Annotated in this window: 50 protein-coding genes, 2 pseudogenes and 1 riboswitch; of the genes and pseudogenes, 25 read left to right on the plus strand and 27 right to left on the minus strand. The window is 44.3% G+C overall.

What is annotated here, in order from left to right:
* The 7 genes from I8U17_RS13790 to eutB form a co-directional block, all read right to left on the minus strand.
* On the minus strand, positions 1 to 399 hold a 399-nt coding region (locus I8U17_RS13790; protein WP_370589263.1), incomplete at its 3' end, for a DDE-type integrase/transposase/recombinase.
* Entirely contained in the window at positions 338 to 490 is a 153-nt protein-coding gene (locus tag I8U17_RS13795; RefSeq protein ID WP_198059570.1) for a hypothetical protein, read from the minus strand. The genes I8U17_RS13790 and I8U17_RS13795, both read right to left, overlap by 62 nt.
* Positions 491 to 690: 200 nt before the next feature.
* Complete coding sequence (locus I8U17_RS18650; RefSeq protein ID WP_370589262.1) at positions 691 to 1,002, minus strand: helix-turn-helix domain-containing protein; 312 nt, start codon at positions 1,000 to 1,002, stop codon at positions 691 to 693.
* A 6-nt stretch (positions 1,003 to 1,008) separates the two neighbouring features.
* Positions 1,009 to 1,428: a CdaR family protein gene (locus I8U17_RS18410; RefSeq protein ID WP_232331103.1), complete on the minus strand. Its 420-nt coding sequence runs from the start codon at positions 1,426 to 1,428 to the stop codon at positions 1,009 to 1,011.
* Positions 1,391 to 2,494 carry a PucR family transcriptional regulator gene (locus I8U17_RS13800; protein WP_232331104.1) on the minus strand — a complete coding sequence of 368 codons (1,104 nt, stop codon included), beginning with the start codon at positions 2,492 to 2,494 and terminating at the stop codon, positions 1,391 to 1,393. The genes I8U17_RS18410 and I8U17_RS13800 overlap by 38 nt, the downstream gene beginning before the upstream one ends.
* Before the next feature lie 15 nt (positions 2,495 to 2,509).
* Entirely contained in the window at positions 2,510 to 4,168 is a 1,659-nt protein-coding gene (locus I8U17_RS13805; RefSeq protein ID WP_198059571.1) for a PucR family transcriptional regulator, read from the minus strand.
* A gap of 47 nt (positions 4,169 to 4,215) precedes the next feature.
* The gene (gene eutB / locus I8U17_RS13810; RefSeq protein ID WP_198059572.1) at positions 4,216 to 5,226 is read right to left on the minus strand and encodes a hydroxyectoine utilization dehydratase EutB; all 1,011 of its coding nucleotides are present in this window, start codon (positions 5,224 to 5,226) and stop codon (positions 4,216 to 4,218) included.
* A 258-nt stretch (positions 5,227 to 5,484) separates the two neighbouring features.
* On the opposite strand from eutB, the gene I8U17_RS13815 reads away from it, so the two are divergent.
* The 13 genes from I8U17_RS13815 to I8U17_RS13875 all read left to right on the plus strand — a co-directional run bounded on the left by I8U17_RS13815 (position 5,485) and on the right by I8U17_RS13875 (position 20,831).
* On the plus strand, positions 5,485 to 6,654 hold the full coding sequence (locus tag I8U17_RS13815; protein ID WP_198054879.1) for a M24 family metallopeptidase: 1,170 nt from the start codon (positions 5,485 to 5,487) through the stop codon (positions 6,652 to 6,654).
* 39 nt (positions 6,655 to 6,693) lie between these two features.
* Positions 6,694 to 7,674 (plus strand): cyclodeaminase, encoded by a 981-nt coding sequence (locus tag I8U17_RS13820; protein WP_198059573.1) that lies wholly within the window; start codon positions 6,694 to 6,696, stop codon positions 7,672 to 7,674.
* Between the two features lie 38 nt (positions 7,675 to 7,712).
* Complete coding sequence (locus tag I8U17_RS13825; RefSeq protein WP_198054877.1) at positions 7,713 to 8,930, plus strand: cystathionine gamma-synthase family protein; 1,218 nt, start codon at positions 7,713 to 7,715, stop codon at positions 8,928 to 8,930.
* Between the two features lie 96 nt (positions 8,931 to 9,026).
* Positions 9,027 to 10,223, plus strand: a complete 1,197-nt coding sequence (locus tag I8U17_RS13830; protein ID WP_198055126.1) for a M20 metallopeptidase family protein — start codon at positions 9,027 to 9,029, stop codon at positions 10,221 to 10,223.
* A 19-nt stretch (positions 10,224 to 10,242) separates the two neighbouring features.
* The gene (locus tag I8U17_RS13835; RefSeq protein WP_198054876.1) at positions 10,243 to 11,283 is read left to right on the plus strand and encodes a homoserine dehydrogenase; all 1,041 of its coding nucleotides are present in this window, start codon (positions 10,243 to 10,245) and stop codon (positions 11,281 to 11,283) included.
* Positions 11,284 to 11,332: 49 nt separating this feature from the next.
* On the plus strand, positions 11,333 to 12,784 hold the full coding sequence (locus I8U17_RS13840) for an aldehyde dehydrogenase family protein (RefSeq protein WP_232331105.1): 1,452 nt from the start codon (positions 11,333 to 11,335) through the stop codon (positions 12,782 to 12,784).
* A 586-nt stretch (positions 12,785 to 13,370) separates the two neighbouring features.
* Positions 13,371 to 14,741, plus strand: a complete 1,371-nt coding sequence (locus I8U17_RS13845; RefSeq protein WP_255518266.1) for an MFS transporter — start codon at positions 13,371 to 13,373, stop codon at positions 14,739 to 14,741.
* Between the two features lie 144 nt (positions 14,742 to 14,885).
* Complete coding sequence (locus I8U17_RS13850; protein ID WP_198059574.1) at positions 14,886 to 16,343, plus strand: flavin monoamine oxidase family protein; 1,458 nt, start codon at positions 14,886 to 14,888, stop codon at positions 16,341 to 16,343.
* A 123-nt stretch (positions 16,344 to 16,466) separates the two neighbouring features.
* The gene (locus I8U17_RS13855; protein ID WP_198059575.1) at positions 16,467 to 16,937 is read left to right on the plus strand and encodes a DUF6022 family protein; all 471 of its coding nucleotides are present in this window, start codon (positions 16,467 to 16,469) and stop codon (positions 16,935 to 16,937) included.
* 421 nt (positions 16,938 to 17,358) lie between these two features.
* Positions 17,359 to 17,664: a DUF4870 domain-containing protein gene (locus tag I8U17_RS13860; protein WP_198054872.1), complete on the plus strand. Its 306-nt coding sequence runs from the start codon at positions 17,359 to 17,361 to the stop codon at positions 17,662 to 17,664.
* A 78-nt stretch (positions 17,665 to 17,742) separates the two neighbouring features.
* A riboswitch (TPP riboswitch) is annotated at positions 17,743 to 17,850 on the plus strand.
* A gap of 138 nt (positions 17,851 to 17,988) precedes the next feature.
* Complete coding sequence (locus tag I8U17_RS13865) at positions 17,989 to 18,567, plus strand: ECF transporter S component (protein ID WP_198059576.1); 579 nt, start codon at positions 17,989 to 17,991, stop codon at positions 18,565 to 18,567.
* Between the two features lie 13 nt (positions 18,568 to 18,580).
* Complete coding sequence (locus I8U17_RS13870) at positions 18,581 to 20,041, plus strand: ABC transporter ATP-binding protein (protein WP_198059577.1); 1,461 nt, start codon at positions 18,581 to 18,583, stop codon at positions 20,039 to 20,041.
* Positions 20,031 to 20,831 (plus strand): energy-coupling factor transporter transmembrane component T family protein, encoded by an 801-nt coding sequence (locus I8U17_RS13875; RefSeq protein WP_198054869.1) that lies wholly within the window; start codon positions 20,031 to 20,033, stop codon positions 20,829 to 20,831. Before I8U17_RS13870 ends, I8U17_RS13875 begins: the two co-directional genes overlap by 11 nt.
* Before the next feature lie 185 nt (positions 20,832 to 21,016).
* Here the strand turns inward: I8U17_RS13875 and I8U17_RS13880 are convergent, their stop codons facing one another.
* The 3 genes from I8U17_RS13880 to I8U17_RS13890 all read right to left on the minus strand — a co-directional run bounded on the left by I8U17_RS13880 (position 21,017) and on the right by I8U17_RS13890 (position 22,509).
* On the minus strand, positions 21,017 to 21,271 hold the full coding sequence (locus I8U17_RS13880; protein ID WP_198054868.1) for a hypothetical protein: 255 nt from the start codon (positions 21,269 to 21,271) through the stop codon (positions 21,017 to 21,019).
* A gap of 106 nt (positions 21,272 to 21,377) precedes the next feature.
* Positions 21,378 to 21,860: a DUF2975 domain-containing protein gene (locus tag I8U17_RS13885; protein WP_198059578.1), complete on the minus strand. Its 483-nt coding sequence runs from the start codon at positions 21,858 to 21,860 to the stop codon at positions 21,378 to 21,380.
* Positions 21,861 to 22,065: 205 nt separating this feature from the next.
* Positions 22,066 to 22,509, minus strand: coding sequence for an NUDIX hydrolase (locus I8U17_RS13890; RefSeq protein WP_232331106.1), 444 nt, complete (start codon positions 22,507 to 22,509; stop codon positions 22,066 to 22,068).
* A gap of 183 nt (positions 22,510 to 22,692) precedes the next feature.
* Between I8U17_RS13890 and I8U17_RS13895 the strand changes: the two genes are divergently transcribed.
* Positions 22,693 to 23,517 (plus strand): MerR family transcriptional regulator, encoded by an 825-nt coding sequence (locus I8U17_RS13895; RefSeq protein ID WP_198059580.1) that lies wholly within the window; start codon positions 22,693 to 22,695, stop codon positions 23,515 to 23,517.
* Positions 23,518 to 23,617: 100 nt separating this feature from the next.
* Positions 23,618 to 25,387: a CocE/NonD family hydrolase gene (locus tag I8U17_RS13900; RefSeq protein WP_198059581.1), complete on the plus strand. Its 1,770-nt coding sequence runs from the start codon at positions 23,618 to 23,620 to the stop codon at positions 25,385 to 25,387.
* Between the two features lie 229 nt (positions 25,388 to 25,616).
* Here I8U17_RS13900 and I8U17_RS13905 read toward each other — a convergent pair whose 3' ends face one another.
* Genes I8U17_RS13905 through I8U17_RS13915 form a run of 3 tightly spaced genes read right to left on the minus strand, consistent with a single transcriptional unit; the run spans position 25,617 to position 27,594 of the window.
* Positions 25,617 to 26,141, minus strand: a complete 525-nt coding sequence (locus I8U17_RS13905; protein WP_081944044.1) for an ABC-2 family transporter protein — start codon at positions 26,139 to 26,141, stop codon at positions 25,617 to 25,619.
* Positions 26,123 to 26,599: a hypothetical protein gene (locus tag I8U17_RS13910; protein ID WP_198059582.1), complete on the minus strand. Its 477-nt coding sequence runs from the start codon at positions 26,597 to 26,599 to the stop codon at positions 26,123 to 26,125. Before I8U17_RS13910 ends, I8U17_RS13905 begins: the two co-directional genes overlap by 19 nt.
* A 5-nt stretch (positions 26,600 to 26,604) precedes the next feature.
* On the minus strand, positions 26,605 to 27,594 hold the full coding sequence (locus I8U17_RS13915) for an ABC transporter ATP-binding protein (RefSeq protein ID WP_198059583.1): 990 nt from the start codon (positions 27,592 to 27,594) through the stop codon (positions 26,605 to 26,607).
* Positions 27,595 to 27,835: 241 nt separating this feature from the next.
* Here I8U17_RS13915 and I8U17_RS13920 point away from each other — a divergent pair, with 241 nt between their 5' ends.
* Positions 27,836 to 28,027, plus strand: a complete 192-nt coding sequence (locus tag I8U17_RS13920) for a hypothetical protein (protein WP_198056571.1) — start codon at positions 27,836 to 27,838, stop codon at positions 28,025 to 28,027.
* Positions 28,028 to 28,512: 485 nt separating this feature from the next.
* Positions 28,513 to 29,136 (plus strand): DUF2238 domain-containing protein, encoded by a 624-nt coding sequence (locus tag I8U17_RS13925; RefSeq protein WP_198056570.1) that lies wholly within the window; start codon positions 28,513 to 28,515, stop codon positions 29,134 to 29,136.
* A 39-nt stretch (positions 29,137 to 29,175) separates the two neighbouring features.
* Here I8U17_RS13925 and I8U17_RS13930 read toward each other — a convergent pair whose 3' ends face one another.
* The 3 genes from I8U17_RS13930 to I8U17_RS18830 are packed head-to-tail and all read right to left on the minus strand — an operon-like array spanning position 29,176 to position 30,519.
* A complete protein-coding gene (locus tag I8U17_RS13930; protein WP_198059584.1) occupies positions 29,176 to 29,940 on the minus strand; it encodes a class I SAM-dependent methyltransferase in 765 nt (254 codons plus the stop codon).
* Between the two features lie 26 nt (positions 29,941 to 29,966).
* The gene (locus tag I8U17_RS13935) at positions 29,967 to 30,176 is read right to left on the minus strand and encodes a tautomerase family protein (RefSeq protein ID WP_033101666.1); all 210 of its coding nucleotides are present in this window, start codon (positions 30,174 to 30,176) and stop codon (positions 29,967 to 29,969) included.
* 13 nt (positions 30,177 to 30,189) lie between these two features.
* Positions 30,190 to 30,519 (minus strand): winged helix-turn-helix domain-containing protein, encoded by a 330-nt coding sequence (locus tag I8U17_RS18830; RefSeq protein WP_033101665.1) that lies wholly within the window; start codon positions 30,517 to 30,519, stop codon positions 30,190 to 30,192.
* A 207-nt stretch (positions 30,520 to 30,726) separates the two neighbouring features.
* Between I8U17_RS18830 and I8U17_RS13945 the strand changes: the two genes are divergently transcribed.
* The 3 genes from I8U17_RS13945 (at position 30,727) to I8U17_RS13955 (ending at position 33,958) form a co-directional block, all read left to right on the plus strand.
* Entirely contained in the window at positions 30,727 to 31,785 is a 1,059-nt protein-coding gene (locus I8U17_RS13945; RefSeq protein ID WP_198059585.1) for an iron-containing redox enzyme family protein, read from the plus strand.
* An 85-nt stretch (positions 31,786 to 31,870) separates the two neighbouring features.
* Positions 31,871 to 33,040 carry an aminotransferase class I/II-fold pyridoxal phosphate-dependent enzyme gene (locus I8U17_RS13950; RefSeq protein ID WP_198056567.1) on the plus strand — a complete coding sequence of 390 codons (1,170 nt, stop codon included), beginning with the start codon at positions 31,871 to 31,873 and terminating at the stop codon, positions 33,038 to 33,040.
* Entirely contained in the window at positions 33,041 to 33,958 is a 918-nt protein-coding gene (locus I8U17_RS13955) for a DMT family transporter (RefSeq protein ID WP_198056566.1), read from the plus strand.
* Between the two features lie 198 nt (positions 33,959 to 34,156).
* Here I8U17_RS13955 and I8U17_RS13960 read toward each other — a convergent pair whose 3' ends face one another.
* A complete protein-coding gene (locus tag I8U17_RS13960) occupies positions 34,157 to 34,333 on the minus strand; it encodes a hypothetical protein (protein ID WP_198056565.1) in 177 nt (58 codons plus the stop codon).
* 208 nt (positions 34,334 to 34,541) lie between these two features.
* Complete coding sequence (locus tag I8U17_RS13965; protein ID WP_198056564.1) at positions 34,542 to 35,156, minus strand: competence protein CoiA family protein; 615 nt, start codon at positions 35,154 to 35,156, stop codon at positions 34,542 to 34,544.
* 350 nt (positions 35,157 to 35,506) lie between these two features.
* On the opposite strand from I8U17_RS13965, the gene I8U17_RS13970 reads away from it, so the two are divergent.
* Together I8U17_RS13970 and I8U17_RS13975 are read left to right on the plus strand one after the other, a co-directional pair.
* Positions 35,507 to 36,139, plus strand: coding sequence for a DUF6338 family protein (locus I8U17_RS13970; protein ID WP_198059586.1), 633 nt, complete (start codon positions 35,507 to 35,509; stop codon positions 36,137 to 36,139).
* A gap of 596 nt (positions 36,140 to 36,735) precedes the next feature.
* Positions 36,736 to 37,746, plus strand: a complete 1,011-nt coding sequence (locus I8U17_RS13975) for a site-specific integrase (RefSeq protein WP_052154328.1) — start codon at positions 36,736 to 36,738, stop codon at positions 37,744 to 37,746.
* Positions 37,747 to 37,872: 126 nt separating this feature from the next.
* Here I8U17_RS13975 and I8U17_RS13980 read toward each other — a convergent pair whose 3' ends face one another.
* The 4 genes from I8U17_RS13980 to I8U17_RS13995 are packed head-to-tail and all read right to left on the minus strand — an operon-like array spanning position 37,873 to position 41,209.
* Entirely contained in the window at positions 37,873 to 39,114 is a 1,242-nt protein-coding gene (locus I8U17_RS13980; protein ID WP_198059587.1) for a DUF4129 domain-containing protein, read from the minus strand.
* 3 nt (positions 39,115 to 39,117) lie between these two features.
* Complete coding sequence (locus tag I8U17_RS13985) at positions 39,118 to 39,828, minus strand: DUF58 domain-containing protein (protein ID WP_198059588.1); 711 nt, start codon at positions 39,826 to 39,828, stop codon at positions 39,118 to 39,120.
* Between the two features lie 44 nt (positions 39,829 to 39,872).
* A complete protein-coding gene (locus tag I8U17_RS13990; protein WP_198059589.1) occupies positions 39,873 to 40,244 on the minus strand; it encodes a hypothetical protein in 372 nt (123 codons plus the stop codon).
* Complete coding sequence (locus I8U17_RS13995; RefSeq protein WP_198059590.1) at positions 40,241 to 41,209, minus strand: AAA family ATPase; 969 nt, start codon at positions 41,207 to 41,209, stop codon at positions 40,241 to 40,243. Before I8U17_RS13995 ends, I8U17_RS13990 begins: the two co-directional genes overlap by 4 nt.
* 363 nt (positions 41,210 to 41,572) lie before the next feature.
* On the opposite strand from I8U17_RS13995, the gene I8U17_RS14000 reads away from it, so the two are divergent.
* Together I8U17_RS14000 and I8U17_RS14005 are read left to right on the plus strand one after the other, a co-directional pair.
* A complete protein-coding gene (locus tag I8U17_RS14000; RefSeq protein WP_198056268.1) occupies positions 41,573 to 43,006 on the plus strand; it encodes a pyridoxal phosphate-dependent decarboxylase family protein in 1,434 nt (477 codons plus the stop codon).
* A 271-nt stretch (positions 43,007 to 43,277) separates the two neighbouring features.
* Positions 43,278 to 43,595, plus strand: coding sequence for a hypothetical protein (locus I8U17_RS14005; RefSeq protein ID WP_198056267.1), 318 nt, complete (start codon positions 43,278 to 43,280; stop codon positions 43,593 to 43,595).
* A 207-nt stretch (positions 43,596 to 43,802) separates the two neighbouring features.
* Here the strand turns inward: I8U17_RS14005 and I8U17_RS14010 are convergent, their stop codons facing one another.
* The 4 genes and pseudogenes from I8U17_RS14010 to I8U17_RS14025 form a co-directional block, all read right to left on the minus strand.
* Positions 43,803 to 44,558 (minus strand): DUF4352 domain-containing protein, encoded by a 756-nt coding sequence (locus I8U17_RS14010; RefSeq protein WP_198059591.1) that lies wholly within the window; start codon positions 44,556 to 44,558, stop codon positions 43,803 to 43,805.
* Between the two features lie 18 nt (positions 44,559 to 44,576).
* Positions 44,577 to 44,783: pseudogene (locus I8U17_RS14015) on the minus strand (NINE protein); the annotation flags it as partial.
* A gap of 341 nt (positions 44,784 to 45,124) precedes the next feature.
* On the minus strand, positions 45,125 to 45,430 hold the full coding sequence (locus I8U17_RS14020) for a hypothetical protein (protein WP_081943980.1): 306 nt from the start codon (positions 45,428 to 45,430) through the stop codon (positions 45,125 to 45,127).
* 25 nt (positions 45,431 to 45,455) lie between these two features.
* Positions 45,456 to 46,298, minus strand: a complete 843-nt coding sequence (locus I8U17_RS14025; RefSeq protein WP_198059592.1) for a helix-turn-helix domain-containing protein — start codon at positions 46,296 to 46,298, stop codon at positions 45,456 to 45,458.
* 199 nt (positions 46,299 to 46,497) lie between these two features.
* Between I8U17_RS14025 and I8U17_RS14030 the strand changes: the two genes are divergently transcribed.
* On the plus strand, positions 46,498 to 46,881 hold the full coding sequence (locus tag I8U17_RS14030) for a hypothetical protein (protein ID WP_198056264.1): 384 nt from the start codon (positions 46,498 to 46,500) through the stop codon (positions 46,879 to 46,881).
* A 167-nt stretch (positions 46,882 to 47,048) separates the two neighbouring features.
* Here the strand turns inward: I8U17_RS14030 and I8U17_RS18415 are convergent.
* A pseudogene (locus tag I8U17_RS18415) lies at positions 47,049 to 47,314 on the minus strand (MFS transporter); the annotation flags it as partial.

A 47,314-nucleotide genomic window follows, 5' to 3' on the forward strand; every position in this document is an offset into this window, starting at 1 on the left:
GTTGTTGTAGCCTGTACGCTCTTGCTTGATTCCGGCGTCTTGTAAAGCTTTGACATAACGGCGGCTGGTCATTTGGCATCCATTGTCACTGCGGATCGTCAGGCCACGGCCTTTGACCCCATGAGGAAAACGGTTTTCCAACGCCTGGTTGACAGCAGAAAGAAGCTCATCGGTTCTGCAGAACCGTGAGAAGGAATAGCCTACGATTTCTTTGTCATAAGCGTCGATGACGGCAAACAGGTAACCCCAGCCATCACGCCCACACCATATCTTCGTCATGTCGACTTGAAAATGCTGATTTGAGCCGGTGACCGGGATCCGACCCGATTGCTTTTTTCTACTCGCCGTAACTGGTGATGAAATTGATGATGTTATTGGCCAGACGAACCGGATGATTATATAAGGGTTTCCCCTCTTTTTCCTGGTACATGGGAATCCCCTCTTGATCAAACGCCGTGTGTTTCGGAATCAAATCTGCGGGTTTGGGCAATCGGTAGACCTCCGTCGCTTCTGCCCTTTCTGTCCAAACGGTTCCGATTCCCAGACATTTTATTGCCGTCAAATGAGAGATCAAAGGTTCCCGGAGAAAAAAACGGAAGCGGGGAGGGGGCAAAGGTTTTGCCGGAGAGGTGCTTGGATGTCATCAGAGAGGATTGTCCTTGAGGGGGAAATGCCCATGCTGCCGATAACCTAAGACAGGATTATCTCACTGATGGAAAGCGAATCGTAGAGCAAGGGTCGCACGAAGAACCTTTTATGCCGGATTCGCAGATAGAACAACACAACAAAGAACCTGGAACATGATTGTCCAGGTTTCCTTTTAACCCTGACATCAACTCTCTTGTCCCCGGTTGGTGCCAAACATCCAAAGCCTGATACAAAGATCGAGTAAAAATAAATCATCCGGGTTATCAAGGAGCGCCCTGTGATGGATTCGATCTTTTTCAGCCGATATAACAGGGTATGCCTGTGGAGACCCAAAGCACGTGATGTTTGGCTCACGTTACCCTAGTTGAGGATGTAAAGGGACAGGGTTTGAAGCAAGTCAAGCTTCCGCTTGCGATCATAATCCACTAATGTGCCAATTGTAGATTGGATAATCTCCTGCATGTCGGGATTGTTGGCAAGAGTTAAAAGAACCCGGTAAATGCCGGTGTTTGCATAGGTGCTGCGATGTCCCGCCCCTTTCTGGCGGCGGCCGAGATCCAGTGCAATTCTCGCCTCGTCGAAACTGTCATGGAACGTTTTCACTCCGGCATGGTTTTCACCAATGCCCCAGGAAATGACCAGGCCCGGCAGCAGTTTATTTAGCCTTTTGTCTGCAAGGTCAAGAAAGTGATTCACTGAGTTATTAATCCGGTTTAGAGGTGTTTCCAGAAAGATAATCAGTTTATCCTGTTGATAGGTGGTCATTGTTTTCCGTTGCAAGGCTTCCCCGGCTTTTTTCAGTTGTTCTTCGATCAAGCGAATGATTTGGGGCAGCCAGTGTTCGAAGGATGGTTGATCTGATCTTTCCTTGTACATTTTTTTCCGAATTTTCAGTAAATCCAAGTATGCAAACATAGGGAACCTGGAGGTTAAAATCGAGAGACTTTGCCCGTGATAAAACCATGTCCCAAGAGTCGACTTCACCCTTGGCCAAGTTCCAGACAAACTCATCCTTCAGTCGCATCTCTGTTTCCAATATCGCGTATTCGCGTTGAAACCATAATGCGATTGCAGTCAAGATGTGTTCTGAAACAGATTCCTTGTCATAGCTTCGAACCGATTCTGCTGATGGTCCATCCCGGGGAGTAATAAGCAAATAGCCTTGCAGCTTGTCTTCAGATTTGATTTTTAATTGCACCATGGAATTTTCCGGCAGATGAGGCGGGCATTTCTCTTGGGTTAATTTACCTGGGGAGTGAGAACGGAAGTCCCATTTCTCCAACCAGTCATTGGCATCATGGCTTTTGCCTTTAATCGTTCCGTCTTTATCCATGATTACAACAGGGCTGCCAATCTCTTGACGGATTACATCGGCGGCGTCCGACAGGGAACCTCTGTTAAGAAAAAGGTGCAGCAATTGCTTTTGCAAATCCCCGGAACGTTTTAATAACCCACGATGCCAATGGTGAATGCCACTCAATACAGCTTGAATAATATCAGTAAAGCGGATGCTCCAGGGCAATTCAACAATGGGAAACTCATGTTCTTCAGCCAGTTGCAGCACTTCCTGGGGTATTTTCTGAACATATCGGCCCAAAGCGATGGCCATCCCTGAGGCACCGGATTCAATCACATCCCGTACAAAGTTTTGAAAAACAGTGAGATCCTCGTTGCATCCGATTGCTGTACTCAAGACAAATTCATTTTTACGAATATATTTTTCGACTGGATATTCCATCACAGAAATCCACTTGACAGGATAGTTCTTTAGTTGATTTACGGCTGTTCTTACTTTTGCAGGTTTTAAAATGTCGAGTTCCAACACTTCTTTCATTGTAAACTGCATAAGGAACCTCCGTATTTATTTTTGGTTGAGTATCACCCCGGTTGTCCAAAGCTTGATGCTGAGTTCCAGCAAAAACAGATCATCCGGATCAACCAGGGAACGGCCTGTCAATGATTCGATCTTGCGGAGCCGATAAAGGAGGGATTGCCGGTGAAGGTTCAGGGCCCGTGCGGTTTGGCTGACATTTCCCTGATTGCGGATGTAGGCGGTCAGTGTATTCATAAGATCCAGGCCTCGCTGATTCTCATAATCAATCAGGGCTCCGATGGTGGATAATGTGATCTCCTGCATTTCCGGATTGCTTGCCAGGGTTAGCAATGCCCTGAAAAGTCCTGTATTGGCGTAGGTACTCCGGTGGCCGGGTCCTTTTTGACGGCGCCCGATATCGAGTGCAATTCGGGCATCGTTAAAGCTTTCACGAAAAGTCCTCACTCCGGCGTGATTTTCACCGATTCCCCATGACATGACCAGTCCGGGCAAAAGTTTTACCAGCCTTTTCTCCACCAGGTCAAGAAATTCTTCCACTGTCTGCTGGATCTGATCTGGCGGCACTTCCAGAAAGAGAATAAACCGGTCCCGTTGATGAGTGATCATTGTTTTTCGTTGCAGTGCTTCCCCGGCTTGGATCATCAACTCTTCCATGGAACGGGTCATTCCGAAAAACCAGTGTTCAAATGATGTCTCATCTGATTTCGCCTCTTTGAAGATCGCTTCCATGTTTTCAGGAAAGCCGAGAATGCAGACGTAGGGAAGTAAGACATTATAATCGAGTGACTTGGCCCGTGAAAGAACCTTGTCCCAGGAGTCGAAATCCCCTTGGGCCAGAGTCCAGACAAAATCATCTTTCAATCGCATCTTGGTTTCTTCGATGGCGTCTTCCCGTTGAAACCACAGTGCGACAGCGGTTAAAGAATGTTTCCAAAGAGGATCTTTCTCAATGGCCAAAAAAGAGTCTGCCGGGATTTCGGAAGGAAGGGAAAAGAGTAGATATCCCTGCAATTTGTTGGAGGTTTGGATCTTCAATTGCATGATGGAATCTTCAATTGCATGAAGGTTTCCAACTTCACTTTCAGGAGCGGAAGGAGGGAAGCAACGTTCCCATTTGTTCAGCAATGGTTCTGATTCACTGCTCTTTCCTTTGACCGTTCCTTTTTTATCGACGATGACAACCGGACTCCCCAATTCCTGATGAATGGCTTCTGCGGCATCGGAAAGGGTTGCCCCGTGGAGAAAAAAGTTGAGCAGTTTTTTTTGCAATTCTTCGGAACGTTTTAACGAGGCCCTGTACCAATTGTGCAAAACGCTTAACACGGCTTGGGTTATATCCGCAAACCGGATTTCCCACGGAATTTCAATGATCGGGAATTTGCAGGTTTCCGCGAGATGGAGAATTTCCTCCGGAATCTCCGTGACGTGGCGTCCTGTGGCAATCACAAGGGCTGCCGCTTGTGAATGGATTATATCCTGCACAAACTTCAGAAACAGATTGACATCCTTTCCACAGCCGATTGCGGTTGTCAGGACAAGTTCGTTTTTTTGTACGAAATCCTCGACCGGCATTTCAATGACCGAGACGGACACCACGGGTCGCATGTGCAACAGGTTTTCGGCCGTCCGTACTTTTGCGCCTTTTATCACGTCGATGTTCATCACGTCTCTGACGGTTAATTGCATAACAAATCCCACCTTTCAGGCGGTATTTCCGTAAAAATCCGTATCATTCAGTTGAGTTGCAAACGGATAAAAGGTGAGGTTGCTTTCAAATGGACGGCAAGATCCACGTTGCAACCGGTCAGAACAACAGCGATCCGTCCGCCGGGTTTGGTTATCTTTTTATTTAAAAGAGCGCCGACTCCCACCGCGGCGGCCCCTTCAACCACCATGCGATGTTTCTCAAAAATACAGGCCATACCTTCAGCGATCGCCTCTTCCGGAACAAGCACCGCCTCATCCATATATTGCTGAACCATGTAAAACGTGTATTTGTTATCTTTGCCGATTCCTCCCGACAGACTGTCGGCAAGGGTATCCTGTTCTTCGATTACCAAAGGTTTCCCTGCTTTCAGGCTTTCGTACATCACCGCACTGTGTTCCATTGATACACCGATAACCCTGATGTCAGGATTGTTTGTTTTGAGAGCCAGTCCCAAACCGGAAATCAATCCCCCTCCGGATAAACCGGCAATCGCCAGATCCAAGTCCGGAAGATCATCCAATAATTCAAGGCCGATCGTTCCCTGGCCGGCAATGATATGGGGATCATCAAAAGGTTCAATCACAGTGAGACCCCGCTCATTCTGCAGTTGGTAACAGCGAGTCCTGGCGTCATCCTGTCCGTCACCATAGATTTCAAGCTGAGCTCCTGTTTTGAGGATCGCATCCACTTTAGCTTTCGGAACCCGTTTGGAGATGCAGATGACCGCCTGAATGCCCAGTTGCCTTGCAATGTAAGCTACTGCCAGGCCATGGTTCCCGGTGGAATATGTGGTAATGCCGCGTTCTTGCTCATCCGGGCTGAGACTGAGTATTTTATTGGCCGCCCCTCTTATTTTGAAGGAGCCTGTTTGGTGCATGTTTTCCAGCTTCAGGTAGACGGAGGCATCCGTCAGTGAGGACAAAACGGGCGAGTAAATCAGAGGCGTCTTTTTTACAATCGTGGAAATGCGTTTACGTGCTTCCCATACATCCCGCATGGTCACGGGCTTGACTTGTTGTGAAGGCAGATGGTTCATGACGAAGCCCTCCTTGTATGGAATGGGTGAAGCTTTTGCTGTTGCGAGCATCAATAATTTTTATAAATAGAATAGTAATTATATAAGTTATCCGAATAATATGATTGTACATAATGATAATTATAGGGTCAATTATATAAATTGACTATAACAAATCAAAAACATTCTTACAAAATAGAAGATGAGATCCCGAGGTGGATCATTTATTATTCATTTAGAAAGTTATACTGGAGCAGACAGGAGAAAGGGAGTTGAACGATGCCGGCATTTCCTCTTTCTGAATATATGGAAAGAATCAAAAAGACCAAACAAAGGATGGCTTCACAAGGGATTGAAGTGTTAATCGTGACCGATCCGGCCAATATGAATTACCTCTCCGGGTATGATGGATGGTCTTTTTATGTTCACCAGTGCCTTTTGCTGATCATTGATGAGGAACAACCGTTTTGGATCGGCCGTGGGCAGGATGCCAATGCGGCTAAAGTAACCACATGGCTCACTTCCGACAATATCATTCCTTACAGCGATGATTACGTCCAATCGACAGCCAAGCATCCAATGGATTTTGTCTCAAACATTTTAAAAGAAATCGGACAGGCCAATCGAACCATCGGGGTGGAAATGGATACTTATTACTTTACGGCCAAATGTTATGAATCTCTCAGAAACGGTTTGCCGAACGCACGGTTTACTGATGCCACTTCGTTGGTAAATTGGGTGAGAATCGTCAAGTCGGAGCAGGAAATCAACTATATGAAAAAAGCGGCCAAGATCGTGGAAAACGCGATGCGGATTGGCCTTGAATCGATCGTAGAAGGATCAAGGGAGTGTGATGTGGTCGCAAAAATCAGTCAAGCGCAAATCAGTGGTACGGAAGAATTCGGAGGAGATTACCCGGCAATTGTCCCCCTGTTGCCATCCGGAGAAAAAACGTCAACTCCGCATCTGACATGGACCGATGAAAGATATAAAAAAGGAGACCCGGTGATCCTTGAGCTGGCAGGTTGCTATAAACGTTATCATTGCCCATTGGCGAGAACAGCGGTGATTGGGGAACCGCCGCAGAAAGTGAAGGATTTGGCCGATGTTGTAGTGGAAGGAATCCAAGCTGCATTAGATGTCATTCGGCCGGGAGTTACCTGTGAAGAAGTTGAAGCCGCCTGGAGAAAAAGCATTGCGAAAAACGGATTTAAAAAAGATTCCCGAATCGGTTACGCGATGGGGCTTAATTATCCTCCGGATTGGGGAGAGCATACGGCAAGCCTGAGACCGGGTGACAAAACGATTTTGGAACCGAACATGACGTTTCATATGATTCCGGGCATTTGGCTGGATCATTATGGAGTGGAGATAAGCGAATCTTTCCGGGTAACGGAAAACGGTTGTGAGGTATTGGCTGATTTTCCGCGTCAGCTGTTCATCAGGTAGGTTGATGAGTGAAAAGGTGGAGAAGGGGGTTGGATAAAGATGATCATCTTTCATGAACGGGAAATCCGTGAGGTTGTGCAAATCAACAACAGAGCCATTGCGGTTGTCGAAGAAGGATTCACCAGTCTTGCAACCCAAAAAGTGGCCATGCCCCCGATCATGCGGGTGGATGTTCCGGAGAACAACGGGGAAGTGGATGTAAAAACCGCCTATATTCCCGGATGGGATCAGTTTGCGATTAAGGTATCCTCGGGATTCTTCAACAATTATCAAAAAGGACTGCCGAGTCTGAGCGGGATGATGTTGCTGATGAACACGGAGACGGGGATACCGGAGGCCGTGCTGCTGGATAACGGTTACCTGACAGATGTACGCACTGCTGCTGCGGGAGCGATCGCGGCCAAGTATCTTGCCCGGGAAAATCCGGATACTGTAGGCGTAATTGGAGCCGGTGCCCAGGCTCGTTATCAGATGATAGCGCTGAAGCAAGTGCGCAATTTTAAGCGGATTATGGTCTACGGACCTACTCAAAGCCGGGTTGAGCAGTATGCCAAAGAGATGGAAGAGATGCTGGGTGTGAAGGTGAAAATCGCCCGCAGCCCGGAAGAGGTAGTCAAAGAAAGTGAAGTGGTGGTAACGACAACACCTTCCAGATCGCCCGTGATCAAAGCTGAATGGCTTCATCCCGGCCTTCATATTACCGCGATGGGTTCCGATGCCGAGCATAAACAGGAACTGGAGGCCAGTGTCTTCAGTCAGGCGGATTTGTTGGTCTGCGATGTGAAATCCCAATGCTTCCGCCTTGGCGAACTTCATCACGGGTTAGAGCAAGACACGATTTCTCGGGAAAGCGAGATTGTCGAACTTGCAGAAATCACTTCCGGTATGAAAAGTGGACGAACCGATGAGCGTCAGATCACGGTTTGCGACTTGACGGGAACGGGCGTACAAGATACCGCGATTGCAGTGTTCGCCTATGACCAGCTGTCGGCAAGGGGACTCGGGATGCGGTTTGACTAATCGGGAAAAAAAGATAAATGATCAGGGAGAGAAGACAAATGGAGCAGAAGTTTAATGAAGTGCAAGTTGGTACAAAAGCGGTCTGGGCAGGGGAAAAAGAAGTTCTTGTTCACGGAGCGACGCAAGTTCCGGTTGTGGTCAGTGTCGCTTATAACTACGATGACATGGATCACTGGTACGATGTAGCGGTTGGAAAAGCGCCAGGACACATCTATGGACGCAATACCAATCCGACTGTACAGGCATTTGAAGAAAAAGTCCGTGTGCTGGAAGGAGCAGAAGCCGCGACAAGCTTTTCGACCGGGATGGCAGCGATCAGCAACACGCTCTACACCTTTCTGCGGCCGGGAGATCGCATTGTTTCCATCAAAGACACTTATGGCGGTACAAACAAAATCTTCACCGAATTTCTGCCGCAGATGGGGATCGAAGCGGTTTTATGCACTACAGGTGACCATGAGGAAATCGAGGCAGAGGTGGCAAAAGGATGCAAGATCCTGTACCTCGAATCTCCGACCAATCCAACAGTAAAGATCACAGACATCAAACGAATGGCGAAGGCCGGGAAAGAAGTCGGCGCACTCGTTGTTGTGGACAATACTTTTGCCACTCCGATTAACCAAAACCCGTTGCAATTGGGAGCCGATCTCGTCATCCACAGTGCTACCAAATTTTTGGGCGGTCACGCTGACGCCTTGGGCGGAGTCGTTTGCGGTTCAAAAGAGCTTGTCCAAAAAATTTATCACTATCGCGAAATCAACGGGGCAACGATGGACCCGTGGGCTGCCTACCTCATCTTGAGAGGAATGAAGACGCTGAAACTTCGCGTGAAGCAGCAGGAGAAGAATGCGATGTCTCTGGCCCGGTGGCTGCAAAAACAAGAGTTGGTGGAATCCGTCTACTATCCGGGCTTGACGGACCATGTCCATCATGAGATCGCGAAGAAGCAAATGCGCGGATTCGGAGGGATGCTCAGCTTTGCCTTAAAGGGCGGCATGGATGCAGTAAGAATCCTGCTGCCCAGATTGAAATATGCCAACAGGGCCGCAAATCTGGGAGCCGTGGAAACAACATACGGTCCGGCACGCACGACAAGCCATGTGGAGTGCACACCTGAAGAACGCGCCGCAATGGGGATCCCCGACGGTCTTGTTCGCATCTCGGCGGGTATTGAAGAAACCGAGGATCTTATTGCAGATCTTGAGCAGGCATTTAAATATTTGGAAAGCCATTTTCAACCTTCATCTGTGGAATAAAAGTTCAAAACGGGCAGCAGGTGGACTGCCCGTGAACCCTAATATCCCAACTAAAGTTTCAAGGGGAGAGGCCCATTGGCAACAAGAGTTCCATCCATGGCCGAAAGAGCAGAGGCCATTTCCGACCGAATCACACAGTGGCGGCGAAGAATTCATGCGAATCCGGAACTTAGTTTTCATGAGTTTGAAACATCGAGATTAGTAGCCGACATTTTAAAAGAAATACCAGGAATGCAAGTAAAAACGGGTGAGGGTCTGCCGACGGCTGTTGTCGGCACATTGACAACGGGACAAGGTCCTGTGATTGCGATTCGGGCAGACATGGATGCCTTGCCGATCCGTGAAGATACGAACCATGCTTTTCGTTCCCGGAATGAGGGGGTGATGCATGCCTGTGGTCATGATGCCCATACCGCAATCCTCTTGGGAGTGGCGCATCTGTTATCAGATAGCTTTCAAAATGAAAAGATTCAGGGAACCGTAAAATTTATTTTCCAACCGGCGGAAGAAACGACCGATGACAAAGGCCTGACCGGTGCCCGGTACATGATGAAAGCCGGTGTTCTGGATGGAGTGGACTGTGCGATTGCTCTGCACATGTGTCCGGAAAACCCCGTGGGGGAAGTCCGGGTGCATGATGGGTACAGCATGGCCAATGTCGATGTATTTGAAGCAACCATTTTTGGTACGGGAGGCCACGGAGCGTATCCGCATTTGGGGACAGATCCTGTCTGGATGCTCGGACCTGTACTTCAGGCCTTGCATGGAATTGTGTCCCGAAAAGTTTCCCCGCTTGAACCGGCTGTAATCAGCGTCGGGCAAATACATGCCGGCTCGGCCAGCAATATCATACCGTCCGAGGTATACATCCAGGGAACGATGCGCAGCTATGATCCTGCTGTGAGGGAATTATTGATTTCGGAATTGGACAAGGCCTTTTCCGTTGTCACTCTCCTGGGCGGAGAGTATAAGTTGGACGTCAACCGGGGAGAACCGGCTTTAAAGAACGATCCGGCCGTAAACCGATGGATTGAAACGACGATTCGGGACTTGTATCCGGAATGCCGGTTGATTAAAACTCCCTTTGGATTGGGCGGAGAGGATTTTTCCTGGATGACACAAGCGATTCCGGGAGCGATGTTTTTTTTGGGATGTGCCTTGCCGGACGGAGTGAAAAAAGAGCTTCATACACCGATATTTGACATCGATGAAAGATGCCTTCCGATCGGGGCAGCGATCTTGGCCGAAACGGCCAGACGCTTTTTGACAGGGCACTATCTATTGGAGAAATGATGCTGAAGAGGTGGATCAGGTGGCACACAAAATTGCGTTGATCGGTTTTGGAACAGTGGGGCAGGGACTGGCTGAAATCCTTCGCGACAAAGGGGAGATTTTGCGCGAAAGTCTCGGATTTGATGCGAAAATTGTTGCCATATCCGATCTGATGAAAGGTTCTGTTTATCAACCTGACGGACTGGATTTGAATGAAGTCTTGCGGGCGGTTAAAGAGACGGGCAGAGTGGATGCTTACCCGGACAAGCCGGGGTTGGTGAGAGGATGGGACAGTTTTCGAACCATTCGTGAGAGCAATGCTGATACGATCGTTGAGATTACTTTCACCGATGTGAAAACCGGACAACCGGCCATCGATCATTGCAAAGCAGCCTTCGAATGCGGCAAGAATGTCGTGATGAGCAATAAAGGACCGGTCGCTTTAGCGTATCAGGAATTGGTTGAATTGGCGAAAAAGAACGGTGTGCGCTGGGGATTTGAAGGGACTGTCATGAGTGGGACTCCTGCCTTGCGAATGCCGCTCGTCTGCCTGGCCGGAAATGATATTCGTCAAGTGAAAGGGATTTTGAACGGAACGACCAACTATATTCTGACCAAAATGGAAGATGGCTTAACCTATCAAGAAGCTTTGGCCGAAGCACAAGCTCTTGGCTATGCGGAAGCGAATCCGGTAAACGATGTCGAAGGCTATGATGCTCAGTATAAAATTACGATTCTGGCCAATCTGGTCATGAATGTGCCGCTGAGAAAAGAACAGGTGGAATGTACGGGAATCTCCCATTTGACGCCGGAAGATATCATGTGGGCAAAATCACGGGGCAAGCGCTGGAAACTGATCGCTTCGGCAAGAAAAGAAGGTGATCAGGTGGTGGCAAAGGTAGAGCCGGAAACGATTCCGCTCCACGATCCGCTGGCCGGGATCATGGGCGCAACCAATGCGGTTACCTTTGATTGTGATCTGGCAGGCCCGATTACCCTTGTAGGTGCAGGAGCGGGCCGTACGGAAACCGGGTTTTCCATTTTGATTGATTTGATCAACATCGACCGTGGACAAATCTAGATTGGTGATGTTTGTAAAAACAGAAATGAAAGGTGGTTCAAAAGTGGTCATGTCTGTGGCGAAAATCCAGGGTAAAAAGATGTTTCTCGCAGGCGAATGGGTCCATCGGCACCGTCTCATCGAGGTTCGCGATCCAAAGGATAACAGTTTGATCACAACCGTTCCGGCTGCCGGGGTAAACGATGTCCTGTATGCGATCGAAGAGGCAAAAGAGGGAGCGAAAATTGCCGCAGCCATGCCGGTTCATGAGCGAATCGCCGTGTTAAACCGTGCGGCCGATCGGATTGCCGCAAACAAGGAAGAATACGCGCTGACCATCGCCCGTGAAGGAAGCAAGACAATCAAGGAAGCAAGAAAAGAGGTTGCCCGTTGCATCGAGACGCTTCGCCTCAGCGCGGAAGAAGCGAGACGGATCAATGGGGAAACGATCCCTTTTGACCAGATGCCGGGAAATGAAAACCGCATTGGATATTATTACCGCTTTCCGATCGGGATTATTGCGGCGATCACTCCGTTTAATGATCCTCTGAATTTGGTGGCACATAAAGTCGGTCCGGCCATCGCCGGGGGAAATGCCATTATCGTCAAGCCGGCCACTGTTACGCCGCTCAGTGCATTGCTGTTGGCTGAAGCTTTTGATCAGGCCGGGCTGCCTCCCAAAGTGCTGTCCGTGATTACAGGCTACGCAAATGAAATCGGTGATCCGCTGGTGACGCACCCGGACGTTCGCATGATCTCTTTCACAGGTGGAATGTCCACTGGAGAGGCAATTGCCCGGAAGGCGGGTTTGAAAAAGATCGCCATGGAGCTCGGTTCCAATTCTCCTGTGATCGTATTGAGCGATGCTGAAATTGATGATGCTGTCGAGTCAACGGTTTCGGGCGCTTTTTGGGCTGCCGGGCAAAATTGTCTCGGTGTGCAGAGAGTTTATGTCGAAGAAGCGGTCTTTGAAGAGTTTAAAGAGAAATTTGTGGAGCGGACCAAGCAATACCGGATTGGCGATAAGTTGCTTGAAGATACGGATATGGGCCCGATGATCACTGACAAAGAAGCGATTCGGGTTGAAAACTGGGTCAATGAGGCTCTGGACAAGGGAGCGACCCTGTTGTGCGGCGGCAAACGCGAAGGAGCCTTTTATATGCCGACGGTTCTGACTGATTTGCCGGACAATTGCACACTGGCCAAAGAAGAAGTGTTTGGTCCGGTTGTCACGCTGTATCCTGTTCGGGATCTGAATGAGGCAATACAGGAATCCAACCGTGTCCACTACGGTCTGCAGGCCGGTATTTTCACCCGTGATTTGGAAAAAGCTTTTGAGGCGATCCAACGAATGGAAGTCGGTGGCATTATGGTCAACGACAGCAGTGATTACCGGATCGATGCCATGCCGTTTGGAGGCGTGAAAGGTTCCGGACTGGGTCGTGAGGGAATCAAGTTTGCCCTTCAGGAAATGACAGAACCGAAAGTCGTTTGTTTCAAATTGGCCAAAAATAAATTATAAAAATGGTTTCTGCCGTTAATGTGTATGGTTTGCCTCAGTCAAAGACAGCGGCCCCCGTATCTGCGTGCGGTTTTCGGCCGTGATCAGAAAGCGCTTTCATGACTCTTGAGCTAAGATGCAAAATCACTGAATCTAAGCTGATCCGCTGTAGAGCCATTGTAAAACCCGCATCGTTTGGCAATACATTCCGAACAGGGGTTTTACCATGGCTCACTTCTTTTTACGGGCCCATGATTTGACCGATTCTATTGTATAAATTGTCGGGTATTCATTTTTTGTTTTCATACAATTTACAGATTGATTTGTATTTTTGCTGCCTGTATTCTATGTTAAAAGAATATTTGAATAACGTCAAATAATCAATCCTGTGAAGGAGGTATGAATCTTACGGAAATATCATGAAGGTTGCGTTTTCGTCCTGACCCGGCAAAGTCACATCCTTTTGTCATCGGACAGATGCTGGTGATGAATCATCAGTTTTTACTGACAAAGAAAAATGTAAACGCTTTCTCTCTGGTTTATCACGAATTCATCCCTTCTCAACGGGGAGAGGGATCGTGAAATCTCCAATGAAAGGATGAAGGCAATGTCAACGTCTTTAGTCGATGATGCTCCCCTGACATCATTTCATAAAAGGTTAACCCTTTATACCACCGGAGGCCCGTTTTTGGATGGTTATATTTTAAGTATTATCGGAGTTGCTTTGATGCAACTTGGCCCGCAGTTTCATTTAACTGCTTTTTGGTCCGGACTCATTGGAACATCCACCTTGGTCGGTCTTTTCTTGGGCGGATTGATTTTTGGCTATGTAACGGATTTGGTTGGTCGCCATGTGATGTACACGATCGATTTGGCGGTTATTTTAATTTTTTCCATATGGCAAGCATTTGCGGACAGCCCTTTGGAACTGGCCATTCTCCGATTTATCCTTGGCGTCGCGGTAGGAGCGGATTATCCAATTGCTACATCGTTGTTGGCCGAATTTGCTCCACGGAAACATCGTGGAATGATGTTGGGAATTTTACAGGCCATGTGGTATTTTGGAGCTTTGGTCGCTTATCTCGTCGGTTACTTATTATTGGCGACAGGACCGGATGCCTGGCGCTGGATGTTGGCAAGCAGTGCGATTCCGGCATTTGCTCTCATCTTTATGCGTTGGGGTACTCCTGAATCTCCGCGATGGCTTATCAAGAAAAATCGGATCGATGAGGCACGCGAGGTTGTTAAAAAGGTGTACGGACCGGATGCGGATATCACGGATCTGGAATCACAAACGAAAAAATGGGGATTTAGAGCATTGTTTCAACGGGAGTATTTAAAACGAACGCTCTATGTCGGGTTGTTTTGGATGCTTCTGATTACACCGTCGTTTGCGTTATCCACATTCGGGCCGGAAATCTTGCAGGTTTTGAATATGAAACAACAAGGGGCACCTTTCATTGGAACAGCCGTTATCAGCTTGTTTTTTCTCCTTGGTGATATTCCGGCGTTATGGTTAATCAATAAACTGGGCCGGCGTCGTCTCGTGATCTGGAGTTTTGCCATCATGACATTGGGACTGCTTATTATTGGTGTACTTCCGGATGCTTCAGCATGGATTATTTTTACAGGGTTTGTTATATATGCATTTTTTTCCGGCGGGCCAAGCATATTAACCTGGATTTATCCAAACGAACTTTTCCCAACCGAAGTCCGGGCTTCAGCCGTCGGTGTCGCAACGGCAATCAGTCGTATCGGATCATTTATTGGAACCTTTCTTGTGCCGTTTGGCATTGTTTCCATAGGTATTGGTCCAATGGTACTGATCGGTGCCGGTTTAACGTTTTTGGGGTTCCTGATCTCAGTCGCATGGGCTCCTGAAACAACTGGCCAAACACTTGATGAAGCAAGTTCAGCGGAAAATCCAAATTCCTTATCCCAAAAAGAGAGAGTTTTAAGCGGCAATCAGACCAAATAGTTAATCGGAAGGGCGTTGGCAGGGAAATAGAATGGAACAATCCGTTTGACCACATCCAGACGGCTTTTTTTGACCATATTTTCCTCCGAAAACCATAAACATTAATGAAGCCTTCTTCTTAAGCGGAAGAAAAGGAGGGAGAGGATGGTCGCTCTAAATCCGGATCAGATGCTTTCCATCGTTCGCAGTGGTTTGGGTCGAACTGAAAAACGGAAAAAGGTTTTGATTGTCGGCGCCGGCATGGCAGGGTTGGTAGCCGGTCTCTTGCTGAGGGAAGCAGGGCATCTGGTAAAGATTCTGGAAGCTTCGGAGAAGGTAGGTGGAAGGGTTCTCACATTTCGTTCTCCGTTTACCCCCGGTTTGTATTTTAATGCCGGGGCGATGCGGATTCCCAGTACGCATCGCCTCATTTTTGAATATATACGGAGATTTAATCTGTCTGTAATTCCGTTCATTAATTCGACTCCGGAAGACTGGATCTACGTAAACGGCGTTCAGATTCGACGCAGGCAGTATCAAGAAAATCCGGATCTCCTCGGAATCCCGGTGGCCCCGAAAGAGCGGGGGAAAACCGCCGAGCAATTGGTAAGAGGAATTTTGCGCTCCGTTGAGTCGGTTTTACGGCGGTCTCCTCAAAAAGACGGGCGGAATATAACCAAACAAATGGGAATGTTTCCATTCGATACATTTTTGAAGATAAACCCTTATGGGATCACATTGTCTTCCGAAGCCGTCGAAATGATCCGAATCATTTTGGATGTGCAGGGTTTGTCTGAGCACTCTTTTCTGGATGTTATCCGGATTTTGAATGATTTTTTGGATCCCCGTATCCGGTATTTGCATATTGAAGGCGGAATGGATCGACTTCCTTATATGTTTTATCAACAGTTGAAGAACCACATTCATTTTCATCGGAAAATGACCCGGATTGTGTATAGTGAGAACAAGATCACCATCCATACCCAACATACAAAAACGTTTAAACCATCCAAATACACAGCCGATTATGCGATCATCGCGATCCCGTTTTCTACGCTGCGCATGGTGGAGGTCGAACCTTTTCACGCTTTTTCATACTTCAAAAGGAAGGCGATTCGCGAATTACACTATGCTCCGGCGACCAAGATCGGAATCGAATTTCAATCCCGTTTCTGGGAATATGAAGGGATATGCGGTGGGCAAACCATTACGGATCTTCCGATTCGTTTCACATATTATCCAAGTGACAGAATGGGACATTCGGAACCGGGTGTCTTATTGTCCAGCTATACATGGGAAGATGATACGTTGGTGTGGGACAGTTTGCCTGAAGAGGAGAGAATAAGCCAAACGCTGGAAAATTTGTCGGTTATTCATGGGAATCTGGTTTACCAGGAGTTTGTAACGGGTATATCCAAAAGTTGGACTCAGGATCCCTATCTCGCCGGTGGATTTGTTCTCTTTAAACCGGGGCAGGAATCCGAGATCGAGCCATATATCTCCTCGCCGGAAGGAAGAGTGCATTTCGCGGGTGAGCACACTTCCGGGACGCGCGCCTGGATCGAAGGGGCGATTGAATCAGGAGTCAGGGCCGCTTATGAAGTTCATCACGCGAGGGAGTAAAGGCGATGGAGAGCTTTGCCTATTGACAGAGTGACAATGACAACTCGTTGGTTCGGAACGAAGTCATTTAAATTAAATTCGGGATGGAACAATGATATGATAGAAAAAAAGGGGAGGTTTGAAATGGAAGAGATCGCTTTAACTTTTAAACCAACCATGTCCATTGAGGAAATTGGCGGCGTCATTGAGGGCTATGTGACCGTTCGGTGGAAGAAAGTACTCGAGGAAAATTACGATGTGTTTTTGCAGTCCTTTGAAAAAATAGGGGAACCCACATACGGCCTTTATGTCAAAAAACTGATGACCCCGGTGTTTGAAAAATTGCAAAAATCGGGTTTTGTGGTCAAAGGACCCCTCAATCTGCATGATTCCCTGGAAGAATGGGGGACGATGGAAAAACGCGAGCGCATGCTTTGGAGTGTTGTCAAGGATCAGCATCAAGCCCCGATCGGCACTTTTATCCTCGATCTGTTTCACAACCATACCCAATTTGAGATTCCATCCATGCCACGAATTTTGGTTACGGAAGAAACCGGCAGGGAAAAGATTATTGAAGTGATACGGAAGATGAAAGAAAAGAGGCAAGGAGACTGACTTTGGTTGAACTTGAACATGTGTGAAAAGACAGCGGCAGAAACTGTGTGATTATAGCGGTTTTTGCCGCCGTTTTTGTTTTTATGTATGATGCTGCCCCTGAACGGGAAGGCGATCCGAAATGGTGGAGAAATATTCGATGGAATCGGCTTTTTTCATTGCATTGACCTTTGTTGCGGTTTATCATGAAGAGGGCTTGAACAGGAAAATCAGGGAAATCTTACATTTTGGAATGAGGAGTTTTCCGGTTACTCCGTAAACGTATATCTTAATACCAAGTTGTCGACGCGCCTCCCGGCATCAGGATTCAAGCTGGAAGGCGAACAAGCACAGATTGCCGGTACAGCTGAAAGATTCTGCTGTTTACTGATCCGAAACAGGGGAATATAGTAAAAGAAATTAATAAAAGGAGAAATGCTCTTTGAAAGCAGGATTAAAAATTTTGATCCATGCGAGTACTTGGTTTGCTCCGGTTCTTGTGCCGATTATTACCTGGCTTGTGGTCAAGGAACATGAGATTCGCAAACTTTCCTTGCAGGCGCTCGTGTTTCACATTGCTATGGTGGTGCTGATCGGACTTTCTGCTGTCTTATCCTTCCTTTTGATCGGGATTCCATTTTTGATCATTTTTGGCTTGATGGCCCTGATTGCCCCGATCATTGGAATTATTCGGGCTCTTACTGATGAACGGTTTGATTATCCGATTGCCAAATGGTTTATCCGCTAGTTTTTGCCAATTATATTGACAAATGTTTGCCCCGTGTTAAGATAAATGTCGAAAAAACTTCTGCAACTGAATAATTGACCAATCCACTGGGGGAGCCTTGTTGGAGGCTGAGATTAAAGCGTGACTTTAAGACCCTTGGAACCTGATCTGGTTAAGACCAGCGTAGGGAAGTGGAGTATTGGTACGGTATGCCTTTGGACTGATACGACCGCTTTCTCCGCTGTGGGAAGCGGTCTTTTTATTATCTGTCCAGGCTGGACCCGTGCCCCCCGGGAGTCAATGACGTTCATGGGTGCAGGACGATTGGAAAGGAGTAAGAACAGCATGAAAAAAGGTCTGAAATTGACCGATATTTTGGTCACAATCGTGATTTCCATTGTATTCGGCATCATCTACAAGGTTTGGGGTCCGTTGTATTATGCCATTAAACCGTTTGGCCTCCATCTGGATCAGTTTATTTACGGGATGTGGTTCATCGCTGCAAACGTGGCCTATCTCATCATCCGCAAGCCCGGTGTGGCGCTGTTGGCTGAAATTGCGGCTTCCTCCGGAGAATTTATCATGGGGTCCGAGTGGGGGCTGGAAGTGCTTCTGTACGGGGTGGTTCAAGGATTGTTTGCTGAGTTGGTTTTTGCCGCATTCCGATACAAGCGGTTTGGTTTGATCGTGCTCTCCTTGGCAGCAGCAGCCGCTGCGGTGGGTTCGCTGATCTTGGATCAGTACAAAGGATACATCGGGGATTTGGCCTTATGGAATCTGGTTCTGTATATCGTGGTTCGCCTGATCGGGGCGATTGTCATTTCGGGCGTATTTGGCCATTATCTGGTGAAAGCGCTCGAAGCGACGGGAGTGACCAACCTGGTCCGGCCGGCCTCGCAAAAAGATTATGATGCATTGCAATAGAGGAGGGATTCCCATGAATCCGGCGGCACAGGTGGAACGGTTGCGCTTGAAGTTCCCGGGAAGCGAATCCCTTTTGTTCAAGGATGTGTCCGTTTCATTTCAACAGGGGGAAAAAGTTCTTCTGCTCGGACCGTCCGGGTGTGGCAAATCGACATTGCTCCAGGTTTTATGCGGACTGATCCCCCATTCGATCGAAGTTCCGATGAAGGCGGACAAAGTGGTGATACCCCGTTCATGGGGGTATGTTTTTCAGGATCCGGATTCGCAATTTTGCATGCCCTATGCGGATGAAGAAATCGCCTTTGTTTTGGAAAACCTGCAAGTGCCCAGGAAGGAGATGCAGGAAAAAATACAAAAACTGCTGCAAGCGGTCGGTTTGGAGTTCTCCGATCCGCATGTCCCGATTCAAACTTTGTCCGGGGGAATGAAACAACGGCTGGCTCTTGCTTCCGCACTGGCTTTGGAGCCGGATGTGCTGTTTCTGGACGAGCCGACAGCGATGCTGGATCCCGCTGGCACAAAAGAGATTTGGAAGTTGGTGAAAAAGGTCGGGCACGAGAAAACGTTGATCATTGTGGAGCACAAAATCGACCACGTCCTCGATTTTGTCGGGCGCATCTGCTTGTTTGACGACAAGGGCAACATCATCGCTGACGGGCCGAAAGAACATATCTTTTCTCAGTATCGTGATACGCTTGAAAAAGACGGGATCTGGTATCCCGGTGTATGGGAAACGTATTTGCGGGATCATCAGGATCAGTTTCAATCGCCTTATCCCGCTGCTCGCGAAGTGCTGAAACTGGAGAATTTCAGAGGTTACCGGAAAAGAGAAGCCAAAATTGAAATCAGTCAAGCGCACGTGAACCAAGGCGAATGGATTGCCATCACGGGTAAAAACGGTGCGGGAAAAAGCACATTCTTGCAGGCGCTCATGCAATTGCTCAAGACATCGGGAACCTGCCATCTGAATGGGCGGCCGGTCGCAAAAATCAAAAATCTCACGGATCTGTTGACATTTGTTTTCCAAAATCCTGAGTTTCAATTTGTGACCCATTCCGTTTATGACGAGATTGCCTATTCGCTGCGCCTGAAACGGATGTCTGAAGAAGAGATCCGTGAAAAAGTGGAGGAAATGTTGCGGTTGTTTCATCTGAAGGGACAGGAAATGCAGCATCCTTATCAGCTGTCAATGGGGCAAAAAAGAAGATTGAGCGTCGCCGCGTCCATCGTCAATAAACAACCTGTTTTGCTTTTGGATGAACCGACGTTTGGCCAGGATGCAAAAAATACCTTTCGGTTGCTGGAACTCCTGGAGCATTACCGGAAGCAGGGGACGGCCATTTTGATGGTCACGCATGATGAGCGGATCGCCAGACAGATTGCGACGAGAAGATGGGTGATCGAAGACGGCAGGTTGGTGAAAGATATTGTGAATTCCCCCTGGAGTTTGGAGGCGGTCGATCATGCCGTTTGAGTTGGAAGTAAAAGAGACATGGCTGCACAAAGCCAATCCCAGCGTGAAGCTTGTTACGATGCTGGTCTTGTTTGTGGTCGTGTTGCTGACTCACGATCTCAACTTTTTGATCAACGGAACCATTGCCGCTTTTGTATTGTTCGCCTTTTTTACCGGACATAAGGTCAAGCGGTTGCTGCTGTTCATACTTCCCTTTCTGCTCATCTTTCTTTCCACCTCAACCTCGATGATTTTTTTCGGTGATGGTAAGACGACCTGGTTTGCATGGGGATGGATTCACATCACGAAAGAGAGCTTCTACCGCGGATTGCACCTGGGGTTTCGGGCATTGGATTTTGCCTTTCTCGGGTTGGTTTTTTCCCTGACGACCCGACCGGTCTTTTTGTTTTACTCCCTGATGCAACAGCTCCGTTTAAAACCGAAATACGCCTACAGTTTCATGGCCGGCGTCCGTTTGATTCCGATCATGATGGAAGAACTCCAGACAATTGGCCAGGCCATGGCTGTCAGGGGAATGGTGCGGGAAAAGGGATTGGCTTCTTTTTTTCGCAAACTGAAAGCCTACTCCATTCCGCTCCTGTCGCAAAGCATCCGCCGGGCTCACCGGATTGCGGTCTCCATGGAGGCAAAAAGATTTTCCGAAAGCGGAGAACGGACTTATTATTATGAGCTGGGGTTTTCCCGGTTTGATTTGTTGCTGGTTGCCTACTTTTCTGTTTCTCTCCTGCTCGGCGACTATTTGGCGCACATCTTTCCCTATTTCTCCGTGACAGATGTGCGCGGATCTTGAGCAGAAAGGGATTTTATGTGGAATCCGATTTTTTCATGTGATTAATTTCTATAATACAAATTGGTTTGCAGAACAAACGAAATGGCAGTCAGAGAAACATCAGCATATAACGGGTTCTTAAGACTTGGCTCAACCCGTGATCAGGATCTTTTGTTAGGGGCAGAAGGAGCATCCATTCTAAGGGATTAAAATGAGACGGATGCTCCTTCTGCTTTGATCGGTCGATGACTTTGATTCCATACCGGTTTCTTCCCCAAAGCGTTTATCCCGATGAAGAGGTTCGGTGTCAGTACCGCGTGTATCAAAATGTCCAATTCGACATCTTTGAGGGCGTTCTTTTTTACTATCCAAAGGACGACAACTGGTCGAACGGGGGAGGGGCGTTGCCCATATTCATAAACCCAAAAAATACGAATAAATGAACCAAGCGCCAGAAACAAAAATGTTCCCCCGGAACAGTTAAAGCTGCCCTTTTTTTGAGGCAGCTCTTTTTCTTTTCCGGCTTTAACAAGTGCTTCATTTATTAAATGTTCTCAAACCGTTTCATCATTTTTTTGACTTAAAAGCCAGGACATTTTTTAACGGCTTTTGAAGTGCATCCACAATGGCTGCGATGATACTTGTTGCTAAAATTCCCATCAGACTTATTGATATGGGACCTGCTGCGTCGTCTCCTGTGGTTTTGGCAAGCACCATTAAGCTTACTATTCCCAACAGAATGAAAAAAATGACTGTAAAAGCACATTTTTTTATAACATTCAAAGATTGAAGGGATGATTCAGAGAAGGCATTGTTTTTTTCGATATTAGTCAGTAGTTTAAATGCTTGATACAACGCAACAGAAAAAGCAATACAGAATCCGTATGCACATATTAAAAAGGGGATCAGAAAATAAGCCGTATCCGGATGTACCTTTGCATCTTTAATGGCCATCTCAGGCAACCAATAGATACTTAAAGCAAGGATTGCAATTCCAATCAGAAAAATCATTACCTTTAAGAAAGTGGTTGAACCATGTTTAACAATCATTTAAAGCACCTCACTGATTTAATAACAAAATTACTTTAACACACAATTTATCGTTTTACAATAAACTAATATCGTTTTTCGTTATATTATTATTGTTACAGCTTGTCGACCTGTCGGCGATCACAGACATTGTCGACAAGCTGGCCAAGGACTGTTCGGATAAGTTCTATTTCACTGGGGAATTTACTCCTTCAAGATCATCGGATTAACTCCCGCTGAATGCAGATGTTTTGGTGATAAATTCGTACAATCTGTCAGCCAATCTACGCATGGGCATTTGATTCAGCGGCAACCATGCATAATCCGTTACTTCTTCTTCCTGCAACGTGACTTTTTCAGCAGAAACCAAACGGAAAGCAAATCGGAAATCCGCATGCCAGTGTTCCGGTTCCCCCTTTCGCGGGTTAGCCGGAATCAGATGCAAGTCGATATCCATCGGCACGTTTTCCGGAAGGATCAGTTTTAGACAGTCGGATGGGATTCCCGTTTCTTCCCTTGCCTCTCGCAAACTTGCAGCGACAAGAGTTGAATCTGCATTCTCGCAATGGCCTCCGGGTAGCAGCCAGGTGTTCAATATTTTGTGTTTGATGTGTAGTACCCTGTTGTCATCGTTGATGATCACAGCACTTGTTGTTACATGACCAGGCAAATTGGTACGTTGGGTTATACTATCAGAAGTCTTGATGGCTTCTCGCAGGGGTTGCAGAGATTGTAAATCGGAGCGAGGGAATTTTTCTGCTGTTTTGAATTTGGGCAGGCTCTATGACATTTTATCGCTTGACTTTCCCCTTGTATGGAAGGTTTATAATTCGAGTGCAGAAGGAGTGATCCCATGTTTAAAATCAGCGAATTCTCAAAGTTAAGCCAAGTGCCTGCCAAAACATTACGGTTTTATGATCAAATTGAACTTCTGAAGCCTGCCTATACTGATCCACAAAGCGGTTACCGTTACTACAACAGCGAACAGCTTCTTGATCTGCATCGGATTCTTGCGTTTAAGGACCTTGGTTTTACGCTTGAACAAATCAAACAGCTTCTCAATGATAAAGTATCTACTGTGGAAATTCGAGGAATGCTTCGACTTAAGCAGGCGGAACTGCACTCGCTGATTCAGTCGGAAATGGAGCGTTTAAGACGTATAGAGGTGAGATTGGAACAAATTGAACGGCAAAGTGACGGGCTTTCTCATTATGAGGTTGTGGTTAAGAAGGTTGAGCCCTTATTGGTTGCAACGCTTAAAGAGACCACAAGCAGAGCAAGTATTCCCGGGTTATTCGAAGAAATCGATGAATATTTAAAATGGAATGGGATACCGATTCCTGTAACCCATATAGTGATGTGGCATGGTTGTCCGGAATGTGAAAGTAACATCGATTTGGAAATAGCTTGTCCAATTCCGCGCAAGCTTCAGGACACTGCCCGTTTTCGGACGGTGGAATTGCCGGAATTGACCGTTGCGTCGGTTACCCATATAAGCCGTCCGGATGTGGATACGCCGGTAAGCATCGATCTGGGATCTTGGATTGAGAAGAATGGCTACCGGATCAGCCCGGAAATGCCAAGCAGGGAAGTTTATTTATCACCTCAAGAAAGTAACAAATTGCAATATGTGACAGAGAGTCAGATGCCCATTTTGGGAGCGGGTTTCATGCGATGAACCGGATGACAACAGGTGCTGATGATGACCTTTTTTGGTTGCTTCTGTGCCGCCTGCTATTCAAAAAACTTTAATCATCGTGGAACAAGGAGTGTTTGATATGTCGGATTCTTTGGAAAAACAGATGATTGCAGAATTTAATGTTCCTGTTGAAATGAGAGATGGGATCGTGTTGCGCGCTAATATTTATCGGCCCAATCAGGAAGGAAAATGGCCCGTTTTGCTCCATCGCCATCCTTATAATAAAGATAATCCCCCTGTTTCTTTTGGATTATATGATATTTCTCGTGCAGTCCGGCAGGGATATGTGGTCATCGTTCAAGATACAAGGGGAAGATTCGCTTCCGAAGGAGAATGGGAGCTTATTTCGACGAGCAGACATGAAGCTTCTGATACATATGAGACCATCCAGTGGGCAAGCACGCTTCCTTATAGCAGTGGTGAAGTCGGTTTGTTTGGTGAATCTTATTCCGCATTCGTTCAGTGGGCAGGCATGCTGCAAAATCCACAGGAACTCAAAGCAGCAACCCCTTCTTTTTCCTGGAGCGATCCCTTTGACGGATTAATGTACCGGGGAGGAGCGCTGGAACTCGGTTTTTTGGCCTATTGGCAATTGGGAATGTATCTGGACACACTCACAAGACTTTATTCGGATGAGCAAGAACGGGCTGCTGCTTTGGCGCAGTTAATTTCAGATATTGATCAACTAAAAAAGGCGATTAAAGCACTGCCATTGAAAAATTTTGCGCCTTTTGCCCGTAATAAAGTGGCTCCCCTAATTCTTGAACATTTTGAGCGCGGCATGGATCAAGCTTATGTGGATGCATTATCGTTGAAGGGGAAATATGACAAGATCACGGTTCCTGCACTTAACATTGCAGGCTGGTACGATATATTCTTGCAGGGAACCATTGAAAACTTTTTGCAAATGCGCAACAAAGGAGGCAGTCCGGAAGCCCGGCAGAGCAAATTGGTCATCGGTCCATGGATGCATTTGGATCACAGTCATCAAGCTGGTGACATAAATTTTGGATTGGCTGCCAATTCCTCTGTCGTGGATTTGGTCGGACTCCAATTGCGATGGTTTGATCATTTCTTGAAAGGAAAGGACAACGGTATTATCGGTGAAGCACCTGTCAAATTATTTGTGATGGGCGAGAATGTTTGGCGCGATGAGTATGAATGGCCGCTTGCCCGGACAATTTATACCCCGTACTACTTGCACAGCCAAGGGCATGCGAATACCCTTCAAGGTGATGGAGTTCTCAGTACAATCATGCCTGGTCAAAAGGCAGCCGATCATTATACATATGATCCCTTGAATCCGGTCATAACGAAAGGCGGATCCATCATGATGCCACCCGATTTCGGCAGCGGTGCATTCTCTCAAAGAGAGATTGAATCACGCGATGATGTATTGGTTTATACAACTCCTGTATTGGAAGAAGACATAGAGGTTACAGGTCCGGTTAAAGTGAAACTGTGGGCAAGCTCAAGTGCCTCAGATACAGACTTTGTCGCGCAATTGGTGGATGTTCATCCCGACGGATATGCACAAAATCTGACCGATGGAATTATACGTGCCCGTTATCGGAATGCTGCTAAAGGAGAGGCACCAAGCTTGATCGAGCCGGGAAAAGCTTACTTGTATGAAATCGATTTATGGTCAACAAGCAATCTATTCAAAAAAGGACATCGTATTCGCTTGGATATAACGAGCAGTAATTTTCCGCGGTGGGACCGAAATCCCAATACCGGCAAAAATTTCGGTGAGGATCAGGCTGAGGATGTGGTGATCGCCCGGCAAACCATCTTTCATGATGCAGAACATCCTTCTTCCATTATTCTGCCGATCATACCAAGAAGATAATGTATTGATCGTACTGTTAAATGATCTGGTACTGAGGGTTTTATCTGCAAAACAGTTAAAAACATAAACAAGTTTGCAATGCAAATAGAAAAATAACAAATGCGAAAACAGGAATGAAAACAAATTAAATTCATGCTAAAAATAACATTCAGATCCCTTTAGAGAAAACACCGATCTCTCCATGGAAAAGAACCAACTCAGGATTATGAGTCGGTTCTTTTCATCATCCCTACTTACGCATTCCCATCATATTTCCGGAACCATAACGTTTAAGCCCATGATAAAAGAGGGCAGTGCCACCGCAAACAAGGAGCGCGGTGACCCCGAGTGCAGCACCAAAAAACAACGGTTGCACTTCCCGAAGCAAGCCGAGCGGAAGGTAAGAGATGAATCCGGCAGGAAGGACTGTAAAAAGGAGAACTTTTGTCAGTCCGCGGAAAATGTCCGTCGGATAGGTGGCAAAAGTGACGATCAACTCTTGGCCGACCAGTCCTTCAACATTGCCGACATAAAAAGCGAGCGATTGGATACAGACAGAAAAGAAGACAAAGATCAACATGGAAAGCAGCAGGGCCCCCGCAAATTTGACAATCCCGATCCAAGTGTGTTGGCCGAAGAAGAGAAAGACGATCAGGGAAAAGATGAAGTCGCCCAGAGCGGAAACGGACATGCGGGAGATCAGGACATGCAGCAGGACGGGTTTGGGTTGAACCAGGTAGGTATCCAGCTGACCGGTTATGATGAGATTTCCGATGTTTTCCGCATTCCCGAAAAAAGCGTTGGCGAGTCCGAAACCGCCCGCAGTGACAGCAACAGATTAATGCCGAGACGGACGTACGCTTCCCCCATATAGGAGAAGTAATGGTAAAGGAGATAGCTCATCGGGCGGGTGAGCTGATAACCCACATCCCCTTTGATCACTTCTTCTTCAATTTTGACGGACAGGCGTGGCGATGACAAAATGATCGATTCGGCAAATATGAGATACCAGATCATTTGTTCGTAAGTGTATCCTGAGATGACCGGGGAGCCTTCACCCTGGTAAGTGATTCGCCAGAGTTGAACGAAAATGAACAGAATGACCAGCAAAAACCAGGAGCGAATGAAGAAAGAGCGGAGGTAGGCAAAGTTATTGCGGACCGTGATCGAACCGACGGCACCATATTTTTGCATTTTTTTGCGAAAGCGCAATCTGCTTATAACTGTCTCCATTTCATTCACCCTCCTTCCCGCTTTTCATAGATATGGGTAATGATTTCCTCCATCGAAGGATCTTCAATGGTAACGTCGGCCAGCCGATGATTTTGGATGATATGGGAGAGTACTTGTTCGATGGAAGTTTGAGAAGTGTCTACAGAGAGGCGAAGGCCGGTTCCTTTTTGCTTGACCAATACCACTCCGGAAAGATGGAAATGGGTTGGTGCTTCCTGCAATTTCAAGTGAATGGTCTTGTGCTTCAAAAAATGCCGCTTCAAATTGGAAACAGTGTCATCAAGGATGATTTGGCCGTGATTGATCACGATCGCCCGCTTGCAAAGTTGTTCAATATCGCCTGCATCATGGGAGGTAATAAACAGAGTTGTCCCTTCTTCCTGGTTCATCTCTTTGATCAGATCACGGATTTTTTGTTTAACAACCACGTCGAGGCCGATGGTCGGTTCATCCAGAAAAACGATCTTGGGGCGATGCAGCAAAGTGGCGGCAATTTCACAGCGCATCCGTTGACCAAGTGACAGTTTGCGAACGGGGATATCGAGAATTTTTCCCAAATCAAACCGTTCAATCAACTGATCCCGCCGTTTTTGATAATCGCCACGGGGAAGTTCATAGATCCGGCTCATCAGTTCAAAGGTGTCAAATGGTGGCAAATGGTACCACAGTTGCGATTTTTGTCCGAAAACAGAGCCGATGTGAAAGGCGAGCTTTTGCCGTTCCAGCCAGGGATTAAATCCCAGTACTTCGGCGCTTCCGCGGGTTGGATGCAAAATTCCGGTCAACATTTTGATCGTAGTCGATTTTCCTGCACCATTGGGGCCGAGAAATGCAAGAATTTCTCCTTGTTCCACCTGAAAATCAAGCGGGTGGACAGCGATTTGTTCGGAGAGAGAAGGATGGAACAAATTTTTTATTGATTGAAGCAAACCCGGTTTTTTGTGTTTGACAATAAAGGATTTTGACAGTCCTTCAACCCTGATGGCCTTCGTCATGGCGTCTTCCTCTCCTTTGGGAATCAAAAAATTTATGACTATTTTAAATGATTTGTTTTGCCATGTATAGTATTTCAGTTTAACTTTTGCTTCATGGGACGATAGGTAAGGGATACAAACGAAAGTTTGCAGTTTAGACGAAATTTATTAAAAAAATCTAAACAATCCGTATAGAAATTTCCTTTTTATTTTTAATATAATTTATTTATATCGAAACAAGAATTACAGGAGGAATGAATAGATGGCGAAACGAAAACCGCTTATGATGTTAAATTTTGAATTCAAGTCCCCGAAATCTCCAGAATACTTGAAAATTGGCGATCCGATTTTTGTTAATGGCAAACCGTATCAAATCAAAAATATGTTTCTCTATGCCGGTCAACGAAATTTTCGAACCGACTGGGGCTTGATCAGAGAAAAAGAGATTGTGTAACGCGAAAACGGATCAAAGTGTGATCCTGGCTGATTTTATTAAATCAATTATGCATTGGGGAGGAAGCGGGGAAGGGTTTTGAGTTGTTTCAGGATCCATCAATATCAACGACAGACAACAAATACGCCGAATCGCAGAAAAACTGGCTGGTTCGGCGTATTCGCCAATAAAGAAACATTGACCGGTTTTGTGGAATCAAGGAACAACGAAGAGAAAAGGGATTCTGACTGAATCTTCATCCGATCAGGGAAGGAACATGCTTATACCGGTTGTTGAGTTTGCGATCAAGAGGTTGCCGCGTGCAGTCTCTTTTTATTTTGGGGCTATCGCTTAGGAAGCGTTCTGTCAGGAATATGGCTTAAGATAATTGGTCATTTGTCTTGTTTTAGTGATTAAATATTTTTATTATTCGTATAATTTAAGTGATGTGTTCATAAGATTGAGGATAAGGTTTTACACAATTGCATAATTAAAGGAGGGATTAAGTGAAGATTCGGGATAAGCTTTGTCTCTTGATGCTGAGCCTGTGGATGGGGATTTTTATTTGGTCAGCCATCAATCCTTTAAATATAAAATTATGGATCTATGAAGTGAGCGGAGCTTTCTTGCTGGCAGCGGCCTTGTTAGTGACTTACCGCCGTTTTCGCTTAACGCCACTTGCATATGTCATTGTTTTTATCGCAATCACCATCATGCTGATTGGAGGACATTATACCTACGGTGAAGTTCCTTATTTTAATGAAATAAAGGAGGTTTTGTCTCTTAAAAGGAATAATTTCGATCGGTTTGGGCACTTTTTTCAGGGAATGGTTATCGCTGTGCTGTTTCGGGAATATCTGGTCCGTAAGGGCGTGATTCGCGATCGCAATCGGGAATCTTTTGTCATCTTTTGTATCAGCTTGGCTTTTAGCGCGGCTTATGAGTTGTTTGAATTTTTCTTCGCTATTCTGTGTCAGTTAAATATATCGAAATTTCTCGGCGAACAAGGGGATCGCTGGGATACCCATTGGGATATGGCCAGCGCTTTTTTGGGGGCGCTCATTTTTCTTCTCTTTCTCAGAAATTGTCACGATAAACAGATCAGAGCGCTGGAGAAGAACGGTATCTGAAAGCTTCAAGGCGGCCCTATCCGTTTGGCCGCCTTGAAGCTAGTAATCCTTATTCTTTATGGCGAAGATGCGTAACCGCTTATAATCAGCTACCCAAGTTCCTTTTTGATAGAGCTTGGAATGAAGATTATACTTAATTTTTTGATATATTTCTCTTCTTTCTGTAGTAGAAAACCCTTGAAAAAAACTATCTGTAAACATATCAAGCCAATGATCCAATCCATGTTCTCCGCCGGGTAATGGGGTTGGACGATCAAAATGAATGGCATTCAGGACACGGAACCCATTTTTTTCAAGTAGTGTGCAATATTCGCCGATACTAGGAAAATACCAAGGGTTTCGGCTTTCGATGTCTATTTGATATTCTTCTAACGTTTCTTTTATTGCCAGAAAAATCGACTCAACGTTCCCTTTACCACCGAACTCAGCTACCAAGCGACCGTGTGGCTTTAGATTAAACCAAATATTCTTAATCACCTTCGTTGGTTCTTTTATCCAATGAAGCATTGCATTGGAGAAAACAGCATCAAAAGTTTCCTTGGATTGAAACTGATAAGCATCTTGTACCTCAAAAGAAAGATGAGGATATTTTTCTCGGGCTTTGTTTATCATGTCTGGAGATGAATCAATTCCAAGAGTTTTAGCCCCTTCTTGGGCAATTTTATTGGTAAGATCTCCTGTTCCGCAACCTAAATCAAGAATAGTTTCATGGGGTTTAGGGGATAGTAGTTGAATAAGGTCTTCACCTAGTTTGGAAACGAAATAAACTTTTTCATCATAGAAGGTAGCATTCCATTCATTCATAAGGTTAAAATTCTCCCTTCCTCAGATTATGATTTTTTTTGACGTTCCCGTCGAACCGTTACACTTTCACCAGATACTCCCCAGTTATCCGTAGAAATTTCTTCGATAAGAACAAACGTATGAGCAGGATTTTTGTTGAGGACTTTTTCAAGAAGCTCGGTAGCTCCTTTAATGAGCTGATTTTTCTGCTGAGTTGTAACTCCTTCATCAGTAATTTTAATAGTTACAATGGGCATAAAATCGCCTCCGTTAATCTGAAATCGGATAAAGAATATAACCTATATTTCTAATAGTGAGAAGAAACTTCGGTTTGGCGGTATCATCGCCGATTCGTTGACGTAAACGGTTGATGTAAACATATAAATCACACAACTTGGATGTGCTAAACTCCCCCCATGCATAAGCAATAAGTTCTTCACTTTTCACGGGTTTTCCAAGGTGCTGAACCAAATAATAAAGAAGACGAAACTGTGTTCGCGATAAGCTTATTACCATATTGTCTCGAATCAGCGTCTCAAAATTCAAATCGAGAAAGCAATTATTTCCCACTGCAATTTTGAAGTTGGTATTGCTGACCATAGGAATTCCAGATTCCGCACCTGCCTTTTTGCCTGTTGGTTTATATTTACCAATAATAACACATTTATTTTTATTGTTCAAATTCAAAATTAATAAATAGAATTGCAAATAAATGTATTAAGAAATCTTGATAAACTGTAAGGAAAAATAGGGTTACATCTTTTAATTATGGGAATATTTTTTAAGAAATTGAAAGGAGAGTGAATGATGACAGTAACAATGAACTCCCGGTTGAAGGAAAAGCTGTTGTTTGAAACAACCCCTTTTCATGAAGTTGTAAAGGAAATGATTGTAGAAAAAAACTTATACTCATATTTTATTAACAATCCTGATCATCGAGAAATCCTGCTTTCACGTACAAGACAATTGGCAGAGGATTTTAAAAAGAAAAATCCACAAGCCATTTACTCGCTTCATCGCAGCTTGGGATGGATTTATGAACTTCACCTTTATACTCCTGGTAAACATCCAGTTTACAATCAATTTAATCCTATATTGTTAGAGGTCCAGAGACTGCTGGAAATGGCTTGGGAAGAGTTCGAGGACCAGCGGATACCAAAAGTTGATTACCCAGAGAATCCTGATGAATTTATACGTTGGTTTAAATTAATGTTGATCAATCACGAAGTAGCTGAACATAAATTGTTCCATTATCTCGAAAAAAATGCGAGTTTTGAAGAAATGGCTTACTTTTTCTCTCAAGAAATCACGGTTGATTCTCGATTTGATGACCTTGTAGCATTAGCTCAAATTGGTCTTGATAATGATGTCAAAATGGAACTTGCAGAAAACTATTGGGATGAAATGGGCAATGGCGATATGTCTAAAGTCCATACTATCATGTTTGATCATTTGCTGGAGGAATTAAAGGTCACTGGGGATAAATCATTAAATTCGTTATTTAACGATGCATCATGGGAATCTCTGGCTTGCGGAAATGTACTGTTACATTCCGTAATTCACCGAAAAAATGCATATCGGGCCTTAGGAGCATTAGGTGCGGTAGAAATGCTGGCTCCCAAACGGTTTAGTTATTTGGTTAAAGGATATAAAAGAATAGGATTGAGTGAAAAGGCTAAGGAGTATCATGTATTGCACATTTCCATTGACGCCAAACACGGAGATGGTTGGCTGCGAAACGCTATTGCACCAGTCATTAAAAGAAACCCTGAAGCTAAGAAAGAGATTATAAAAGGAGCGTATTATCGTCTGAATACATCCATGGATTACTGCAATATGCTCTATCAAACTTTTACAAAGAATTGATCAGACTGAAGTCAAAGCCCACTTTTAATAGAAAAAAGTGGGCTTGATTATAAGTTCGCTAAGTAATATGTAAAGGGAGATCGAAATGAAATCTGATCGTTTACAAGGTTTGTCCTTGGGGATCTTTACGGAACTGGCAAACAGAAAACAGAAAGTTAAACAGCAAGGGCGGAAAGTGATTGACTTGAGTGTTGGGAACCCTGATTTGCCCCCGCACCCTAGAATCATGTCCACCTTAAGCACATGGGCACAAGACGGTTCAAAATATGGGTATACCTTACATGCTATCCCTGCTTTCAATCCGGCGGTAGCTCAATTTTACAGCGATCGCTATAATGTTGACTTACAACCAAACCAAGAAATTTTACAGGTTCCCGGAACACAAGATGGCCTTTTTCAATTGGCACTGTCGATAATAAATCCAGGTGATTATGCCCTTGTAACTGATCCTGGCTACCCGATCTACGAAACCAGTGTAAAATTAGCAGGGGGAAGGGTTTACTATATTCCTTTGACCGAAGAGAACGGATTTTTCCCGAGACTAGACCAAATTCCCGAATCTATCTTAAAAAAAGCAAAACTTTTGTTCATAAATTTTCCTGGAAACCCTATTCCTCAGTTAGCTCCTCCCTCCTTTTTCGAAGAAGTTGTATTTTATGCAAAAAAGTTTGATTTTAAAGTAATTCATGATTTTACCTACTCAGAACTGGTATTTGACCAAGAACGAGCTACAAGTTTTCTGAATATCCCTGGTGCAAAGGAGGTTGGGGTTGAGTTTAATTCCCTTTCTAAAACGTTTCACATGGCCGGATGCAGAATTGGTTATGTTGTAGGAAACATGGAAATCATTCAAGCACTATCTCTACTCATGTCCCATACTCATTATGGAATTTTTTATCCTATTCAGAAAGCAGCGGAAGAAGCTCTTAAATCAGGGGATTCATTTTATCGTTCTCATATAAGAATTTATCAGTCTAGAAGAGACCTTGTTATCAAAGAGCTAAAAAAATCCGGTTGGGATGTAATGAATCCTCCTGCTACGATGTACATCTGGGCAAAAATCCCCCTTTCTGTTTCTTCAACCGAATTTTGTTACAGGTTAATGGAAGATACAGGTGTGGTGCTGACACCGGGAAGTGCATTTGGAAAGAACGGAGAAGGTTATGTCCGGATTAATTTGGTACAACCGGAAGTACAATTAAAGAAAGCAATGAACCTCATTCATCACTTTCTTTTAAAACAAGGATGGGTTTAAATGGCACAAAGAATGAGCGGATGGAATTGGTTTCTCTTAATATGCATTTTGACAGCATGGGCCAGTGCGAAGATTATTACCAGAGAATTAGTATCCAAGGGGATCGCCGAACCGATGACTTTGATGAGTATTCGCTATGGAATATCCTCTATGGTAACAGCCGGTTTTGCAAAGATATTCTTTAAAAAAGAGCAATTAAAATGGGATTCCCGGTATTTATTTGGAGGATTATTTGTAGCAGCACAAGCTATTTTGTTAGGAATTGCATTAAAAACAGCTCCGGTCTCGTTAGCAGGTGTTTGCTTTTTTGGTTGTTCCAGTTTAGTATCATCTGTTTACGGACTGGTCACCAACAGACAGGAAGTCAAAATTCATCTTTTTGCATTACTAATTAGCTTGTGCGGGCTTCTTCTCATTTCCGATCCAACTAATCATGCCACGTGGAATGCCGGAATATTTTTGGCGATTTTGGGCGGAGTTTTCTGGGGTGGGTATTTACTTTGGTGTAAACATCAAATTCCTGAAGGCTGGATCGCTAATATTATCGCCAGTAGCCGAACCATGGGGATCGGAGCGATCATTTGTTTTATTTTTTCCTTTATTTATGAACCAAACGCTTACCACAATATGAATTCGTTATCCTGGGGAGCAGCTGTTTATATGGGAATCGTGCCTCAGGCAATTGGTTTTGTCTTATTCGGATGGTTGGCTCCTAAACTTAACCATACTCAACTGGGGGTATCTCAGTTAGGTACTCCTTTGCTGGTTGCTTTTGGGGGAATATTGTTGTTGGGGGAAGATTGGACATTTACACTGGGAGCCGGGATGATTTTCATATTATCAGGCATCGCCTTGGCTTCTAAAAAACCAAAACCCCAGCCTGCACGGAAGGAAGTTAAAGATGATGCATACTTGTAAAACATTTGCAAGGGATTCGAGATATGCTGAATGAACAATTACAGAGGAATAAATTTTTGTTGTCAGAAGAAAAGAGGCGTCTAATCGCCTCTTTTTAAGCATGTTGTCAAAGAGAAGTTTCACGCGGGAAAATGGAAGAAAGTAGCCTGTGACGATCATATCATTTATCAATAATTGATCTCTGTTAAAAATTAGATTCTATTCGGATTTATCGATCTCTTTATTCTTCAGGTTGAGAAATTTTGTAGAGTATGCAGCTAAAATGAAGAATAAAATGATCAGGGACCAAGTTAAATAACCGGGCCATTTAAATGCAGTTCCAATTGCGGCAACGATCCCAAGAGCTAACAGAAAAATCGCTGTCAGGTACTTCATGCCCCAACCTCCTTGATCGAGAGACTCCCTCCATCCCTGTATCTTCAGGGGGTTTAACTCCCTGTCGTTTAATTCTATCCAAAGAAATGATCTCCTTCAAAGAGGACTTTAAACAGTCCTTGCTGCGGAAGAGCAGAGAACGCTTCAAAAGTTCTGAATGAATTGTTGTGAGTCTTGTGGGTAGTTTTTTAAACATTACCAGGTTGAACTAAAAAAGGCTAAGTTGCTGTGGAGCAGGGTTCAGAAAGTAAGGAGTGTTCATATAGGGATTGAGTGACGAAAGCAAGTAGGGATTGGACAAAATTTCTTCAGCGGCTACTTCCAACCATGAGGGATGTTTGACGTGGTGCACTCTGCTTTTTTCTCTAAGTTCAATATGGAGGATTGATTGACCGTAACGGTCCAAAAGGGAGAGATGAGAGAGGTATCTGCGTTTTTGATGGAAACGAATACGCTGGTTTAATTTAATTTCGTTTATTTCATCCCGCGGGATTTCATGACGCTCCCCGCAGAACAGTTGAACTTCAACAGGATCGCCTTTTCCCCTCATCCATTGATCTAATACGAAGCGAAGAACATGTTTAGCTAAAGCGATTGAGGAATAATTTAATTTGCATTTGCGTTTTTCGCCGGGATAATGCGAAAAATAAGGTTTTTTTAATTTGCTTAGTCTGAGAATCAGTTTTCCTTTGCATTCAGGACATTGGTACGGTTCTTGAGGATTCGCTTCTTTTGGCAAAATAATTTTTCCGGTTGAACTGAGTCCGTAAGGAATAACTCCGTACTGCCGACGATATTTGGGTCGGATTTTTGTTTGTACCATCAGTTTCAGCCTCCTGATCTTCCCATTGAGTAATTTGTAAATTTTTGTCCTTTTTTTAAATATTATAACCATTTATCAGAAATATTAAAATATAGGAACATGATTATTTTTTCATTGGATTATTACATAAGGAATGTAGACTGGTTTGAAATGCAAACTTTTGATTGACACATTCGAAATATCAGGGAAAAGCAAGATGGATATTGATGATATCCCGTATTTCTATCGGCTTTGAAAGGCTGTGCAGATTAATATAATGTAAACCACAAAATTGATAACCTATCATTAAAGATAAAAAATGTATAATTGTCACGGAATATGCGAATCTGTTTTAGGAGGAGTTGAATTCAGTGAATATTACTCCGGATATTAAATCAATCGCATTATTTTTTATCTTATTTGTGCCGGGATTCATTTCGATGAAAGTGTACGATATGCTTGTTCCCAGAGAAGAAAGGGACTATGCAAAAACTATATATGCCATTATTGCTTATAGCGTGTTTAATCTCGCTCTGATTTATCCGCTTTTAGGCATTATTCAAAAACATATTTGGGCATGGTATCTATGCATATTTGCTCTTCCTGTATTAACGGCTTACTTATTTTTTAAGGTGATCACTTCGGGTTGGCTTAATCGTTTGACTAAGGAAGTTCAAGAGCCTATTCTTACTCCGTGGGATTGGGTCTTTCGTAAAAAGAAACCTTATTGGGTTATCGTTCGGCTAAAAGATGGGAGTCGGATTGGCGGGGTATATTCAGAAGGATCTTATGCTTCAAAATACCCGGCAAAAGAACAAATATACCTGGAGAAAGTATATACATTAGATGATAATGATGATTTTGTTGAAATGATTCCAGGGAGTGCAGGGATGATCATATTTGGTGAAGAAATATTGGCAGTGGAATTGTATAGTAGTGTAGAAAGTGAGGATGGATCGAATGAGCAAGAAGAGACAGAAGAACAAGAATACGGAAAAGGGTAAACAAGGAGAGAGTAGTACTGTTTTTTATAGGAATATATTTGTAGGGGATTTTCGTAATAATTCAGCAAGTTATAGACCGAATGAACCTCTTAATTTATCATCTCTTCCACCTAAAAAAGGACCTGGTAAACCGTCGATTAAACTTCCGAAAGACAAAGGATAATAAAGTAACCGCCTGGCAAAAGGGCGGTTTTATTATGATTTCAAACATCCTCCTTTAAAACCGTTAAAAAACCGTCTCTGTCCCAGGGATCATTTGGAACCAAGGGTGTCGGGCAAGGCAGAGAGAAGCCGCCGATTGCTCAGAGAACCCCATTTTCTTGATTGGGGTAGAGGACATAGCGATTTCATACGCAATGCTCATTTTTGGTATGAAGTAATGCTGAGAAATTTTCACACCTGCCAGAAAAACGGGAAGAGTCTATTCAAAATTTTGAATGTTAACTGAAAATGCAAAATCTATCTATGGGGTGTCAAAAATTATGCGAATTATTCATCTTTTGCTGACTGATAAGAAAAAATTCATTCTTATTTGACATGAAAAATTGATTCCGATAACATTATATTATCGGAACTTATAGTGAAGGTGATCAATTATGCTTTCTCCTTACCAAAAAAATGAAATCATGCTTGCTGAGAATGAAGGATTAACCCGGAGCGCCATGGATGTTTTTAAAAACCTCCATGCGGGTAACACACTTCGGGCCTATGAATCAGATTTCAGAGATTTCAGCAAATATCTCGATTCCATCGGGAAACACCCCGAGGATGTGACCGGTACAACCATCATCAACTATTTGGATTCGTTGAAAGAAAAGGGACGCAAATATTCCACGATCCAGCGCCGGCTTGTTGCGATCCGCGCGGTCTACAAAGAATATGGGCAGATGATGGAGCAAGAGGCCCAAGCAAGAGGGAATAAAGACTTTGTCTATCACAATCCGGCCAGCACAGACCGGGTGAAAGGCTGGATGAAGGCACTCCGGAAAACCATCGGGATTGCCCAAAAACAAAAGAGGCCAGCCACCAAACGGATCATGAACGCATTTCTGAGTGAGATGGAGGGAGACCGGTTAATCGATATCCGAAACCGCGCCTTATTGGTCATTGGATATGCGGGAGCCTTTCGACGTTCCGAACTGGCTGCGTTGAACGTGGAAGACATCGAACGTGATAATGAAGGGATCTATATCATCGTGAGAAAAGGAAAAACCGACCAAGAGGGGCAAGGATTGAAGAAGTTCATTTATTATGGCGAAAGGGCCAGTCAATGTCCGGTCCGTTTACTGGATGCCTGGCTTCGGGCTGCGGGCATCACTGAAGGAGCGGTTTTTCGTCAGGTGAATAAGGGGGGGCGGGTCGGCAATCGGATGAGCGACAAGGCCATTTACAATGTAGTGAAAGACGCCGCGGAAAAAGCCGGTTTCGATAAGAGCGAATTCGGCGGCCATAGTTTGCGTGCCGGCATCATCACTCAGTTGGCGGATGATGGAGTGGAAGAACGCGATATTATGCGACACAGTGGTCACAAGAGCATCGCCATCATGCGGAGGTACATCCGGGAAGTCGACATCAAAAAGAAAAGTCCGACCAGGGGGATTTTATAATTTTCCTCTGTTTTGAAACAAGCTGCCCAGGTAATTCGGGCAGCTTATTTCATCGGCGCAACAGACCAGTCTGATGCCCACTATTTATCCCGCCTCGATCGGTTCTTCCCCGGCCAATGAGTGGAACTATTTTTTGATTAATGTGTTTAGGAGTTTTTTTGCTCTTTCTTGTTCGCTCGCAACATTTTTATTTCCATATCGTTCTTTTAGATAAAGATCAGTCAGTTCTTCCATAAATACTTTTTTGTCGGGTATAAATGGGGCAATCTTCCGGATATATTCCGGCGCCGTTTCGTTGGGAAGTCTTTTGGTAAATGATTTACCTGCGAACTTGAGAAATTTACGATATGTTCTTCTGATTGGTGTAAGTGAATTATCATTCATCTTTAAGTCTGATTTTTTAATAGGGTTCATTTTAAAAAGAAATTCCCGCTCTTCGATTTCTTCTTCATGTTTAGCTGCAGATTTGATTGATTTGGTGTTGGATTCGAAGGATTTATAAATAAAATAAACGACGATGACCGAAATGAAAATCATAAAAGCCGATTGTACCCACTGACCACTAAAGCTATTTTGGTTGAGAGAAGATTGGACGTGGGTGAGTCCGTTTATTTGATTAACAGACGCATCATAAAATCGAGGCCTGAAAGGCAAGTCGTCAGGGATTAATTGCTCGAGAATAAATCCAACAACATCGATGACAGGAGAAAAGAGGTAAAATAAAAAAATGGCGATTGTTTTATAAACGGGCCAACCGGAAAGTTGGATGATCCATCCTCCCATAATTCCAGTAATTAATAAGGCAAAAGGAATAAAGAATTCATAAAGGGAGCTTTTTGATTGATGACTTTCCTCATCTCTCGACATTTTGGAGATCATCGATAAAGAAACCATCCTTGTAAACAAGAAAGCGATAAAAAAAAGAAAAACTTGGTCTTCCCAATAACGGTTAACTGCAAATAGATAAGCTGCCCCTACAGAAAGAAATATCCCTGCCAAATTAAATTTTGTTTGTGTCTGCAATAAATAACGCCGGGAATCCGTTTGTTCATTTGCAATAGCTAAAGATTTGATTAAAAGCAGGTTAAATAAAAAGCAAAAAAAAGAAACTGCTGAATCTTCATATTTTATTTGCCGCCAGGCAGTGATTATCAAGAGCAGCAGCAATTCAGCCATAAAGAATTGTTTGCCGCTGAAATATTTACCGAAAACAATTGATCCCAATACTAAAATAAAAGAGCTGATTAAAAATCTGACGGTAAAGTCGCCGCTTTGATTTAATATTGCTGTCAGTGCGATAAATTGGATCGAAACGGCTGATACTTGGCTTGCGTAACAAAAGAAAAGGAACCTGTATTTTGGAAGCAAAACTTATTCACCTCCATGGTTTGTCAGCTCTTCAAACATGTAAATGGGTATTTCCTTTTCCATTTGAATATCCTTTCTTGAGAGTGGGGGAAAGGCAATGACGGATACATGTGAACCACGCTTGATGATACTCCCGATCCTTTCGGTTATTTCCTTATTCCAAAAAGGTGTCAGGATAATCAAATGGTTTGTTTTACTAATATTATCATCATTATATTTTTTTAAGACCGAACTAAACGGGCAGGAAGGGAATGATTTAATTTTTCCCAACAAAGAAAGCAAAAAATCTAAGTGGTCATATGAACAGTTTGGTTCTATTTTCAATACTCCTGGCCCGCTCCACGCCGCGTTGGAAAATAAGCCGTAAGGAAACCCCGATTCTTGCGCTTTAAGGAAAATCGCAGCCGCAACCCGGCATTGCAGGTCAACAATCTCCTTTTTGATGCCCAACCGGGAGTAATCATGAGATTGGAGATTTAACATGACATGAATAGATGTTTGCGAAGTGGTATCATACTCCTTGACCATCAATTTTCTGGTTTTTGCTGTGGCTTTCCAGTCAATTTGTTTATACGGATCATTTGCTGTATACTCACGCACACCTGAAATTCTGGTTTCATCTCCATGGTACCAACGATATAATATGTATTCTCCCGATAACTCAGTTAAGGAGAAGGATGCAAATTCTTCTTCCATTGGTTGGGGACGTACCAACAGACGGGTATCCGTCGGTAAGTCAATATGTACCTCATTTAATCCTATACCATCATACAAAACGCATCGAACTGGCTCAAAAAATAATAGCCTCGTTTCAAACAGCGGATCCGATAACGTTTTCGCACCCGTTGTTTGGGAAGTAAATAGGTTCGTATGCTTAACTTTTGTTTCGCTTGCTGATCATAAATCCATCGAAGGCCTTCAGGCAGCAACTGATTAATATGAATCAAAGGAATGGGAAAATATGATTTATTTTCAATTCTGATCCAAAACTCAATTTGATCATCTTCTTGGACAGGTTTGTGTGGTAATTCATAGATAATCTCTGCATTCTTTTGAATATTCCTCTCCCAAAGGCGGCTATAAAACCAAATCATACAAACCAATATGGCCATCCAAAAAAGCAGCATCATGATCGATCCCCTGTCAGTTTTGCATCATCCTCCACAGGCGCAGGAATGTTCCGTAAGATTTCATCAAGAACATCCGATTCGCTTCTTTTTTTCATTCGGCTGGATGACTTCACTTTGATACGGTGAGATAACACTTTGGATACAGGCGCTTTTACGTCATCGGGAATAACAAAATCCCGACCGTGAATCGCCGCAAAAGCTTTGGAAGCTTTGGTCAGGAAAATTAATCCCCTTGGTGATGCACCTAAAGAAATTTCCTCATGTTCACGAGTCGAACGAATGATTTGGATAATATAAGTTTCAAGATCCTCCGTGATGGTTACTTGATTAATTGTGTTTTGTGCAAGAATGATATCTTGCGGGCTGACGACAGGTTTAATTTGTTCGATCGGGACAAACTGAGTAAATCTTCGAAGAATAAAACGTTCATCTGCTTCCGAAGGATAGCCGAGTGATAATCTCATCAGAAAACGGTCCAATTGAGCTTCAGGAAGTGGGAACGTCCCTTGAAATTCGATCGGATTTTGTGTTGCGATGACAAAAAAAGGCTTTTCTAACGGGTGAGTTGTTCCCTCTATGGTAACCTGTCCTTCTGCCATCGCTTCAAGCAAGGCCGATTGTGTTCTCGGAATTGCTCGATTTATTTCATCAACAAGTAAGAATCGGGTAAACAAGGGACCTTTACGAAACGTAAAATCTCCGGATTTTTGATTGTATACAGTTGTGCCCAGGATATCAGAGGACAGAAGATCGGGGGTACATTGAATTCTTTTGAAAGAGCATCCGATGCTTGAGGCAATTGCCTTACATAATACCGTTTTTCCTACTCCGGGAAGATCCTCAAGCAGTACATGTCCGGAACAAAGTAATCCTGTCAATACAAATTTTAAAGTCTCATCTAAACCTATTACAACCTTGTGGACTTCATTATTAATTTTTTCAGCTAATTCCCTGATAAATTTCATTTTGATTAATCCTAAAAATATAATATTATGAATTATGGTCAGAGTATTATATCATAAAAGTGAGAATAATAAAATAACAAGGGAAACCACTCTCTAACATAAGTTCCCCTCCGAAGCGAATTTGACGTTTCTCGTTTCGAAGGGGATTTATGCGACGGGAGTGGATTATTTTTTTCGGCGATCCCGAGTCAATCATAAGCTGAGGGGATCAACTGTTTCAATTTCTTCATGATGCGGTAAACGCGTTTGTGATTGGAAAAGCAGAAAGTCCCCAAGTAGCCTGACCTACCTAATCCCCCATATATTAACGACTTTTTTGGTTAGTGTTACAATATTGAAAACTGGATCGAGAAAGGTGACACCATGAAACAATCGTTTGTTCCAAGTAACGCATTTATTGATCCATATGGTCGAAATATGCCAGAAGCTAAACATCTGATGGAAGCTGTTATGAGTTTGGTACTTTCAAACTTATCTTCGGCATCTCAACGATTGCCGCTGTCACAATCATTGAAACCATCTTATGCATATTTTCCCGAAGAAGGGCTTTCAACAGAAGAAATCCTTCAACAATTAAAAGGAATTTTAGAGAGTTCAATGAATCCTGCTCATCCTCATTACATTGGACATATGGATTCGATCCCAACGCTCATGTCTTGTTTAGGTGAGTTTATTAGTGCATCGTTGAATAACAATATGTTAAGCCTTGAGATGTCACCTGTGTTCTCGCATATGGAAGTTGAAGTCATACAGACGATTTCTCAATTTTTTGGTTACAATGAGAAAGCAGGAGGAGTCATGTTGAGCGGAGGAAGTCTTGCAAACCTTCAAGCCCTTGCGGTGGCTCGAAATCATGCTTTCCCTGTTTTACAAAATGGTTTATCCGGTATTGATGGGCAACCTGTGGTGTTCGCCTCCGAGGTGGCTCATACATCTTTGCAAAAAGCTGCTATGCTTCTCGGATTAGGGACTTCTTCTGTGATTCCTGTCAAAACAAATGCAAATTCACAGATGGACACTGCTGATTTGGAGGTCAAGATTAAGCAAGCCCGCAATCAAGGGAAGAAACCTTTTGCCATCGTTGCTACGGCGGGAACAACCGTAACGGGAAACATTGATCCAATCCCTGCCATTGCAGAAATCGCACAACAATACAGGCTATGGCTTCATGTGGATGCCGCATATGGGGGAGCGTTGGTATTCTCCAAAAAACATCGTGATCGCCTTACAGGAATTGATAAAGCTGACTCCATTACGTTTAATCCCCAGAAATGGATGTATATCGCAAAGACGTGTGCAATGGTTATATTTAAAGATCGAACCATTTTAGAGAAAGAATTTCGTATCCCGGCTCCGTATATGAATGATACCGAATTTACAAATCTCGGAGAAATTAGCGTTCAAGGAACTCGTCATGCAGACATATTGAAGTTGTGGCTATCCTTGCAACATATTGGGATGAAAGGCTATGAGCAACTTCTTGATGAGAGTTATGTCTTAATGGAAACCTTTATTGAGCAAATCAAGCAACGCCCGTACCTTGAACTGGCAAGCGAGCCTGACACAAACATTTGTTGTTTCCGAGGAAGACCTGAGTATATTCCACCGGATCAATGGAATTTAGAACTTCAACAAACGCTCCTGCGTGATGGACAAACCTTCTTCTCTTTACCAACCTATCGGGGAAATCGTTGGTTAAGGGCGGTTCTTCTCAATCCATTTACTTCTGTAGAAATGATCCATCAAGTGTTTGACAGAATGGATCAATTTTATAAACACAGAAGAGGCGATTCGTAAGAGTCGTCTTTTCATATGGTCTTGAGACGAATGTATTTAAGTGTCCGAAACAACGTCATGCTGCTGGTACCAAGATTTCTGAAGCCCGGCATGTTTTCACAGATAAAAGGATGGCCAGTATATCCCAAGCTGGTAAGAATCTTGCCAATCGACCAGCAGTCTGTAAGCAGGGCTGTGATTAACGCAATTTGATTCAGCGACCGTTGTTTTTTCATTACTCATCTTGCCTAAATTGAAATCGCTTAATATGATATTTTTAGGAGGGATTACAATGGAGGAAAGAGCAGAGAAGATCAGAAGGCTGGCCGATATCGAGGAACATAAATTGAGAAAGGTGATAGCAACAGACCCGCATCCGGTCTATACTGACATGGATGATTACTGTGATGTCTGCTGTCTCCGCTTAAATCGAATACATATTCGGATTGTTGAAGACGTACAAAACATGGACGACAACGGGATCAGGGCGTGTTTAGATTGTATTAAAAAGCATGATCTTAAAGTACTGGATAACAAAAAAGCGCTTGAGTATGAAGCCATGACAGAAGCAAAACTCAGGATCAAAAAAGGTACGCAAATTAATTTCTGAAAAGGGGAGGAATTTTAAAAATAATGTCTAAAAGAGATGTCAAGATAGGAGGTGAAAATGATGAAACGTTTTCTCATCGGAGAACCTCCGGCTGGAAAAACCGGAGGAGAACCGCCGCAATGCTAATCTCTCTTCTCAGCTATATTTCTGCTATTGGAGGGCCCCTGAGTAAGGGGCCTCTTTTTTATATATGTGCTGCTCAGCAAATTATTCACTCAGTGAAATTACTGCCGAACCGTCAGTATCGGCCCAACCGAATCCACTTTGGGCGTGAAAGGTGTAGTTCTTCGCATCGCCGCGAATGTCGTAAACCAGCGTAATCTGTTTTTCACCTGTCGGAGGAAATTCATTCAAAAAGCTGCTTTCGTCGCTGCTGTCCATTACATATAAAATCGCATCTGTGTCCGGCTCAAATGAGCGATTCTGTTTGTCTTTCAGTACAGTCATACTGGAATCAATGACTCTTGACTCTTTGTCATTATTCTTTACTGATACTTTCAGGATAGCGAAGTTGCCGGCGCTCGGCTTCTTTGATCCCATTATGTTTTTAAGCTGGTCTTTTTCCTCAACGGAATCTACCCGATATTCCAGCTTGCCAGCTTTGACCCACTGACCGATTTTCGCTACTTTGGGTTGTTCCGGCTTTTTAGCCGGGGCAGGTGATGACACCGGCGGTTTGTCGGCTACCGGTTGATTGTTAGACGTATCTCCACCTCCGAAAGCGAAGCCGAAAATGACGAAGAGGACAAAAACACCGAATCCCCACCAAGCCCATTTTCTTTGAACGCTTTTGAAGTGATCAACACTTTTCCATGATTTCGCTTTCCAAGCCCATTCACTTCCTTTAGCGCCTAATATGATATTCATGATAAAACCGAATATTGGGACAAATGCGAGCAAACCAATCCAGACTCTGTTGCCGATCGCCCATATCGGCCCGAGAAAAAAGCCCCCCAGTTCCATTTTTTTACTCCGGATACATCAGAATGGTTTGTAATGTTTTGATCCATGTCCAATTCCTCCTGATTTGTTTCCAAAAGTCATAATGGATTCTTCGATCTGTGCTTTTATGTCTTCGATGCGGTAGTAAAGCAGAAAGGCATCTATAATGCTTTGAATAGCATCTCCGACATAAAAGCGATGAGCGCCGAATATGCCCAAGAAGAACCAGAGCAGATAAGCTGTAGATTTTTTCTTTTTTGCTCCAACTCAGAGTTAACAAACCATGGCTGTTATTTTATGTCATCAAATCGTCTGTAAACAGATTGCTCACCTTTTCACCTCCTTTGTTTTGTCAGGCCCGCTGATCCGCATCAACGGGCCTTATTCTAGATAAAATCCCAATCCCGGAATAGCTGGTCTTTCACCCGTTCAAAAATTTGTGGATCAATATCTTCTTTGTTGGTTGTCCATGCGCTTTTAGCTCTATAATCTCCGAATTCAACGAATGCTCTTTTTGGCTCCCCTTATTTTAATTCGCAATCGGTTTCCGTTTTTTGTCATTTTGCGGCTCATTTTTTGTCAATTAACTACAGGACTTTGGCAGACTGGTGTCGGGTTGTCCCGGCCAGTTCGGCCAGGTTTCTCTGGCTGGGCCATTCTTTATGTTGGTTGAAAAATTTTTCGGCCGCTTTTTTGATATAGTCGGGCGATATCTTCTTTTTGGCTAAAAATAGTAAAGCTGCCCCCAAAAAGGGCAGCTTTACTATTCCAGTCGATTTCGTCCCCTCTATCATGACTGTTGTGGTGCTATTTTGCCTCAGGTCCATTGTGATATCGGGAGAGGTTTCCTCATTGGTTGGCCAAGATCGTTCCGAGCCGTTTTTCGATGTCACGTGCCCTGCCTCCGTACTGCTTCATCTACCGTATTTTAAAAGATACCATTTTGCGATATTTGATTGGACTGACACCGAATTTTTTTCTGAATATCCGTTCAAAGGAAGAGAGACTGTTGAAACCAGTCTCAAAGGCGATGGAGGTGACGGATTTTTCGGAGTGGCGCAACAGTTGCGATGCAAGGTGCAATCTTTGATCCTGAAGATATTGGCCTGGTGTGGTACCAATATGTTTTTGGAATAAGCGAATCAAGTGAAATTTACTGAGATTGGTGATCTTGCACAGGTCGTCCAAGGTGATTGAAGAGGACAGATTGGAACGGAGATACTCGATCCCCTTTCGCAATGATGGATGTGCAACCGGAGGCGGAGATGACGGGAACCAGCAGTTGGAGTGAGTTCCTTTGTGGACGGACAACAAAAATGACGCCAAGTTCCATTCAAATTCATCCAATTCTATGCCGCTAAGCGGATGATGAAGACTTCTTGACAACGCTTGTTCCGCCTGTTGAACCAAAATCTTTGTGTAGCTGTCTTCACTCCACGGAAAGAAACAAACTTCGGTTTCGGAGACGTTCAGACGGTCGGCAACGACTTTTTCAAGAAAGTCTTGTCGAATCGTAATCAATAAAATCCGTGCCCCGCCTTCGGCTGCCGAATGCTTGTGCCGCTGACCGGGGGACAAAAGCATACGACTTTCCGAAGACGCCATATGCAGGGTGGTTTGCTCATGTTGCATGATGCTTTTTCCCGCAAGCGGAATGCTGATCTGGTACACGTCCTCATGACCGTGATATTCATCGGCTTGTCTTTCTCTGAGAGTGAAGATTGTAAACTTACAGTTTTTTAGTCTTAGTTGTAGTGACATGTTCTCCTGTCCTCCGATTCAAGGTTGGAAGGAACGAGGGGGATTACTTCTATAGGAACATTATATTTTTATTAATACCTTCCCGGCAATAATTGCTACTTGAAGAGCAACGAATGCCGAGCCTCTTTCGACGGTTTCTTTAGATAATGATAATAAACAAGAAAGGGTAATCGTTTACAAACGGTGAGGAGGATGATTTATGACATACAAACGGCGTTGTTTCATGGTGACGGCATATGCTCCGAAAGGGATGAAACTGAGGGAGGCCAATCATCTGTTCAATCGGTACATTGCTGACCGGGAGCGGGGTCACTGTGTCTTTCACGATCACTTCCTCGATCAATCTGGCGGGGTCGCATTTTTTGAGGTAAACAGTAAGGAACAGGAGGACCGGATGCGTAAGGCTTCCGATCTTCCGGGTTGGACGGTTCAGATCCATCCGCTGATCCATTCCCAGTCGGCGGCGGGTTTTGTGGCACAGTTGGATTATACTAGTGGAAACTATTTCAATATTCCCTTGTCTTCCCTAATGGAACGAATCCGCAGTGCAAAGGAAGAGAATCGAAGTCCCTACCAAGCATGAGTGCCTGATTCATATAGGAGCAAACCACTCTCTAACATAAGTCCCCTCCGAAGCAAATTGACTTTTTCGTTTTGATTCGAAGGGGATTTATTCGACGGGAGTGGATCAATTATAAGCCGTCAGTAAGAGTGACTAATTGTCTATCTTTTCTTGCACGGGGAAAGAAGTCATCGAACGGCAACTTGTTGTTCAGCTTGTTGATTCTGAACTTCTTGCGGTAACATGAAGCTAAGAACTGCTGCTCCTCCCAACATAATGGTCGCAGTCAGGAACGAAAGAGCGTAGCCTCCTGTTAAATCGTATAACCATCCTGGAATGAAAGCACCCAACGCGGAGCCCGCCTGATGGCCAAAAGAGAGCCATCCCAATACCAATCCCACATTTGACTGAAAATATCTGGTTGCGAATAGCGTGGTGGGAGCCACGGTGGAAA

Source organism: Thermoactinomyces sp. CICC 10521, assembly GCF_016055135.1.
Taxonomy (GTDB): domain Bacteria; phylum Bacillota; class Bacilli; order Thermoactinomycetales; family Thermoactinomycetaceae; genus Thermoactinomyces_A; species Thermoactinomyces_A daqus.

What these genes read in the sequence shown, in the direction of transcription:
- I8U17_RS13965 (WP_198056564.1), bottom strand. Translation starts at nt 35,156, where the DNA reads ATGGTACAAACAAAAATCCGACCCAAATATCGTCGGCAGTACGGAGTT.
- I8U17_RS13955 (WP_198056566.1), top strand. Translation starts at nt 33,041, where the DNA reads ATGGCACAAAGAATGAGCGGATGGAATTGGTTTCTCTTAATATGCATT.
- I8U17_RS13800 (WP_232331104.1), bottom strand. Translation starts at nt 2,494, where the DNA reads ATGCAGTTTACAATGAAAGAAGTGTTGGAACTCGACATTTTAAAACCT.
- I8U17_RS13805 (WP_198059571.1), bottom strand. Translation starts at nt 4,168, where the DNA reads ATGCAATTAACCGTCAGAGACGTGATGAACATCGACGTGATAAAAGGC.
- I8U17_RS14000 (WP_198056268.1), top strand. Translation starts at nt 41,573, where the DNA reads ATGAAACAATCGTTTGTTCCAAGTAACGCATTTATTGATCCATATGGT.
- I8U17_RS13895 (WP_198059580.1), top strand. Translation starts at nt 22,693, where the DNA reads ATGTTTAAAATCAGCGAATTCTCAAAGTTAAGCCAAGTGCCTGCCAAA.
- I8U17_RS13865 (WP_198059576.1), top strand. Translation starts at nt 17,989, where the DNA reads ATGAAAAAAGGTCTGAAATTGACCGATATTTTGGTCACAATCGTGATT.
- I8U17_RS13845 (WP_255518266.1), top strand. Translation starts at nt 13,371, where the DNA reads ATGTCAACGTCTTTAGTCGATGATGCTCCCCTGACATCATTTCATAAA.
- I8U17_RS13840 (WP_232331105.1), top strand. Translation starts at nt 11,333, where the DNA reads ATGTCTGTGGCGAAAATCCAGGGTAAAAAGATGTTTCTCGCAGGCGAA.
- I8U17_RS13885 (WP_198059578.1), bottom strand. Translation starts at nt 21,860, where the DNA reads ATGATTGTTAAACATGGTTCAACCACTTTCTTAAAGGTAATGATTTTT.
- I8U17_RS13900 (WP_198059581.1), top strand. Translation starts at nt 23,618, where the DNA reads ATGTCGGATTCTTTGGAAAAACAGATGATTGCAGAATTTAATGTTCCT.
- I8U17_RS13920 (WP_198056571.1), top strand. Translation starts at nt 27,836, where the DNA reads ATGGCGAAACGAAAACCGCTTATGATGTTAAATTTTGAATTCAAGTCC.
- eutB (WP_198059572.1), bottom strand. Translation starts at nt 5,226, where the DNA reads ATGAACCATCTGCCTTCACAACAAGTCAAGCCCGTGACCATGCGGGAT.
- I8U17_RS14005 (WP_198056267.1), top strand. Translation starts at nt 43,278, where the DNA reads ATGGAGGAAAGAGCAGAGAAGATCAGAAGGCTGGCCGATATCGAGGAA.
- I8U17_RS14025 (WP_198059592.1), bottom strand. Translation starts at nt 46,298, where the DNA reads ATGTCACTACAACTAAGACTAAAAAACTGTAAGTTTACAATCTTCACT.
- I8U17_RS13930 (WP_198059584.1), bottom strand. Translation starts at nt 29,940, where the DNA reads ATGAATGAATGGAATGCTACCTTCTATGATGAAAAAGTTTATTTCGTT.
- I8U17_RS13820 (WP_198059573.1), top strand. Translation starts at nt 6,694, where the DNA reads ATGATCATCTTTCATGAACGGGAAATCCGTGAGGTTGTGCAAATCAAC.
- I8U17_RS13995 (WP_198059590.1), bottom strand. Translation starts at nt 41,209, where the DNA reads ATGAAATTTATCAGGGAATTAGCTGAAAAAATTAATAATGAAGTCCAC.
- I8U17_RS14030 (WP_198056264.1), top strand. Translation starts at nt 46,498, where the DNA reads ATGACATACAAACGGCGTTGTTTCATGGTGACGGCATATGCTCCGAAA.
- I8U17_RS13875 (WP_198054869.1), top strand. Translation starts at nt 20,031, where the DNA reads ATGCCGTTTGAGTTGGAAGTAAAAGAGACATGGCTGCACAAAGCCAAT.
- I8U17_RS13960 (WP_198056565.1), bottom strand. Translation starts at nt 34,333, where the DNA reads ATGAAGTACCTGACAGCGATTTTTCTGTTAGCTCTTGGGATCGTTGCC.
- I8U17_RS14010 (WP_198059591.1), bottom strand. Translation starts at nt 44,558, where the DNA reads ATGGAACTGGGGGGCTTTTTTCTCGGGCCGATATGGGCGATCGGCAAC.
- I8U17_RS13870 (WP_198059577.1), top strand. Translation starts at nt 18,581, where the DNA reads ATGAATCCGGCGGCACAGGTGGAACGGTTGCGCTTGAAGTTCCCGGGA.
- I8U17_RS13975 (WP_052154328.1), top strand. Translation starts at nt 36,736, where the DNA reads ATGCTTTCTCCTTACCAAAAAAATGAAATCATGCTTGCTGAGAATGAA.
- I8U17_RS13815 (WP_198054879.1), top strand. Translation starts at nt 5,485, where the DNA reads ATGCCGGCATTTCCTCTTTCTGAATATATGGAAAGAATCAAAAAGACC.
- I8U17_RS13935 (WP_033101666.1), bottom strand. Translation starts at nt 30,176, where the DNA reads ATGCCCATTGTAACTATTAAAATTACTGATGAAGGAGTTACAACTCAG.
- I8U17_RS13990 (WP_198059589.1), bottom strand. Translation starts at nt 40,244, where the DNA reads ATGATGCTGCTTTTTTGGATGGCCATATTGGTTTGTATGATTTGGTTT.
- I8U17_RS13910 (WP_198059582.1), bottom strand. Translation starts at nt 26,599, where the DNA reads ATGGAGACAGTTATAAGCAGATTGCGCTTTCGCAAAAAAATGCAAAAA.
- I8U17_RS13945 (WP_198059585.1), top strand. Translation starts at nt 30,727, where the DNA reads ATGACAGTAACAATGAACTCCCGGTTGAAGGAAAAGCTGTTGTTTGAA.
- I8U17_RS18830 (WP_033101665.1), bottom strand. Translation starts at nt 30,519, where the DNA reads ATGGTCAGCAATACCAACTTCAAAATTGCAGTGGGAAATAATTGCTTT.
- I8U17_RS13850 (WP_198059574.1), top strand. Translation starts at nt 14,886, where the DNA reads ATGGTCGCTCTAAATCCGGATCAGATGCTTTCCATCGTTCGCAGTGGT.
- I8U17_RS13915 (WP_198059583.1), bottom strand. Translation starts at nt 27,594, where the DNA reads ATGACGAAGGCCATCAGGGTTGAAGGACTGTCAAAATCCTTTATTGTC.
- I8U17_RS13950 (WP_198056567.1), top strand. Translation starts at nt 31,871, where the DNA reads ATGAAATCTGATCGTTTACAAGGTTTGTCCTTGGGGATCTTTACGGAA.
- I8U17_RS13825 (WP_198054877.1), top strand. Translation starts at nt 7,713, where the DNA reads ATGGAGCAGAAGTTTAATGAAGTGCAAGTTGGTACAAAAGCGGTCTGG.
- I8U17_RS13855 (WP_198059575.1), top strand. Translation starts at nt 16,467, where the DNA reads ATGGAAGAGATCGCTTTAACTTTTAAACCAACCATGTCCATTGAGGAA.
- I8U17_RS13830 (WP_198055126.1), top strand. Translation starts at nt 9,027, where the DNA reads ATGGCCGAAAGAGCAGAGGCCATTTCCGACCGAATCACACAGTGGCGG.